The following is a 57,259-nucleotide window of genomic DNA, read 5'->3' on the forward strand; positions in this document are numbered from 1 at the left end:
CGCAGCCGCTGTGCACGGGCCGGTCGGCGCGGGCACGCGAGCTATGACCCGTGTGGTATCTCCGTCTTCTTGCGTTCTCCGTTCTCCGTTGACCGCTCAGAGCTCCGCCCCTGGGCGGTCCCGCGCCGGGTGTGAGTACGGCGTTTCCGATCGCGCCTGTCGCGCCCCGGTAGCCAGTTCGGGGGGAGGCGCCCGAGGGCCCAGAGCGCTGCGGCTGCGAGTGCTGTGGCCCCGAGAAGTGCCGTCCGCGTAGACGCGGCGGCTTCCTCGTGAGCCGTCGGGTGAACCGGCTGCTCGGGTGGCGCGTGGTCGGGTGGTGCGGGTATGCCGATGACCGGGAGCAGGCGCGATGGACCGCCGAGGAGCATCGCCGAAGGCAGGAGCATGAGCGGGTCCAGGTAGCCCTTTCCGCGGCGCAGGCCCCAGTGGAGGCACGGCGCGCGGCAGTGGAACGGCCCGCCCTGCAGTTCGGCCACGGGCCGGCCCGCCAGGACATGCGCCCCTTTCCGGACGATGGCGCGGACCGGTTCGTATGTGGTGTGCAACGGGGGACGTCCGGAATCGGAGAGCTCGATGGTGAGGACCCCGCGACCGGCGACGGTGCCGGCGAACGCCACCCGGCCCGGCGCCGCCGCGCGCACCGTCATACCGGTGGAGGCTGCCAGATCCACGCCCCGATGGCCCGCCGCCCAGGGCTTGGGGGGTGGCTCCCAGCCCCGTAACACCGCTGGTCGTAAGCCTGCCACCCCTCCCACCGGCCACGCACGATCCGCCGAAGCCGAAGCCGAAGCCGAAGCCGAAGCCGAAGCCGAAGCCGAAGCCGAAGATCGGCCCGAGCCGGGGGTGGGCGCCGCGTACGCCGCTTCCAGGGGCGCCGCGGCAACAGCCGCGACCGCTGCCGCGGCCAGGAACCCGGTCACCAGGCGCACCGGAAAGAAGCAGTTCTGCCCGAGGCCCTTGCGGCCCTTGCGGCCCTTGCGGGCCTTCGCCGGCCGCCGTGCTCCCGCCGCCTGCGGAGCGGGCGTTCCCGGGAAGCCGGTGGCCGGGCCGGAATGTCGTTTCATGTGCCGACCGTTCATGTGCTGACCGTGACGCAGGCCGCCGCAGGGTGGGGATCTTGGTCGGATTCTGTGGGTAACCCGCCGGTTGTGGACAACCGCGTCACTCGGTCGGGGCACGAAAAGGTGCGTGTCGCCCAGTACATCGGGCGTCCCGTACACTTCTTATGGCGATCCGGGTGACCGGGTCGACTTCGCACGCCCCGCCATCAGTGCAGCAGTCCCATTCGGGCAGCCCGATGGCCGCGCTCCTCGGTCCTCGGAAGATTCCGCAAGGTTCTTCCTCGGCAGGCGCGTCGGGGCGTCAGGCACCGCGGCCGCCCGGCCGCAGTGGAACCGAGAACACGAGGAGTACGGCCATGGCCGTCGTCACGATGCGGGAGCTGCTGGAGAGCGGCGTCCACTTCGGGCACCAGACCCGGCGCTGGAACCCGAAGATGAAGCGTTTCATCTTCACCGAGCGCAACGGCATCTACATCATCGACCTGCTCCAGTCGCTGTCGTACATCGACCGCGCCTACGAGTTCGTCAAGGAGACCGTCGCCCACGGCGGTTCCGTGATGTTCGTCGGTACGAAGAAGCAGGCCCAGGAGGCCATTGCCGAGCAGGCGACCCGCGTGGGCATGCCCTACGTGAACCAGCGCTGGCTCGGCGGCATGCTGACCAACTTCTCGACCGTCTACAAGCGCCTGCAGCGCCTGAAGGAGCTCGAGCAGATCGACTTCGAGGATGTGGCCGCCTCCGGCCTCACCAAGAAGGAGCTCCTGGTTCTCTCCCGCGAGAAGGCCAAGCTGGAGAAGACCCTCGGTGGTATCCGCGAGATGCAGAAGGTGCCCAGCGCCGTCTGGATCGTGGACACCAAGAAGGAGCACATCGCCGTCGGTGAGGCGCGCAAGCTCAACATCCCGGTCGTCGCGATCCTCGACACCAACTGCGACCCGGACGAGGTCGACTACAAGATCCCGGGCAACGACGACGCGATCCGCTCCGTCACCCTGCTCACCCGCGTGATCGCCGACGCCGTCGCCGAGGGCCTCATCGCCCGCTCCGGTGCCGCCACCGGCGACCAGAAGCCCGGCGACAAGGCTGCCGCCGAGCCGCTGGCCGAGTGGGAGCGCGACCTGCTCGAGGGCGAGAAGAAGGCGGACTCCGACGCCGCCGAGGCTCCCGCCGCCGAGGCTCCGGCTGCCGACGAGGCCCCCGCGGCCGAGGCCCCCGCGGCCGAGGCCTCCGCCGCCGAGGCCGAGAAGCCGGCCGCGGACGCCGAGCAGGCCTGACCCGCAGCATCCCGGTTGATGACGGCGGGGGCAGGCGCCACAAGCGCCGCCCCCGCCGTTCACCCGTAGATCTTTCGACTTCGAGATTTCGAGAAGAGATTCACAGACCATGGCGAACTACACCGCCGCTGACGTCAAGAAGCTCCGCGAGCTCACCGGCGCCGGCATGATGGACTGCAAGAAGGCCCTGGACGAGGCCGAGGGCAGCGTGGACAAGGCCGTCGAGGCGCTGCGCATCAAGGGTCAGAAGGGCGTCGCCAAGCGCGAGGGCCGCTCCGCCGAGAACGGCGCCGTGGTCTCCCTGATCGCCGACGACAACACCTCCGGTGTCATCGTCGAGCTGAAGTGCGAGACGGACTTCGTCGCCAAGGGCGAGAAGTTCCAGGCCGTCGCCAACGAGATCGCCGCGCACGTCGCGAAGACCTCTCCGGCCGACCTCGAGGCCCTGCTCGCCTCCGAGATCGCGGCCGGCAAGTCCGTCCAGGCGTACGTCGACGAGGCCAACGCCACCCTGGGCGAGAAGATCGTCCTGGACCGCTTCGCCCAGTTCTCCGGCGGCTTCGTGTCGGCTTACATGCACCGCACCATGCCCGACCTGCCGCCGCAGATCGGTGTCCTTGTCGAGCTCGACAAGGAGAACGCCGCGGTCGCCAAGGGCGTCGCTCAGCACATCGCCGCCTTCGCCCCGAAGTACCTCGCCAAGGACGACGTCCCGGCCGAGGTCGTCGAGGCCGAGCGCCGTGTCGCCGAGGAGACCACGCGTGCGGAGGGCAAGCCCGAGGCTGCCCTGCCGAAGATCGTCGAGGGTCGCCTCAACGGCTTCTTCAAGGACGCGACGCTGCTCGGTCAGCCGTACGCGCTCGACAACAAGAAGTCCGTCGAGAAGGTCCTCCAGGAAGCCGGCGTCACCCTGAAGCGCTTCTCGCGCATCAAGGTCGGCATCTGAGCCTGCCGCAAGGCAGCGAATGACCTGCGACCCCGCTAGGGTCGTACGCAGTCGGCCGCTCAACGGCCGGCCGCAGATGTGACGAGGAGGCCATTGCCGCACAGGGATCTGGACCAGACCCACGGCAATGGCCTTCTTCGTATGTGTACGAGGAGAGCTCAATGAATCACGGTGCCGACGGCGCGGACACAGACAAGGCCGTTCACGGCGGCAGGCGACGGTTTCTGCTGAAGCTGTCGGGCGAGGCGTTCGCCGGTGGCGGCGGACTGGGCGTCGACCCCGACGTGGTACACGCAATGGCCCGCGAGATCGCCGCCGTGGTGCGTGAGGGCTATGAGATCGCCATCGTGATCGGCGGCGGCAACTTCTTCCGTGGAGCCGAACTCCAGCAGCGCGGCATGGACCGGGCCCGCTCCGACTACATGGGCATGCTCGGCACGGTCATGAACTGCCTGGCCCTCCAGGACTTCCTGGAGAAGGAGGGCATCGACTCCCGCGTCCAGACCGCCATCACCATGGGCCAGGTCGCGGAGCCGTACATTCCACTGCGTGCGGTACGCCACCTGGAGAAGGGCCGCGTCGTCATCTTCGGCGCCGGCATGGGCATGCCGTACTTCTCCACCGACACCACCGCAGCCCAGCGCGCCCTGGAGATCGACGCCGAGGCCATGCTCATGGGCAAGAACGGCGTGGACGGCGTCTACGACTCCGACCCCAAGAAGAACCCCGACGCGGTCAAGTTCGACGCCCTCGAATACAGCGAGGTCATCACCCGCGAGCTGAAGGTCGCCGATGCGACCGCCATCACCCTGTGCCGCGACAACAAGCTCCCGATTCTCGTGTTCGAGCTGCTCGCCGAGGGCAATATCGCGCGTGCGGTGAAGGGTGAGAAGATCGGCACGCTCGTCAGCGATCAGGGCACCCGGGCCTGACGGCCCCAACCGCCGAGATTCCGACGGGCTCCGGCCTGTAGGGGCGGCAACTCCCGGCCGTGGGAAGACCTCGGTACGGGGATGGACAACAGCCTGCCGGTCGGACACCGTGCAGGAGAAGACGCGCGGCAGGGGCGAGGCTCTGCTTCTTACCGATAGGACCAGGAGCAAGTGGTGATCGAAGAGATCCTCCTCGAGGCCGAGGAGAAGATGGAGAAGGCCGTCGTGGTCGCCAAGGAGGACTTCGCCGCGATCCGCACCGGGCGGGCGCACCCGGCGATGTTCAACAAGATCGTGGCGGATTACTACGGGGCCATGACGCCGATCAACCAGCTGGCGTCGTTCTCGGTGCCCGAGCCGCGGATGGCCGTGGTGACGCCGTTCGACAAGAGCGCGCTGCGCAACATCGAGCAGGCGATCCGAGACTCCGACCTCGGCGTCAACCCGAGCAACGACGGCAACATCATCCGAGTGACGTTCCCGGAGCTGACCGAGGAGCGCCGCAAGGAGTACATCAAGGTCGCCAAGGCCAAGGGCGAGGACGCGAAGATCTCGATCCGCAGCGTGCGCCGCAAGGCCAAGGAAACCCTCGACAAGCTCGTCAAGGACAAGGAGTCCGGCGAGGACGAGGTGCGCCGCGCCGAGAAGGAGCTCGACGACACCACCGCGAAGTACGTCGCGCAGGTGGACGAGCTGCTCAAGCACAAGGAATCCGAGCTCCTCGAGGTCTGATGAACGAGTCATCCTGGGGGACCCCGCCCGGCGCCGCTCACTGGGGGCCGACCGATCAGGGAATGGCCCCCACACTGCGTGGGGCGGCGCCCCCCGCCCCGGCGGGTCCCGTGTACGACGGGGGCGAGGCGGCGCAGACTCGGCCCATGCCCATCGTGCCCGAGCCGGGCGGACACCAGGACGACCACCGGGATCACCGGGACGACCGGGGGGCTGCTCGACTGAGTGGCCCCCTCTTCCGCGACGAAGAGCCGCAGGAGCCCATGTCCACTGCTTTCCCCGGTTCCCCCGAGCACGGCAGCTCCCGGGCCCCAGAGAAGCCGAAGAAGAAGAGCGCGGGGCGCAATCTGCGTGCCGCGATAGGGGTCGGCGTCGGCCTCGGCGTGATCATCATCGCGTCGCTCTTCGTCTACAAGCCGGTCTTCATCGGCGTCATAGCGATCGCCGTCGTCGTGGGCATGTGGGAACTGACCTCGCGGCTGTCGGAGCGCAAGGACATCCGCGTGCCGCTGGTGCCGCTCGCGGTGGGTGGCACCGCCATGATCGTCGCCGGATACGTCCGGGGTGCCGAGGGCGCGTGGGTGGCGATGGCCCTCACCGCGCTGGCCGTCCTGGTCTGGCGGATGACCGATGCGCCCGACAACTATCTGCGGGACGTCACGGCGGGCATCTTCGCGGCGTTCTACGTGCCGTTCCTCGCGACCTTCGTGGCACTGATGCTCGCCGCCGAGGACGACGGACCCCAGCGGGTACTGACCTTCCTGTTGCTGACCGTCGTCAGCGACACCGGGGCGTACGCGGTCGGCTGGCGCTTCGGCAAGCACAAGCTCGCGCCGCGCATCAGCCCCGGAAAGACCCGCGAGGGACTGGTCGGCGCGGTGCTCTTCGCGATGGTCGCCGGCGCCCTGTGCATGCAGTTCCTGATCAAGGACGGCATCTGGTGGCAGGGCCTGCTGCTCGGCCTCGCCGTCGCGGCCAGTGCCACCCTCGGTGACCTGGGCGAATCCATGATCAAGCGGGACCTCGGCATCAAGGACATGGGCACCCTGCTGCCCGGCCACGGCGGCATCATGGACCGCCTCGACTCCCTGCTGCCGACCGCACCGGTCGTCTGGCTGCTGCTCGTGGTCTTCGTCGGTTCGGGCTGAACCGCACAGGAGGCCGGGCCGGAGCCCTGAGGGGTCTGCCGCAGTACGCGGTGGGCCCCTCTCGCCATGTCCTGGCGCACGGAAGAGCCCTGGCCGGGGGTGTCCACGGTGGACGCGTGGGTGTGCCTGGGGCGCGCGATGCCGGGCCTGGCAGGACGGCGTCTCCGGTGTCCTGTCGTGTCCGCCCGGTGCCTCCGGTGCCTCCGGTGCCTCCGGGCGTCCCGGCACCTGGCCCCGGCCCTGCCCCCGGCCCGCGGACGTCATCGACTCTGACGGTAATGGTCGAGTTGGGTGACTCCGTTGTAGCCGTAGCTTTCGGGATGAAGTTCGTACAGCGCCACCCCGGCCACCGGGGGGAGCACACCGAGGGCCGTCCGCAGCAGTTCGTATGCCTCGGTGATGAAACGGGCCTTCTCCTCAGCGCTGTTGGTGCCGGCGGTGATGCTCACCTCCACATGAGCACCGGTGCACCCATCCATGGGCCGGCCCGCCACGAAATAGCGGTCGCCCGGCACCAGGTGCACATGGACCGTGGTGCGTCCGGCGGACTTGCCGAGAGCGGAGACGGCCAGGTCGGTCAGGCCCTCCGCGAGCGCCTGCTGGGTCGCCGGGGCCAGTTCGGGATCGGAGACGGTGACTCGGATGAAAGGCATGACGCGGCCGACTCTCTGAAGCGGGAGCGTACGACGGGGTGTGCCGGCGAGGTGCGACGGCGACGAGCGACGGCGACGTGTGACGACGCAGGACGGGCACGTGGGCGCCCGAGCCGCCGGCCCTGTCGTGAGGACGATCGTCAGCCTTCCCGACCGGAGATAATGAGTCCAACCAATATGATCGATGAGCCCATGAGGGGGACGCATGGCGCTGAATCTTCCTCAACTGCGGGCGTTCGTCGCGGTGGTGGAGGCCGGTGGGTTCGGCGCGGCAGCAACCGATCTTGGGCTGAGCCAGTCGGCGGTGTCGCATGCCGTCGCCTCGTTGGAGCGGATCCTCGCCGCCCCGTTGCTGGTGCGCACCGCACCCGTGCGCACCACGGCACTGGGAGAGAGCGTCCTGCCGCACGCCCGCCTGGCGCTCGCCGCGACGGAGGCGATCTGCGATACGGCGGCCGAGCACGAGCAGGCGACAGGAGGGACGGTGCGCCTCGCCTCGACTCCCACGGTCTGCCAAGGGCTGCTGCCCGCGCTGCTGCGTTACTGGTCCGAGCACGTGCCGGGCGTCTGCGTGCGGGTCTTCGGAGGCAGCAGCGCGGAGGCCGAGAGCTGGCTGGAGAACGGGACCGCGGACGCCGCCATCCTGGCCGATCCGCCCTCCCGCACCGGGGCGCTGCTGGCGACCGACCCGCTTCTCGCGCTGCTGCACGAGGACCACCCGCTCGCCCGCGAGGGCACCCTGCACGTGACGGATCTCGAGGACGACCCGCTGATCCTGTCGCCGAACGGCTGCGAACGCGACATACGAAAGATCTACCAAGCGGCCGGCGCCGGTTTTTCCCCCAGCCATCGCATCCGGGACCTCGGAACGCTCATCAGCATGGTCCAGGCCGGCATGGGCGTGTCGATCCTGCCGGGGATCGCGCGCCCTCTCGTCCCGGCCGACCTCGTCCTCGTCCCGATCGAGCCGCACCACAGCAGACGCCTCGTCCTGTGCGGACCGGACGAACGCCCCTGGTCACCCGCCGTGCGCGCACTCGTCGACTCCGTGGACCGGCTGACCCCGGCCGTGCTCAGTGGCGCATGACGTGCGGGGCGGAGGGACGCACGCCCATGACGCCATCTCCTGATCGCGTGAACAGCGGGGAAGAGGCGGCGTCGCGTGTCCGCCCCCCGCACCATGACCATGCCGACAACGTCGCCTCGTGGGACAACGCCGAGCCCGGTGACTTCTTGTAGGCGTTTGCCGCCTGGGTCGACGACGCGGGCGGCAAGTACCGGAGCGCCGGCCGTGACCTACCTGACAGCGGTGACCGGGGCTTCTTCGCCAGAGCTCCGAGCGCAGCCACCGTGTAGGAGAGGCGCACGGCGCCAACCCTGGGCCGTACCTGGGCCAACCCTTGCCGTACCTGGGCCGCGCAAGGTGGCCACCAGCGACGGAGGGCCACAGCGGGTGACCGCTCTCTCACCGGTCCCTCACCGCTCCCGCCTGGGGCTCCCTGGACGATCTGCCACACTGGACGCACCATGCCTGCACCCGGAGAACTCACTTTCGTCGCGCCGCGCGGGGCCAAGAAGCCCCCGCGGCACCTTGCCGATCTCAACCCTGTCGAGCGCCGTGAAGCGGTGGCTGCGATCGGGGAGAAGCCGTTTCGCGCCAAGCAGCTTTCGCAGCACTACTTCGCCCGCTACGCCCATGATCCGGCGCAGTGGACCGACATCCCGGCGGCGGCGCGCGAGAAGCTGGCGACGGAGCTGCTGCCGGACCTTATGAACGTCGTGCGGCACATCTCGTGCGACAACGACACCACCCGCAAGACCCTGTGGAAGCTGCACGACGGCACGCTCGTGGAGTCCGTGCTGATGCGCTACCCGGACCGGGTCACCATGTGCATCTCCTCGCAGGCCGGCTGCGGTATGAACTGCCCGTTCTGCGCCACGGGACAGGCCGGGCTGGACCGCAACCTCTCCACGGCCGAGATCGTGCACCAGATCGTGGACGGGATGCGCGCGCTGCGGGACGGTGAGGTTCCCGGTGGCCCGGCGCGGCTGTCCAACATCGTCTTCATGGGGATGGGCGAGCCGCTCGCCAACTACAAGCGGGTGGTCGGCGCCGTCCGGCGGCTGACCGACCCCGAGCCCGACGGGCTGGGGCTGTCCCAGCGCGGCATCACCGTGTCCACGGTCGGGCTGGTCCCGGCGATGCTGCGGTTCGCCGACGAGGGCTTCAAGTGCCGGCTCGCGGTGTCGCTGCACGCGCCGGACGACGAGCTGCGTGACACGCTCGTCCCGGTCAACACCCGCTGGAAGGTGCGCGAGGTCCTGGACGCGGCGTGGGAGTACGCCGAGAAGTCCGGCCGCCGGATCTCCATCGAGTACGCGCTGATCCGCGACATCAACGACCAGGCCTGGCGCGGTGACCTGCTCGGACGGCTGCTCAAGGGCAAGCGGGTCCATGTGAACCTCATTCCGCTGAACCCGACCCCCGGCTCGAAGTGGACCGCCTCGCGGCCCGAGGACGAGCGGGCGTTCGTCAAGGCGATCGAGGCGCACGGCGTGCCGGTGACCGTCCGGGACACCCGCGGCCAGGAGATCGACGGCGCCTGCGGGCAGCTCGCGGCCTCGGAACGCTGACCGCCCGCTGGTACTGTGTGATCGAACAAATGCACATTCCGACAGGGGAGCGCCACAGCGCTGAGAGTGCGGAAGCGTCGTAGAGCCACGGCGCCCGCAGACCCTTGAACCTCGCCCGGGTCATTCCGGGTAGGAAGTTCGGTAGTCACTCATGCTGTTGCGCCCTGCCCGGACCCGCCGGCCGTACGTCGTTGGACGTCGCGAGCCGTGGGCACCGGGCGGGGCCGCGTCTCTTCCTGGCCAGCCAGGAGGAAATCAGTGAGTACCACCAGAAGGATCACCGCGGCGGCGCTCGCGGCCGTGGTCGCGATGACCGCCCTCGCGGCGTGCGGCGGCGCGGACGAGGACGCCAAGACCGTCACCCTGGTCAGCCACGACTCGTTCAATGTCTCCAAGACGGTGCTGGCCGCCTTCGAGAAGGAGAGCGGCTACAAGGTCCGGGTGCTCAAGGGCGGGGACGCCGGGAAGGCCGTCAACCAGGCGATCCTGTCCAAGGACAATCCGCAGGGCGATGTGTTCTTCGGCATCGACAACACTTTGCTCTCGCGTGGCCTGAAGGAAGGCATCTTCAGCCCGTACAAGGCCAAGGGGCTGGCCGGTGTGCCGGCCGGCCTCCAGCTCGACAAGGGCAAGCACCGCGTCACGCCGCTCGACTACGGCGACATCTGCGTCAATTACGACCGCGCCTACTTCGCCCGGCACAAGATCGCGCCGCCACGGACCTTCGACGATCTGGTCAAGCCCGAGTACAAGGGGCTGCTGGTCACCGAGAACTCCGCGACCTCCTCGCCGGGGCTCGCCTTCCAGCTCGGGACCATCGCGAAGTACGGCACGGACGGTTGGCTCCGGTACTGGAAGAAGCTCAAGGCCAACGGCGTCGAGGTGGTCGACGGCTGGTACCAGGCGTACAACGAGCGCTTCTCGGGCTCCGCGGCGGGCAAGGCCAAGGGCGACCGGCCGCTGGTGGTCTCCTACGCCTCCAGCCCGCCGGCCGAGGTGCCGGGCAAGAAGCCGCAGCCGCGGCAGGCGCCGACCGGCGTCGCGACCGGCACCTGCTTCCGGCAGATCGAATTCGGTGGCCTGCTCAAGGGTGCCCGGAACGAGAAGGGCGGCAAGGCGCTGCTGGACTTCCTGCTGAGCCGGAAGTTCCAGGAGGACATGCCGCTGACGATGTTCGTCAACCCCGCGCTCAAGGACGCCAAGGAGCCGGCGCTGTTCACCAAGTACGGCGCGACGATCCCCAAGCCGGCGACGGTGCCCCCGGAGACCATCGCCGAGAACCGCGAACAGTGGATCAAGCAGTGGTCCTCGCTCGTTCTGAAGTAGCCCGCGCCCCGCGCACGAGGCCCGCACGGAGAACGGCGGTGCGGCTCGGCCTGATGGCCTTGCCGCTCGTCTTCTTCGCGCTGTTCTTCGCCTATCCGGTCGTGGCGATCGTCGGGCGGGGGCTCAAGGACGGCGGCCGGTGGCAGCTCGGCCGGATCGCCACGGTCCTGGGCGATCCCGATGTGCTCCATGTGCTGTGGTTCACCCTCTGGCAGGCGGCGGCCTCGACGGCGCTGACGCTGCTGATCGCGCTGCCCGGCGCGTATGTGTTCGCGCGGTTCGACTTCCCCGGCAAGCAGTTGCTGCGGGCGGTGGTGCTGGTGCCTTTCGTGCTGCCGACCGTCGTCGTCGGCTCGGCGTTCCTGGCGCTCGTCGGGCGGGGCGGACTGCTGGACGACCTGTGGGGCGTCCGCCTCGACACCTCGGTGTGGGCGATCCTGCTGGCCCATGTCTTCTTCAACTACGCCGTGGTCGTACGGACCGTCGGCGGCCTCTGGGGGCAGCTCGACCCCCGCCAGGAGGAGGCGGCGCGGGTGCTGGGCGCCGGCCGGTTCGCCGCCTGGCGGAAGGTGACGCTGCCCGCGCTCGGTCCGGCCGTCGCCGCCGCGGCGCTGATGGTCTTCCTCTTCACCTTCACCTCCTTCGGCATCGTGCAGATTCTGGGCGGCCCCACCTTCTCGACCCTGGAGGTCGAGATCTACCGGCAGACCGCGGACTTCCTGGACCTGCCGACGGCCGCCGTCCTCACGCTGCTCCAGTTCGCGGCCGTGCTGGGGCTGCTGGCGCTGCATGCCTGGACCGTGCGCCGTCGCGAATCCGCCCTGCGGCTCGTGGACGCCTCGACGACCGCCCGGCGACCGCGCGGCCGTGGACAGTGGGCGCTGCTGGGCGGGACGCTGGCCGTCATCGCCGTGCTGCTCGTCGTGCCCCTGCTGGTGCTCGCCGAGCGGTCCTTCGCCGGTCCGGACGGCTACGGAACGGGCTACTACGCATCGCTGGGCTCCGCCGCCTCCGCCGACAGCACCTTCGCGGTGGCCCCGCTCGAAGCGCTGGGCAACTCCCTCACCTGCGCCGTCGCGGCGACGTTGATCGCGCTGGTGGTCGGCGGGCTGGCGGCGGCGGCCCTGACGCGTCGGGGCGGCCGGCTCGTCCGCGGCTTCGACGCCCTCTTGATGCTGCCGCTCGGGGTGTCCGCCGTGACCGTCGGCTTCGGCTTTCTGATCACCCTCGACAAGCCGCCGCTGGACCTGCGGTCCTCGTGGTGGCTGGTCCCCCTGGCGCAGGCCCTGGTGGGTGTGCCGTTCGTGGTCCGGACGATGCTGCCCGTCCTGCGGGCGGTGGACGGACGACTCCGGGAGGCCGCGGCCGTCCTGGGTGCCTCGCCGTGGCGGGTCTGGCGCGAGGTCGATCTGCCGATGGTGCGGCGGGCGTTGCTCGTCGCCGCCGGCTTCGCCTTCGCCGTGTCGCTCGGCGAATTCGGTGCCACGGTCTTCCTCGCGCGGCCGGACCACCCGACTCTCCCGGTGGCCGTGGCACGGCTGCTGGGGCGTGCGGGGGAGACGAACTACGGGCAGGCGATGGCCCTGTCGACCATCTTGATGGTGGTGTGCGCCGCGGCCCTGCTGGTCCTGGAGCGTTTCCGCCCCCGGTCCCGTGCCGGCTCGGCCGGCGGCACCCCCATCGACCACTCCGGGGAGTTCTAGATGACGGCGCAGGACGGGACCACGCGGCAGCTGCTGCAACTGGGCGGTGTGACCGTCCGGTTCGACAGGGCCGGCGGGCGTCCCGCGCTCGACGCGGTGGATCTGGCGGTGGCCGCGCACGAGATCGTGTGTGTCCTGGGGCCGAGCGGCAGCGGCAAGTCCACGTTGCTCCGCGTCGTGGCGGGGCTTCAGCGGACCGATGCCGGACAGGTGCTGCTGGAGGGGCGCGATCAGGCCGGAGTGCCGACGCATCGCCGTGGCGTCGGGCTGATGTTCCAGGACCACCAGCTCTTCCCCCAGCGCGACGTCGCGGGGAACGTCGCCTTCGGGCTGCGGATGCGCGGCGCCTCGCGCGCCGACCGGGAGCGTACGGTGACCGAACTGCTGGACCTCGTCGGACTGCCGGGCGCGGAGCGGCGCGCCATCGCCGCACTGTCCGGCGGCGAGCAGCAGCGGGTCGCCCTGGCCCGGGCGCTCGCCCCGCGGCCTCGGCTGCTGATGCTGGACGAGCCGCTCGGCCAGCTCGACCGCGGTCTGCGAGAACGCCTGGTCGTCGAATTGCGCCGGCTCTTCGGGGAGTTGGGTACGACGGTGCTCGCCGTCACCCACGACCAGGGGGAGGCCTTCGCCCTGGCCGACCGGGTGGTGGTGATGCAGGACGGTCGGATCGCCCAGTCCGGCACGCCGCTGGAGGTCTGGCGGCGGCCGGCCACCGAGTTCGTCGCCCGCTTCCTCGGCTTCGACAATGTCGTCGAGGCGACGGTGCAGGGTGAGGCCGCCGTCACCCCGTGGGGCAAGGTGCCGGTTCCCGACGGCACTGCGGACGGGCCGTGCCGGCTGCTGGTGCGGCCCGCCGGAGTGCATCTGACGCCCGCCCCGGAGGGACTGCCCTGCACGGTCACCGCGCGGACGTTCCGCGGTACCCATGTCGCGCTGATGCTCCAGCCGTCCGGGGGGCCGCAGTTGGAGGCGGCCTGCGCGCTGCAGGACGCACCGGAGACCGGGGAACGGGTCGGCGTCGCGTTCGCCGCGCGGGACGTCGTCGTGCTGGATGCCGCGACGGAATGACCGCGCGCCCGCGCGCCGTAGGTCAGCAGCCGGTGCGCTGCCCGGTCAGGAGCCGGTGCGCTGCCCGGTCAGGGGCATGGCGGGCTGCTCGGCGGAACCGGCGCCGCCGGTGGCCGACGGGGGCCGCGGTGCGTCGCCGTCCGGTGCCGGGCGGTCGCCGGACGGACTCTCCTGCGGGCCGTGTGCGTCACCGGCCGTGTCCGGTACGGCCTCGGGATCCGGTGCGCCGCACCAAGCGACCGCGACGGCCCCGGCGACCGCCACCACGAAGCCGAGGACCGCGACCCAGGCGAAGCCCGTCCGGGAGGCATCCCCCAGCCACAGCACTCCCAGGATGCCGGGCACCACGGTCTCGCCCACCACCAGAGCCGCCGTCGCGCCGTTGACCGAGCCGATCTGCAGGGCGACGGTGTGCAGATACATGCCACCGATCCCCGCGACGAGAATCGCGTACAGAGCGGGATCGCCGAGCAGGGACGGCAGAGCGAGGGGATCGACGCCGTTCAGTACCCGCACACCGACGCCGAGCGCCCCGAAGCCCAGGCCGGAGAGCAGGCCGGCGAGGATCGCGGCACGGCCGCCCAGCAGCCGCACGATCAGTGTGCCGCCGCCGACGATCGCCAGGGACGCGGCCAGCAGCCACCAGTGTCCGGCGATCGGTGTGTCGCCGCCGCCTTCGGGGCCGGCCGCCGTGGCGAGCAACACCAGTGCCGAGCAGACCACCCCGATGGAGACCCATTCCGGCCGGGTGAGCCGGATGCCCAGGAGCTTGATGCTCAGCACTGCCGTGATCACGAGGTTGGCGCTGATCACCGTCTGGGAAAGGAAGAGCGGCAGCAGTCGGGCAGCCAGTGCGCCGAGTGCGAACCCCAGGAAGTCGAGCACCGTGCCGGTCATGAACTCCCAGGTCACGGCGGCCTTGGCGGTCGAGGACAGGCTGGGGCCGCCGTGCTGGGTGACGCCGGTGGTGGAGGCGGCAGCGGCCTCCCGCCGAGCGGACTTGCGCGAACCCACCGCCTGTAGGACCGAACCCGTGCCGTAGCAGGCCGATGCCGCTACGGCCGTCAGAAGGCCGATGATCACCAAGAGCTCCGTTCGCGCACTGCCTGCATTACCTTTTCATTACCCGGCTTGGCAGACGTGCATTTGGGTCCGGCAGTTGCCTCCGCCGGGCAATCGGATCTCCGCGCCACCCGGAGCGTCGCCACGACGGAGTGCCGGACCGCCTGGCCGGAGTGCCTGGCCGGACCGTCTGGCCGGAGTGGCACGCGACCTGTCGTGACCGGTCAGGAAGCCGCCTCGGCGGCCAGCCGGGCCAGTGCGTCGGGGACTTCGTCCACCGAGTCGACCAGGGCGATCCGCGCCGCCATCGCACGGTCGGCCGCAAGTGCCTGGAGCAGCGGCCAGGCGGGCAGCTTCGCCGTCCAGTGTGCGCGGTTCACCAGGACCATCGGGGTCGGCTCGCCCCGGGAGCCGTAGTAGTTCGGGGTCGCGTTGTCGAAGATCTCCTGCACCGTCCCGGCGGCGCCCGGGAGGTACACCACGCCCGCGTTGGAGCGGGCCAGCAGGCCGTCCTCGCGCACGGCGTTGACGAAGTACTTCGCGATGTGCGACGCGAAGGCGTTCGGCGGCTCGTGCCCGTAGAACCAGGTGGGGATGCCGACGGAGGAGTTGCCGCCGGGCCAGTTGCGGCGGACGTCCCAGGCGGCCCGCGCCCAGTCGGAGACGGACGGGGTGAAGTGCGGTGCCTCGGCGAGGAGTTCCAGTGCGGAGTCGAGCACGGTGTCCTCGAAGGGGGCGGCGTACGCCCCGAGGTTCGCGGCCTCCATCGCGCCGGGCCCGCCGCCCGTGGCGACCGTCAGGCCGTCGCGGGTGAGCCGGCGGCCGAGCCGGGCCGCGCCCGCGTAGTCCACGGTGCCGCGCTCCAGGGCGTGTCCGCCCATGATGCCGACCACCCGCGCACCGGCGAGATGTTCGTCCAGGGCGTCGGAGACGGCGTCGTCGTGGATGCTGCGCAGCATCGAGGCGAAGACGTCGCCGTCGGCCCGGGTCTCCTGGAACCAGTGGTACGTACGGGCGTCGGGGGTGGCTTCGTAGCCGTCCGCCAGTCCCTCGAAGAGCTCGTCCGGTGCGTACAGGATGCCGCGGTAGGGGTCGAACGGCAGGTCGGGTATGGGCGGGAAGACCAGGGCGCCGCCGGCCCGCACCTTGGCGGCGGCATCCGGTTCCATGGCGCAGCCGAGGAACACGGACTCGGTGGTGTCGGTACTGAGCAGCGCGAAGGTACGGTCCGTCAGGTCGACGGACTGGATGCGGTGTCCGGCCAGGGTGCCGCGGGAGGCGACGCGGTCGAACTCCGCGAGGGACTCGATTTCGCGGTCGCGGTCGCTGTCGCTGTCGTGGGTGTGGGCGTGGCGGGAGGCTGAAGGCTCTGAATTCGGCTGCACGCCCGCCATGTTAGGTCCGCAGTACGTCGACCAGCGGTCCGAGGTGACCGTCGTCCGCCGCCGCGTCGAGCGCGGCGCGCAGGGCGTCGTCGTAGGTCGGGCGGGCCTTGCGCTGCACGTCGCGGCCCTCGTCGGTGATCACGCTGTAGACGCCGCGGCGGTCCTTGGGGCACAGGTCCCGGCGGGTGAGTCCGGACGATTCGAGGCGCGAGGCCAGCCGGCTCACCGAACTCTGGTTGAGGCCGATGAGGTCGGCGAGCTCCTGCATGCGCAGTTCGCCGTCGTCCGCTTCGGCGAGGCGGGCCAGTGCGCGGTACTCCGAGAGCCCGATGCTGTGGTGTTGCTGGAGGGCCTTGGCCAACTCCTGTTCCACGCGCGTGTGCAGTGCGCCGAACCGGTCCCAGTGCTCCGCGTCCATCGTCTTCCGCTTTCTTCCGCCTCTTGCCGCTGGGCTCTTGACGTCAGCGTACATGCACCTGAAACTTATGTATGTGCATGCAAAAGATGTATGTGCAGGAAAGACGAGGGAGTGCTGTGCTGAAGAACGACGTGGTGCAGGCCGGCGGCAAGGCGATGGCCAAGACCAAGGCGCGGGCTCAGGGCGCGGGCGGGCTGCGGCGGATCGCCACCACACCGGACTGGTACGAGCCGTACCGGATCTCACAGGCGGTCATGGCGGGCGGCCTGATCCATGTCTCGGGGCAGGCGGGCATCGACGAGCTGGGGCGGACCGTCTCGGACGACTTCCTGACCCAGGGGCGACAGGCGTTCACCAATGTCGCGCGGGTCCTCGCCGAGGCGGGCTCCTCGCTCGCGGACGTGGTGAAGGTGGGAATCTTCGTGACGGACATGGCCGCCGACCTGGAGCACGTGATCACGTTGCGGGGCGAGTTCCTGTCCGAGCCCTATCCGGCCGACACGTTGCTGGAGGTGTCGTCACTGGCCCGGCCGGACTGGCGGATAGAGGTGGAAGCCACCGCGCTGGTCCGTTGACGGCCCCGGTGTCCGGCCGGTGGCGGGGCTGCCGCCGTCCCCGGTCGGTGGTGCCGGGCCGGCGCCGCGACCAAGGGGGACGCGCCACCCCCGGCGCGCAGGTCAGGGCAGCAGGGGAAGCGTGGCCATTTCCGCGACGGCCCAGGTCAACGGGCCCAGCACGATCACCAGGGCCAGGGCGCGCAGGGCCGCGGCGCGCCGCAGGACCGACCTGGGTGCGCCGAGGCGGCGCAGGGCGGCAGAGGTGTGGGCGCGGGCGGAGCGGGATTCGAGCGCGGCGGCGAGCGCGCTGGCGGTGACACAGGCGAGCACGACGGCCGCGCCGATGACGGTCAGCGGTCCGAAGGGACGGGAGGAGGAGGCGTCGTACACCTTCACCGCCGCGTACGTGCCCGACGCGACCGCGCACAGCACGCCGAGCGGACGGCCGAGGCGGCGGGACTCCCGCTGGAGGACGCGACCGGAGAGCAGCCGCAGGGCGCCGGGACGTCCCGCGCACAGCAGACGGCCGCACAGATGCACCAGACCGGGCCCGGCCAGGACGAGTCCCAGGACGGACAGCGCCCAGCCGCCCAGCACCCCCGGAGGGCTGCCGATGATCCGGTCCGAGAACGTCATCGGGCGGCCCTGGGAGCCGGCGCCACGGCTCGCGTACGCCTCGATGGCCACGCCCGCCGCCGTCACCGCCATGCCCCAGGGCAGACCGGACGGACCGGCGGCTTTGACGGCGGGCTCGGCCTCCGCCTGGGGGACGGCGCTGTCGCTGCGAGGGCGCAGCGCGACGGCGGTCGCGGCGACGGCGGTCAGCGGGACGGCGGACAGCAGCATCAGCGCGCCGACGAAGGGGACCGGATGCCCCGCGCCCAGCACGGCGGAGTCGATGCCGAGGGCGCCGCCCGTCGGGGACGTCGAACCGCCGATGTCGCCGCGCAGCCGGAGGAAGACGAGCAGGGCGAGGAGGGTGCCGAGGAGACAGGACAGTGCGGTGGACGCCGCGGCGAGCAGCGTGATGCGGAGGGGGCCGAGGCCCGCTGCGGCCATGCCCCGGTGGAGGCGGGCCGCAGGGTCCGTGCGGGCCACCGACGCGGCGAGCTGAGCGGTGGCGGCGAGCGGGGCGGCGCACCACAGCAGGCGTACCAGCGATTCACCGGCCGCGGTCGGGTGGCCGGCGGCGTGGCCGAGGGTGGAGAGCAGCAGGAAGCCGGTGCCGGCCGCCGCCGAGGCGACGAAGAGGCGGCGCAGCAGGACGAGGGGGTGGGAGCCGCGGGTTAGACGGAGAGCGAGCACGCTGCCCTGCTTTCCGCCTCGGGGGTGCCGCCGGTCGCGGCCGAGGCGTTGGTACGGCGGCCGTCGAGGAGGGCGATGCTCCGGTCGGCGAGGGCCGCGACGTCGGAGTCGTGGGTCGCCAGGACCACGGTGATCCGGTGCGAGCGGGCCGCGGCGGTGAGGGTGCGCAGCACCTGGATGCCGTCGGCCTGGTCCAGCGGGGCGGTGGGTTCGTCGGCGAAGAGCACCTGCGGGGTGGCGGCCAGGGCGCGGGCGATGGCGACGCGCTGGCGCTGCGACTGGTCGAGCCGCCCGGGACGACGGCGGGCGCACATGCCGACGTCGAGACGGTCGAGCCACTCCATGGCGGTGTGCCGGGCGGCACGGTTGCCGGTGCCGCGGAGCAGGAGCGGGAGGGCGGTGTTCTCCCAGGCGGTCAGTTCGGGAACGAGCTGGGGCTGGGTGTCGATCCAGCCGAACCGGTCCAGGCGCAGGCGTTCGCGGCTGGGGGAGGAGAGGGTGTGTACGGGGGCGCTGTTGAACCAGATTTCGCCCTCGGCCGGTGCGAGTTGGCCGGAGAGGCATGTGAGGAGAGTGGTCTTGCCGCTGCCGCGCGGGCCGGTGACGGCGAGGATCTCGCCCTCTCGGACGCCGAGGGAGACGCCGGTGAGGGCCGAGGTGCTGCCGTACGTGTGGTGCAGGCCGCGGGCCCAGAGAACGTCGTTGTCAGGCGGGGCCACCATCTGCGCACCTCTTGCTTGTCGCGTCCGTTCGTTCCCCCAACCGGGTGAACGACCATGGAGGGTATCGGTCACTGGCACGGTAAGTACTGGTGACCCCCGGTATTCGGCGCTCGGCACTGAGAACGGCTCAGATTCACCCGTATAGCTGAAAATGAGTGAATCTGAGCCGTTGATATTCAGTTGTGCTCTACCGCATCAGGGGGTGATGTGGTGATCGGAGAGTGGTCCGGGCGCGGTGATCAAGGTGCGGTGATCAAGGCGTGGTCCGGACGTGGTGATCAGAGCTTGGTCCAGGCCTCGGTGAGGACGCCGCGCAGGATCTGCTCGATCTCGTCGAAGACCGTCTGGTCGGCGATCAGCGGCGGGGCGAGCTGGATGACCGGGTCGCCACGGTCGTCGGCGCGGCAGTAGAGGCCGGCGTCGTACAGCGCCTTGGAGAGGAAGCCGTACAGAACGCGCTCGGTCTCCTCGTCGTTGAAGGACTCCTTGGTGACCTTGTCCTTGACGAGCTCGATGCCGTAGAAGAAGCCGTTGCCGCGGACGTCGCCGACGATCGGCAGGTCGTGCAGCTTCTCCAGGGTGCTCTTGAAGGCGCCCTCGTTCTCGAGGACGTGCTTGTTGAGACCCTCGCGCTCGAAGATGTCGAGGTTGGCGACACCGACGGCCGCGGAGACCGGGTGGCCACCGAAGGTGTAGCCGTGCAGGAAGGTGTTGTCACCCTTGTAGAACGGCTCGGACAGGCGGTCGGAGATGATGCAGGCGCCTATCGGGGAGTAGCCCGAGGTCATGCCCTTGGCGCAGGTGATCATGTCCGGGACGTAGCCGAACTTGTCGCAGGCGAAGGTCGTGCCCAGGCGGCCGAAGGCGCAGATGACCTCGTCGGAGACGAGCAGCACGTCGTACTGGTCACAGATCTCGCGGACCCGCTGGAAGTAGCCGGGCGGCGGCGGGAAGCAGCCACCGGCGTTCTGCACCGGCTCGAGGAAGACCGCGGCCACGGTCTCGGGGCCCTCGAAGAGGATCTGCTGCTCGATCTGGTCGGCGGCCCAGCGGCCGAAGGCCTCGGGGTCGTCGCCGTGGATCGGGGCGCGGTAGATGTTGGTGTTCGGCACCTTGTGCGCGCCGGGGACCAGCGGCTCGAAGGGTGCCTTCAGGCCGGGCAGACCGGTGATCGACAGGGCGCCCTGCGGGGTGCCGTGGTAGGCCACCGCGCGGGAAATCACCTTGTGCTTCATCGGCTTGCCGACGAGCTTGAAGTACTGCTTGGCCAGCTTCCAGGCGGTCTCGACGGCCTCGCCGCCACCGGTGGTGAAGAAGACCTTGTTCAGGTCACCGGGGGCCTCGTTGGCCAGGCGCTCGGCGAGCTCCACGGCCTTGGGGTGGGCGTAGGACCACACAGGGAAGAAGGCCAGCTCCTGCGCCTGCTTGAAGGCGGTCTCGGCGAGCTCGACCCGGCCGTGGCCGGCGTTGACCACAAAGAGGCCGGCGAGGCCGTCGATGTAGCGCTTGCCCTTGTCGTCGTAGATGTTGGTGCCCTCGCCGCGCACGATCGTGGGCACGGGGGCATTCTCGTACGACGACATGCGGGTGAAGTGCATCCACAGGTGGTCGTATGCCGTCTTGGAGAGGTCGCCGCTCATTGCTATCTCGTTCCCCAGGTGTAGGTCTGCTTCCGGAGCTTGAGGTACACGAAGCTCTCGGTGGTCCGAACGCCGGGAAGCGTGCGGATCCGCTTGTTGATCATTTCCAGCAGGTGGTCGTCGTCCTCGCAGACGATCTCGATGAGGAGATCGAAGGAGCCTGCGGTCATGACGACGTACTCGACTTCTTCCATGGTCGTCAGAGCGTCGGCCACGGGATCGAGGTCACCCTCGACGTTGATGCCGACCATTGCCTGTCGACGGAAACCGACCGTGAGGGGGTCGGTGACCGCGACGATCTGCATCACGCCTTGGTCGAGCAGTTTCTGTACGCGCTGTCGCACAGCCGCCTCGGACAGGCCGACGGCCTTACCGATCGCGGCGTACGGACGGCGCCCGTCCTCCTGGAGCTGCTCGATGATCGCCAGGGAGACGGAGTCGATCGACGGAGTGCCGTTTCTGTCACGAGTGGCCACGTCCCTCACTGTGCACGAGCCTCGTCCGTCACGCAACCCCAAACCGATGAAATCAGTTGTGTCGCGATCGAAATTACACTGATTTCGTTGTTAGGGGGTGGCGGGTGTGTTGAAAACGTCGGCTTCATGGCTAGGGTGGACCCAAACCACCGGACATCTGACTGAAGGGGGCGCACAGTGACCACCGCACTGCGTCGTCTGCGCAATTACATCGACGGGGAGTTCCGGGACGCCGCCGACGGCCGGACCACGGAGGTGGTCAACCCGGCGACGGGTGAGGCATATGCCACCGCCCCTCTGTCGGCCGCCGCCGACGTGGACGCGGCCATGGCCGCCGCCGAGGCCGCCTTCCCCGCCTGGCGTGACCTGATCCCGGCCGAGCGCCAGAAGGTACTGCTCAAGATCGCCGACCGCTTCGAGGAGCGCGCGGAAGAGCTGATCGCCGCCGAGTCCGAGAACTGCGGCAAGCCGATCGGCCTCGTACGTTCCGAGGAAATCCCGCCGATGGTGGACCAGATCCGCTTCTTCGCGGGTGCCGCCCGGATGCTGGAGGGCCGCTCGGCCGGCGAGTACATGGAGGGCTTCACCTCCATCATCCGCCGCGAGCCGGTCGGCGTCTGCGCGCAGGTCGCGCCGTGGAACTACCCGATGATGATGGCCGTGTGGAAGTTCGCCCCGGCGCTCGCCGCGGGCAACACCGTCGTCATCAAGCCGTCCGACACCACCCCCGCCTCCACGGTCCTGATCGCCGACATCATCGGCAGCGTGCTGGACGAGCTGGGGCACTCCCGCGGCGTCTTCAACGTCATCTGCGGCGACCGTGAGACCGGCCGCCTGATGGTCGAGCACAAGGTCCCGGCGATGGCCTCCATCACCGGTTCCGTGCGCGCCGGTATGCAGGTCGCGGAGTCCGCCTCCAAGGACCTCAAGCGGGTCCACCTGGAGCTGGGCGGCAAGGCCCCGGTCGTCGTCTTCGAGGACACCGACATCGCCAAGGCCGTCGAGGACATCTCCGTCGCCGGGTACTTCAACGCCGGCCAGGACTGTACGGCCGCGACCCGCGTGCTCGTCCAGGAGTCCATCCACGACGAGTTCGTCGCGGCGCTGGCCAAGGCCGCCTCCGAGACCAAGACGGGTGCGGTCGACGACGAGGACGTGCTCTTCGGCCCGCTGAACAACGCCAACCAGCTCAAGCAGGTCAAGGGCTTCATCGAGCGGCTGCCCGCGCACGCCAAGATCGAGGCGGGCGGCGAGCAGGTCGGCGACAAGGGCTACTTCTTCGCCCCGACCGTCATCTCGGGCCTCACGCAGGACGACGAGATCGTCCAGCAGGAGGTCTTCGGCCCGGTCATCACCGTCCAGTCCTTCTCCGACGAGAAGCAGGCGGTCCAGTGGGCCAACGGCGTCGAGTACGCGCTCGCGTCCTCGGTGTGGACCAAGGACCACGCCCGCGCCATGCGGATGTCCAAGACCCTCGACTTCGGCTGCGTGTGGATCAACACCCACATCCCGCTGGTCGCCGAGATGCCGCACGGCGGCTTCAAGAAGTCCGGTTACGGCAAGGACCTTTCGACCTACGGCTTCGACGACTACACCCGCATCAAGCACGTGATGACCTCGCTGGACGGCTGAGCCGCCGGCGGACCCGGGGGGTCCCCACCGTCGAGCGGCACGGAACGCTCGACACACCGTCGCGGGCGGAGGCCCGGCAACTGACGCTCTGTCTCTTGCCGCCTCCGCCCGCGGCACGTGAGAGTGCTCGCCATGGCTGATCTTTCGCGGCGTGGGCTGCTCCGGGGTATGGGCGGAATCGGAGTGACGGGGGCCCTGGCCGCCGCCACCGGCTGCGGGGTCCCGCCCGCGTACGTCGAGGCGGCGGACCGCAGGAGTGCCGACCGCTCGGCGCGGGAGCACAAGGTCGTCTTCGCCAACTGGCCGCTGTACATCGATGTCGACGATCACGACAAGCAGCGGCGGCCCACCCTGGAAGCCTTCCGGCGCCGCACCGGGATCTCCGTCACCTACACCGAGGAGATCAACGACAACGACGAGTTCTTCGGGAAGATCAGCCCCGCGCTGATGAACCACCAGAGCACCGGCCGCGACCTGATCGTCATCAGCGACTGGATGTGCGCCCGGTTCGTCCGGCTGGGCTGGGTCCAGGAGATGGACCGGGCCGCTCAGCCGCACGTCGCCGAGAATCTCGACCCGCTGCTGCGTACCCCGCACTTCGACCCGGGCCGCAAGCACTCCGTCCCCTGGCAGTCCGGTATCACCGGCATCGCCTACAACCGCAAGAAGCTCGGCCGGGAGATCAAGCACACCGCCGACCTGTGGCGGGACGATCTGCGGGGTCGGGTCACCCTGCTGTCCGGCCTGGACGAGTCGTTCGCCATGCTCCTGCAGGGCGACGGCGTCGACATCACCCGCTGGACCGCCGACGACTTCCACCGGATGATCGACCGGATACGCCGCCTGGTCTCCCGGGGCCACATCCGGCGCTTCACCGGCAACGACTACATCAAGGACCTCGACTCCGGGGACGTCCTCGCCGCACAGGCCTACTCCGGCGACGTGATCCAGCTCCAGGCGGACAACCCGGACATCGAGTTCGTCGTGCCGCAGGAGGGCGCCGAGCTGTGGGCGGAGAGCCTGATGATCCCCAATCTCGCCGACCACAAGCGCAACGCCGAGCGGCTGATCGACCACTACTACCGGCCGGAGGTCGCCGCCGACCTCGCCGCCTGGGTGAACTACGTCTGCCCCGTGCCCGCCGCGCGCGACGTCCTCGCCGCCTCCAAGGACAAGGAACGTGCCGCACTCGCCGAGGACCCGCTGATCTTCCCGGACGCCGCCATGCGCAAGCGGCTGGCCATCGCCCGCGACATCACCTCCGGGGAACGGACCGAATTCGCCAAGGAGTGGAACGCGATCGTGGGGCTGTGAGTCCGGCCCCTTCGAGGCGCGGAGGCGGGGAGCGGGGCATGCCGGGCCGGTGCGCCCCGGCGTGATGGTGTCCCAACTGCCGTGCGGGGAACGCGCTCGACGCCTCGGGCGCGGTGGGCGCCGGCTCCGCGGCGGGTGGGAGCCCGCCCTCCGGGAGGTGACGCGCGACCCGTATCCCCGCTCGGTGGGCCCGCCCCGGCGATCGTATGCTCCGCACATGAGGCGCATGGCGGGTGACGGATGAGGGCCACGGTCAGCCGCTGGGAGGCGGGGATCTGCCGGTCGCGGGTGCTGCGCGAGCCGGACGCGGCGCGGCTGGAGGCCGCGCTGGCCGAACTGGACGGCGAGGTCTGCACGGAGCTCTCCGTCGAGCGCTGGGAGGAGGGCGGCGGCGCTTTGACGGTCAGCGGCGGGCCCGGGGTCTTCCTGGTGACCGTCGAACGTGAGGACGGCACCCTGATCCAGCTGTGCCGCGCGCGGGCGACGGGCGACGAGGGCGGGCCGGTGCGTCCGGTGCGGGCGAAGGATCTGGGCGCGCGGTGCCTGGCCGGCGAGCTGAACGGCCCGCCGGAGGAGCCGCTTTGGCTGGTGTGCGGCGGGCAGGGGGCGTACTACCCCGTGGCGGAGCTGGTCGACGGTGCGGCCGCGCGCGGAGCCCTGCGGGCCTTCCTCGCGGGCTTTCCCGGCGGGCTCGCGGCGCCGTGGCGGGTGGCGTGAGCCGCCGCGCCGACCGGCGGCGCGGCGGAACCGCCGGGCGACGGCGGGCGGCACGGCCCCGCGGGTGCGCCGACCGTCCGGCCCTGCGCGCCGCCGCCCGGCGATGCGGCTGGGGCCCGTCGTTTGGATCAGGTCGGATCCGAACGACACACAGGCCCTAGCCGCGCCACGCGGTCGTGTACGCGTCGATCTCCGCCGTCAGCCGGTCCTTGGCGCCCTGGTCCATGAAGGAGGCCGTGACGGCGTTCTTGGCGAGGCCGGCGACTCCGTGGACGTCCAGGCCCAACAGGCGGGCGGCGACGCCGTATTCGGTGTTGAGGTCCGTGCCGAACATCGGCGGGTCGTCGCTGTTCACGGTGACCAGGACGCCCGCGTCCACCATCTCCTTGATCGGGTGCTCGTCCAGGGTGCGCACCGCGCGGGTGGCGATGTTGGAGGTGGGGCAGACCTCCAGGGGGATGCGGTGCTCCGCGAGATGGGCCAGCAGTTCAGGGTCCTGGGGGGCGCTGGTGCCGTGGCCGATGCGCTCGGCGCGGAGGTCCCGGAGGGCGTCCCAGATGGTGCCGGGCCCCGTCGTCTCGCCGGCGTGCGGTACGGAGTGCAGGCCGGCCGCGATGGCGCGGTCGAAGTACGGCTTGAACTGCGGGCGCGGCACGCCGATCTCCGGGCCGCCCAGGCCGAACGAGACCAGCCCCTCGGGCTGCAGTTCGCAGGCGATCCGGGCGGTCTCCGCCGCGGCCTCCAGCCCCGCCTCACCGGGGATGTCGAAGCACCAGCGCAGCACCACGCCCAGCTCGGACTCCGCGGCCTTGCGGGCGTCCTCGATGGCCTCGACGAAGGCGGCGTCGGGGATGCCGCGGCTGGTCGAGCTGTACGGCGTGAGGGTCAGCTCGGCGTAGCGGATCTGCTGCCGGGCCATGTCCCGGGCGACCTCGTAGGTCAGCAGCCGGACGTCCTCGGCGTTGCGGATCAGGTCCACGACGGAGAGGTAGACCTCGATGAAGTGCGCGAAGTCGCGGAAGGTGAAGTAGTCGACGAGCGCTTCGGGGTCGGTGGGGACGGCGGAGTCCGGGTGCCGGGCGGCCAGTTGCGACACGATCCGCGGCGAGGCCGATCCGACGTGGTGGACGTGCAGCTCCGCCTTGGGCAGGCCCGCGATGAATGCATCGAGAACGGACAACGGATCCTCCTGGACGAGTGGGCGGCGGCTGTGCGGAACGGCCTGGTCATCGTATGCACGGCCGGGGCGGGGCGGGGAGCGGGTCCTAACATGGCCGGGGAGACGTGGGGGAGGAGAGCGCGATGGGCGGCGGGCGGCGACCACGGGACGGGGTGGGTGTGCAGGCGCCGTATCCCGTCCCGCCGCCACCCCCCGCGCCCAATTCGGCCAACCGTCCGCACTACCTCACCCACCCCGCCTACAGCAGCGGCCCCCCGGGCCGCCCGGGGCATCCCGCGCCCCGGGCCCCGCTCGCGCACCCGGCCTGGCTGCCCGCCCGGCCCGCCAACGGCTTCGGCACCGCCGCCCTGGTCGTCGGCATCGCCGGCGCGCTGCTCGGTGTGAGCGTCGTCCCCGGCTTCCTCCTGGGCGGCCTCGCGATCGCCTTGGGGACCGTCGGCCGGGCCCGGCAGGGCCGGGGCGAGGCGACGAACGGCAGGGCGGCCGTGGCCGGGATCGTCCTGGGCGGGGTCGCGCTGCTGATCAGCGCCCTGATGGCCGCCCTCCTCGCGAGCGCGCGCTGACCCGCACGGCGCGGGCCGCTGCCGGCTCCCCCCCGCCCCGCCATCCGCTACGCCTGCGCCCGGCCCTCCCCGGCCAGCCGCTGCCGCGCCTCCATCAGGGCGAAGCCCAGCAGATTCAGCCCCCGCCACCGGTCCGGGGCCTCGGCGCGCTCGTCGTCGGCGGCCAGGCCGATGCCCCAGATCCGGTCCATCGGGCTGGCCTCGACCAGCACCCGGGAGCGCGTACCGAGCAGGAAGTCGCGCAGCGCGGCGTCCTGGCCGAATTTGTGCAGGCTGCCCTCGACCACGAGGTCGAAGCGGTGCCGCTGCCAGACGGTGTCGTCGAAACCGCGGACCCGGCGGCCGATGTCCTTGGCCTGCTTGGGGTGGGACGCGGCTGTCGCCTGCCGCTCCGCTTCCGCGTCGCCGAACAGGCGGGCCTTGCCGGCCATCATCCAGTGCTCCGCGGTGGCGTAGGTGACGCCGTCGACCGTGAAGGGGGCGGGCCACCACTGGCTGAAACAGCTCGCCCCGAGGCGGCCGTCGCGCTGTGGACGATGGCCCCAGAAAAGGAGGTATTTGACGCGCTTGCCGGTGGCGGTCACCGCGCGGAGTTCGTCGACCGAGCGAGGGCCGTCGGCGGCCTGCCGCGCCGTACCGGGCGTGTCGGTCCTCGTGGTGTCGTGCATCATGCCGGGATTCTGTCAGCGGGCACCGACAACGTGTCGGGGGCCCGGCAACGAAAAACGCAGAATTCGTCGCGTAACCAAAAGGCAACAACGGAATCACTTGTTGAGGGCCTATTCCTCTGTCAAGATCGGCCATCGATTCCGGAAATAGCTACGCCTGGCTGTGCCGCTGAGCGGCCCCGGCGCCCGGCGGAGGAGAGCACCATGGATCACCGTTTCGATGTCACCGAGCGATTCGCCGAAGGCGCCCAATTCATCGCGGGCAGTCTCCGCAGCGGCACATCGGGCCGCACCCAGGCGGTGGTGGACCCGGCAACCGGCAAGCCGGTGTACTCCTACGAACTCGCAGGTACGGCCGATGTGGACGCGGCCGTCGAGGCGGCCGGGCGGGCGTTCACCGAATGGGGCGGCGCCACCCCGGGCGAGCGATCCGACGCCCTGCACCGCTTCGCTGCGGCGCTCGCCGAGGACGCCGCGGATCTCGCCTTCGCCGAATCGCTGAACTGTGGAAAACCGATCAAGCTGAGCAACGAGTTCGACGTGCCGGGCTCGGTGGACAATGCCGCGTTCTTCGCCGGTGCCGCGCGCCATCTGGAGGGCAAGGCGGCCGGCGAATACAGCGCCGATCACACCTCCGTGATCCGCCGGGAGCCCATCGGTGTCGTCGGCTCCATCGCGCCCTGGAACTACCCGCTCCAGATGGCCGCCTGGAAGGTGCTGCCGGCCATCGCCGCGGGCAACACCATCGTGCTGAAGCCCGCCGAGATCACGCCGCTCACCTCGCTGCTGTTCGCGCAGGCCGCGCAGCGCGCCGGACTGCCCGACGGCGTGATCAACATCGTCTCCGGCGCGGGCCGGGACGCCGGCGAGCGCCTGGTGGGCCACCCGGGCGTCGCCATGACCTCCTTCACCGGCTCGACCGGCGTCGGCAAGCGCGTCGCCGAGATCGCCACCGGGACGGTCAAGCGGCTCCACCTCGAACTCGGCGGCAAGGCGCCGTTCGTGGTGTTCGACGACGCGGACCTGGAGGCCGCCGTCCACGGCGCGGTCGCCGGGTCGCTGATCAACACCGGCCAGGACTGCACCGCCGCCACCCGCGCCTACGTCCAGCGCCCGCTCTACGACGCGTTCGTCAGCGGCGTCGCCGACCTGATGGCGACCGTACGGCTCGGCGACCCCTTCGACCCGGCGACCGACCTGGGCCCGCTGATCTCGCACGCCCAGCGCGACCGGGTGGCCGGCTTCGTCGACCGGGCGCGCGCGTACGCCACCGTTGTCACCGGCGGCGAGGCGCCCCAGGGGGAGCTGGCCGAGGGCGCGTACTACCGGCCCACGCTGATCGCCGGCGCCGCGCAGGACAGCGAGATCGTGCAGTCCGAGATCTTCGGCCCGGTGCTCGTCGTGCTGCCCTTCGACAGCGACGACGAGGGCATCGCACTGGCCAACGACACCCCCTACGGGCTGGCCGCCTCCGCCTGGAGCCGGGACGTCTACCGCACCGGCCGCGCCACCCGCGAGATCAACGCGGGCTGCGTCTGGGTCAACGACCACATCCCGATCATCAGCGAGATGCCGCACGGCGGCGCCAAGGCGTCCGGCTTCGGCAAGGACATGTCGGCCTACTCCTTCGAGGAGTACACGCAGGTCAAGCACGTCATGTACGACAACACCGCGGTCGCCAGGAAGGACTGGCACCGCACGGTCTTCGGGGACCGCGGCTAGGTCCTCCCCTGGGTGCCCCGCCGTGTCCGGCGGGGCACCCCCCGCGGCACCGTCACCGCCGGCCGAGCGCCGGGCACACCCCTGAAAGGGCACCGCGCATGGAACACCACGAGCAGCCCGAACCCCTCTCCACGGCCGAGCTGGCCGCCATGCGCCGCAGCCTGACCCATGGCCGTCTCGCCATGACCCGCCGCTCCCTGCTGCGGGCGAGCGGCGCGGTGGCGGCCGCGGCGGGCGGCCTGGGGGCGCTGTCGGGCTGCGGCATCCCGCCCGCCGGCCGTACGGACGCCGGCCGCAGCTCCGACCACTCGGCGGCGGAGAAGCGGCTCACCTTCTCCAACTGGACCGAGTACATGGACGTCAGCGACGACGGCAAGCACCGGCCGACGCTGGAGACGTTCACCCGGCGCACCGGCATATCCGTGAAGTACACCGAGGACATCAACGACAACGACGAGTTCTTCGGCAAGATCCAGGCGCAGCTGGCCAACGGCCAGGACACCGGCCGCGATCTGATCGTGCTCACCGACTGGATGTGCGCCCGGATGATCTCCCTGGGCTGGATACAGAGCCTGGACACGGCCAACCTGCCGCACGCCTACGCCAACCTCTCGGCGCAGTACCGCGACCCCGCCTGGGACCCCGGACGCGCGCACTCCTACGTCTGGCAGGGCATCCCGGCGATCATCGCGTACAACAAGAAGGCCACCGGCGGAAAGAAGGTCGACTCCGTCACCCAGCTGCTGGAGGACCCCGCCCTCAAGGGACGGGTCGGCTTCCTCTCCGAGATGCGCGACAGCATCGGCCTGACCCTGCTGGACATGGGCAAGCGGCCCGAGGACGTCACCGCCGACGACTACGACGCGGCCGTCGCCCGGCTCCAGAAGGGCGTCGACAGCAAGCAGATCCGCCGCTTCACGGGCAACGACTACACCAACGACCTGGACAAGGGCGACCTCGCCGCCTGCGTCGCCTGGGCCGGGGACGTCGTCCAGCTGCAGAACGACAACCCCGACATCGCCTACGCGATCCCCAAGTCCGGCTACATGACGTCCACCGACAACCTGATGGTGCCCAACAAGGCCCGCCACAAGAAGAACGCCGAACGGCTCATCGACTACTTCTACGAGCCGAAGGCGGCCGCCCGGCTCGCGGCCTACATCAACTACGCCTGCCCGGTGGACGGCGTGCGCGAGGAACTCGCCAAGCTCGACAAGGCGGCCGCGGACAATCCGCTGATCCTGCCGGACAAGGAGATGGCCGCCCGGTCCCATTCCTTCCGGGCCCTGACCGCCAAGGAGAACAAGGAGTTCGCCCAGAAGTTCTCCGACCTCACCGGCGCCTGAGCCGCACGCTGCCGCAAGGCCCGTCCGAGCCGCTTTGACCCACGACACACGGGACGACCGACATGACCAAGACCGCGACACCCCAGAGCAGCGGCGGTGACGTCCGCCTCCACGGGATCAGCAAAACCTACGGCTCCTTCACCGCCGTCCACCCGCTCGACCTCACCGTCCCCGCGGGCTCCTTCTTCGCGCTGCTGGGCGCCTCGGGCTGCGGCAAGACCACGACCCTGCGGATGATCGCCGGGCTGGAGGATCCCACCACCGGGACCGTCGAGCTCTCCGGCCAGGACGTCACCGTACTGCCGCCGTACAAGCGCCAGGTCAACACCGTCTTCCAGAACTACGCGCTCTTCCCGCACCTGGACGTCTACGACAACGTCGCCTTCGGACTGCGCCGCCGCGGCATCAAGTCCGTCAAGAAGCAGGTCGAGGAGATGCTCGACCTCGTCCAGCTCGGCCCGATGGCCCGCCGCAAACCGCAGCAGCTCTCCGGCGGCCAGCAGCAGCGCGTCGCCGTCGCCCGCGCCCTGATCAACCACCCCCAGGTCCTGCTCCTGGACGAGCCGCTGGGCGCCCTCGACCTCAAGCTGCGCCGCCAGATGCAGCTGGAGCTCAAGCGGATCCAGACCGAGGTCGGCATCACCTTCGTGCACGTCACCCACGACCAGGAGGAGGCCATGACGATGGCCGACACCGTGGCCGTGATGAACGGCGGCCGGGTCGAGCAGCTCGGCGCCCCCGCCGACCTCTACGAGAACCCCCACACCACCTTCGTCGCCAACTTCCTGGGCACCTCCAACCTCATCGAGGCCGAGGTCGTCGAGGCCGGTGGCAGCGACCTCGTGGTCAAGACCGCCGACGCCACGCTGCGGCTGCCCGCCGCCCGGTGCAGCACCACCGCCCGCAGCGGCGACAAGGTGCTGGCCGGCGTCCGCCCGGAGAAAATGGCCCTGGCGCACGCCGACGACGCCGGCTCCCTCGCCGACGGCCACAACCGGCTGCTCGGGCGCATCAAGGACGCCAGCTTCATCGGCGTCTCCACCCAGTACGTCATCGAGTCGCCGGGCCTGGGCGAACTCGCCGTCTACGAGCAGAACATCGAGCGCGACACCCGGCTCATACCGGGCGCCGAGGTGATCGTGCACTGGAACCCGACACACACCTTCGGGCTGGACGCCACCCAGGACATCGCCGCCGGAGCGGACCTCGACGAGGAGGCCGCATGAGCACCACAGCGGCCCCCGCGCCGCCGGAGAAGACCGCCGCCGAGCCACCCGAGATCCGCAGGGCCCCCACCCGCAAGCGGCTGGTCCCCTACTGGCTGCTGCTGCCCGGCATCCTGTGGCTGCTCGTCTTCTTCGCCGCACCGCTCGTCTACCAGGCGTCGACGTCGGTCCAGACCGGCTCCCTCGAAGAGGGCTTCAAGGTCACCTGGCACTTCGCCACCTACTGGGACGCACTCGGCGAGTACTGGCCGCAGTTCGTCCGCTCCGTGGGCTACGCCGCCGTCGCCACCGTGCTCTGCCTGACACTGGGCTACCCGCTCGCCTACCTGATCGCCTTCAAGGCCGGGCGCTGGCGCAACGTCGTGATGATCCTGGTCATCGCGCCGTTCTTCACCAGCTTCCTGATCCGCACGCTGGCCTGGAAGACGATCCTGGCGGACGGCGGGCCGGTCGTCGGAGTCCTCAACTCGCTGCACATCCTGGACGCCACCAGCGCCCTGGGCATCACCGAGGGGCACCGGGTGCTGGCCACCCCGCTCGCCGTGGTCTGCGGACTGACCTACAACTTCCTGCCGTTCATGGTGCTGCCGCTCTACACCTCGCTGGAGCGCATCGACCCCCGCCTCCACGAGGCCGCCGGCGACCTCTACGCCCGACCGTCCACGACCTTCCGCCGGGTGACCTTCCCGCTGTCCATGCCGGGCGTCGTCGCCGGCACGCTGCTCACCTTCATCCCGGCCGCCGGCGACTACATCAACGCCGAACTGCTGGGCTCCACCGACCAGAAGATGATCGGCAACGTCATCCAGTCGCAGTTCCTGCGGGTCCTGGACTACCCGACCGCCGCCGCCCTCTCCTTCATCCTCATGGCGGCCATCCTCGCCATGGTCACCATCTACATCCGCAAGTCGGGGACGGAGGACCTGGTCTGATGGCCATGCGCGAGACCACCGCAGCCACCGCGCCACGCACCCCCCACAAGGGCCTGCGCTGGCTGCGCCGCAACATCGTCGCGATGGCGGGCCTCGCCACGCTGGGCTACCTGCTGCTGCCCAACGTCGTCGTGATGGTGTTCTCCTTCAACAAGCCCAACGGCCGCTTCAACTACCAGTGGCAGCACTTCTCCACGGACGCCTGGAGCGATCCGTGCGGTGTCGCCGACCTGTGCGGTTCGCTCGGGCTGAGCCTGCAGATCGCCGTCTGGGCGACCATCGGCGCGACCGTCCTCGGCACGATGATCTCCTTCGCGCTGGCGCGCTACCGCTTCCGGGCCCGCTCCTCCGTCAACACCCTGATCTTCCTGCCGATGGCCATGCCCGAGGTCGTCATGGCCGCCTCGCTGGCGACCCTGTTCCTCAACATGGGCATCCCGTTCGGCTTCTGGACGATCCTCATCGCGCACATCATGTTCTGCCTGAGCTTCGTCGTCACCGCCGTCAAGGCCCGCGTGATGAGCATGGACCCGCGCCTGGAGCAGGCCGCCCAGGACCTCTACGCCTCGCCGGTGCAGACCTTCCTGCGCGTCACGCTCCCGATCGCCGCCCCCGGCATCGCCGCCGGCGCCCTGCTGTCCTTCGCCCTCTCCTTCGACGACTTCATCATCACCAACTTCAATGCCGGCTCCACGGTGACCTTTCCCATGTTCGTCTGGGGATCGGCGCAGCGGGGCACGCCCGTTCAGATCAATGTCATCGGTACGGCGATGTTCCTGGTCGCCGTGTTGTGTGTAGTCGCCGGCCAGATGGCCGGGAACCGCCGAAAGCGGAGCAAGAGGAGCTGAGATCCATGGCACGAGCTGCCATGCCGTACGGGTCTGCGGACCCCATTCACGCGCTCGCCGACGCCGAGCCGACCCCGTTCTGGCTGACCGACCCCGCCCGCCCGGCCGCCGAACCCGCCCTTGTGGGCGACGAGACCTGCGATCTGCTGGTCGTCGGCGGCGGGTACTCGGGACTGTGGACCGCGCTGCTCGCCAAGGAGCGCGACCCGCAGCGCGACGTCGTCCTGATCGAGGGCGCCGAGGTCGGCTGGGCCGCCTCCGGGCGCAACGGCGGCTTCTGCGCCGCCTCCCTCACCCACGGCCTCGGCAACGGCCTGGCCCGCTGGCCCGGTGAACTCGCCAAGCTCGAGGAGCTGGGCATCCGCAACCTCGACGCCATCGAGCACGCGGTCGCCCGCTACAACATCGACTGCTCCTTCGAGCGCACCGGCGAGATCGACATCGCCACCGAGCCGCACCAGGTCGCCGAGCTCAAGGAAGCCGCCGCCGACGCCGCCGAACTGGGCCTGGACCGGCATCGCTTCCTCGACCAGGACGAACTGCGCGCCGAGGTCGACTCCCCGACCTTCCGCGCCGGCCTCTGGGACCGCGACGGCGTCGCCATGCTCAACCCGGCCCGGCTCGCCTGGGGCCTGAAGCAGGCGTGCCTCGGCTTCGGCGTCCGCATCTACGAGCGCACCCGCGCCACCGCCCTCGCCTCCGAGGGCATGGGCATGGCTGTCCGCACCCCCTACGGCCGGATCTTCGCCCGGCATGTGGCGCTCGGCACCAACGCCTTCCCGTCGCTGGTCAAGCGGGTCCGCCCGTACGTCGTTCCGGTCTACGACCACGCCCTGATGACCGAGCCGCTCTCCGACGAGCAGCTCGCCGCCATCGGGTGGAAGAACCGCCAGGGCCTCTCGGACTCCAACAACCACTTCCACTACTTCCGCATCACCGCCGACAACCGCATCCTGTGGGGCGGCTACGACATCGTCTACCGCTACGGCGGCGGCGTCCGCGCCGAGTACGACCAGCACCCGGCCACGTACGAGAAGCTCGCCCGGCATTTCTTCCGCTGCTTCCCGCAGCTGGAGGGCCTGCGGTTCAGCCACGCCTGGGGCGGTGCGATCGACACCTGCTCCCGCTTCTCCGCGTTCTTCGGCACCGCGCACGCCGGCCGGGTCGCGTACGCGACCGGCTACACGGGCCTCGGCGTGGGCGCCACCCGCTTCGGCGCCGAGGTGATGCTCGACCTGCTCGCCGGTGAGCGCACCGAGCGGACCGCACTGGAAATGGTCCGCAGCAAGCCGCTGCCCTTCCCGCCCGAGCCGCTGCGCTGGGCCGGTATCGGCATCACCCAGTGGTCGATGACCCGCGCCGACACCCACGGCGGGCGCCGCAACCTGTGGCTGAAGGCCATGGACAAGATGGGACTCGGCTTCGACAGCTGACCCCCCAAGGGGCGTGTGACATGGAGTCGCACGCCCCTTGAGTGCTGCGAACGCCGTCACCGTCCGCGCGAACGCCTCGCCACCCGTGTAAGGATCCCGACCCCGCGCCCTCTCCTCCGGGAGACGGCGGCCCGACCGGGCCCCGGGAAGCGAGGGACGACATGACCACCACGGGGGCGGACAACGCGATGGACTGGCTGCTGTCGGCGGCCACGGACCCCGATGCCTGCCGGCGGGAATGGGCGCGCAACCCCCTCGGCGTCACGCTCCTGCCGGCCGGCCGCCACTGGGACGTCCTGATCGTCGCCGGCCGGCTCGGCCCGCCGGCCCTCGGCGTGCTCACCCGCCTCCTCGATCGCCCCGGACCGGTTCTGGGCGACTTCGGCGACGACCGCACCGGCTTCTTCGTCCCACCGGGCACCACCGCCCGCTGGCTGGGCACCCACGTACGCGGGGCCGGGCCCGGCAGTTGGATCGTGACGCCCCCTCCGGGCCGGGTCACCGGCGGCGTCCGCTGGCTGGTGCCACCGGACGGCACCGGCACGCTCACCGACCCCTTCGTCCTGGAGCTGGCTCTGCACGAGGCGGCGGCCGCACTGGCGGGGCGGCGCTGAGTGGCGCGCCGTCCCGTGCTGCCCCCGCTCAGGGACCCGCCCGCCGCCCGTCGGCCGCCCACCGGTGGCACACCGCCCACCACACCGCCAACAGCACCCCGGCCAGGCACCAGCTGCCGAGCACATCCAGCGGCCAGTGGTAGCCCCGGCGCACCAGACCCGCGCCCACACCGGCGTTGAGCGCGACGGCGCCGGCCACCAGGACGGCGCCGGCCCGCCGGCCCGTCCGCCGCCGTGCCCGGAGCACCAGCAGCGCGGCGACGCCGTACGCGACGGCCGCCGTGGCCCCGTGGCCGGACGGATAGAAGCCGTCGTGCGCACCGCCCGCCATCTGCGGCGGTCCGGGCCGGGCGAACCACAGCTTGAGCGGGACCACCAGCGCGGGCACCGCGGCCAGGGCCGGCACGGCGGCGAGCGACGGCAGCCACCACCTCGCGGGCGGGCCGGCGGGCGCCGGACCCCGCCGGCGGCGGGCGGCCCACGCCGCCCATCCGGCCACCGCCAGCAGCACCGGCAGGGCCACGGCCGTATTGCCGAGATCGGCGAAGAACTCGGCGAACCAGGTGGGGACGGCACTGCCGGCGACGGCCCGCCCGGCCCGCTCGTCGAGACCGCGCAGCGGCCCGTGGGCGGCCACCTGCCGGCTGATCGCGGCGAAGAGCAGCGCACTGAGGAGGCCGAGGACGCCGGCCGGAAAAAGAGTCGGCCGCCTCGGAACAGGGGGGGTGGTTCCGAGGCGGCCGAACTGATCGGTGTCCCGCGCGCCCCGGGGGGTTTGGGGCGGGCGGACATCCGATCGGTGAGGATTCCCGGAGCCCCGAGGGGCACCAGTGGTGTGCACGAGGGCACGGCCTGATCGGAGCCGGGGAAGCGCCGACCGGGCGTCGCCCGCAGTCCCCTGCGGGCGGGGTGTTTCTCTCATCTGCAAAAACCGTACGGCACCCGGCGCCCGCCCGACAGGCGCATCACCTGGCCGCCATCGGCCCCGCACATCTTCTTCACGCCGCGCCTCCAGCTACGCGCGTCCGTCCCCTTCGACCCCGCTCCGCAGCGGCCCCGAAAACGGCCGCGGCCCGGGCACGGGACGCACCGTGACCGGGCCGCAGCAGGGTTGCGCGCGGGCGCACCCCGGGCGTGGCTCAGAGCGTGGCGAACGCCGCCTCGAGGATGTCCAGGCCCTCGTTGAGCAGGTCCTCGCCGATCACCAGCGGCGGCAGGAAGCGGAGCACATTGCCGTAGGTGCCGGTCGTCAGGACGAGCAGGCCCTCCTGGTGGCAGGCCTTGGCGAGCGCGCCGGTGGCCTCCGGGTTCGGGTCCTTGGAACCGGACTTGACCAGCTCGATGGCGATCATCGCGCCGCGGCCGCGGACCTCGCCGACGACGTCGTACTTCTCCTGGATGGCGTTCAGGCGCGCCTTCATGACCGACTCGATGTGCTTGGCCTTGGCGTTGAGGTCCTGCTCGCGCATGGTCTCGATGGAGCCGAGCGCCGCGGCGCAGGCCACCGGGTTGCCGCCGTAGGTGCCGCCGAGGCCGCCCGCGTGCGCGGCGTCCATGATCTCGGCGCGGCCGGTGACGGCGGCCAGCGGCAGGCCGCCGGCGATGCCCTTGGCGGTCGTGATCAGGTCCGGGACGATGCCCTCGTCCTCGCACGCGAACCACTGGCCGGTACGGCAGAAGCCGGACTGGATCTCGTCCGCGACGAAGACGATGCCGTTCTCCTTCGCGAAGTTCGCGATGGCGGGCAGGAAGCCCTTGGCCGGCTCGATGAAGCCGCCCTCACCGAGCACCGGCTCGATGATGATGGCCGCGACGTTGTCCGCGCCGATCTGCTTGTTGATCTGCTCGATCGCCTGGGCCGCGGCCTCCTGGGCGCAGTTCTCCGGGCCGGTCAGCCAGCGGTAGGGGTAGGCGACCGGTACGCGGTAGACCTCGGGCGCGAACGGGCCGAAGCCGTTCTTGTACGGCATGTTCTTCGAGGTCAGCGCCATCGTCAGGTTCGTACGGCCGTGGTAGCCGTGGTCGAAGACGACGACCGCCTGCCGCTTGGTGTAGGCGCGGGCCACCTTGACGGCGTTCTCCACGGCCTCGGCGCCGGAGTTGAACAGCGCGGACTTCTTGGCGTGGTCGCCCGGGGTCAGCTCGGCGAGTGCCTCGCACACCGCGATGTAGGGCTCGTACGGCGTGACCATCGCACAGGTGTGGGTGAAGTCGTTGAGCTGCGCGGTCGCCCGGCGCACCACGGCCTCGGCGCTGTTGCCGACCGAGGTCACGGCGATGCCGGATCCGAAGTCGATCAGGGAGTTGCCGTCCACGTCCTCGAGGACGGCGCCGCCGGCGCGCTTGACGAAGACGGGCAGCACCGCACCGACGCCGGCTGCCACCGTGGCCTGCTTACGGGCCCACAGCTCCTGCGACTTCGGGCCGGGGATCGCGGTGACGATGCGACGCTCCTGGGGGAGGGCCGGGCCTCCGGACAGTTCGGTCATGGCGGTCTCCTGGGGTCGAACGGGGACGTACAGAGGTCTTGTTCTCGCAGGTTAGGGCCGCTCGACCGGCCCTGGCATGTTCCGATCGGGAGAAGTGTGCGTGTTGCCTTGTCCGCACCGGACATAGCGACGGCGCGCGGCCAGTAGATTGAACGGCGGCAGCTGGCGGTTCGAGGGGGGACAAGGGCAGCGGATGGATACCGAGGGCACGCAGGACGCACGCAACACCCGCTCCGGCCGGGTCCCGCACCCGGCGGCACCCCCGGACGCACCGCCGCCCCCCGCCGCGCCGCCGCTGCCCGCGACGCCGCCCGGCAGCCCCGCCGGCGCCCCCGAACCCCCGCTGCTCGGCTGGCTGCGGACCCCGCGCCCGGAGGCCGGGCCGGGAATCTGGACGTACGGCCACCGGCCCCGGCCCGCGCGCGAGCCCGAGCGGATTCCCGGCCGGCAGCTGGTCAGCGGTGCGCTGATCTCGTTCCTCTGCGGCTGGCTGCTGTGGTCGCTGCTGTGGAACCAATACCTCGGCAGCTACTGGCTGTGGCCCCTGGTGCTGCTGACCCCCGACTCCTGGCGGGACGGCAGCGACCCGATGGCCTACGTCTGGGCCAGCTACCTCTACTACGGCCTGTTCCTGGCCGCCATGGTCGCCGTCTTCGGGCGCCTCGGCCGGTGGCGCGAACTCGCCCGCCGCTTCCTGCTGCCGCTCGTCATGCCGCTCGTACGGCGGCTGCGCGACCGGGCGCCGGCCGCCGCCCCCCAGCCCGCCGCCGACCCCGCCCAGTGGCCCGAGCTGCGCGCCCACGGCGCCCCGGACGCCGCGGACAAGCTCGCCCAGGAGGCCCGCGCCGGGCGGATGAACGATGTGGACGTGGCCAGGATCGACCGCGCCTGGCGCTCGGTGCGGGCCGGCAACAACCCCCTCGCCTCCTTCACCGACACCGTCCTGCGACAGGGCGCCGCGGCCTGTGCGCACCCCTCGGGGCGGCGTGACCTGGCCCGCCGGGCCGCCGACCACGACCTCCTCGCCCACCAGGTGCGGATCGGCACCGCCGCCGACCACGAGCGCAACCCCTACCAGTACCGGGGCGCCGGCTGCGCCCTGGAACCGGGCGTGCTCGGCACCTCCCTGCTGGCCGTCGGCCCCGCGGGCAGCGGCAAGACCACCCGGGTGGTCGGGCCGGTCGTGGAGTCGATGTGCCTGCAGGCGCTGGCCGGGCAGTGCGCGGTGATCGCCGTCGGGCCGGCCGGCTCCGACCTCGGCCCGGACGACGCCTTCGACGTGGTGGTCAAGATCGGCCGCCCCGACCCGGACTGCGATCTCGACCTCTACGGCGGCACCACCGACCCGGACGAGGCGTCCGGAATCCTCGCCGAGGCGCTGGTCGGCGATCTCGCCGAGCAGTTGCCCGGCGGCGACAGCCGGCGCGCCGCGACGGCCCTCGCCCAGCTGCTCGGCCCCTTCCGGGCGGCCCACGACCGGTTCCCCACCGTCCCCGAGCTGCGCGAGCTGCTGGACGGCGACCCCGGGGCGACGGGCGCGCTGCGCACCGCTCTGGAGGGAGCCCGCGAGCAGACCCTGCTGCGCGAACTGGACGCCCGCGCCCGGCAGTCGGAGCGGCCCGGGGACGTCGGCGTGCTGCTCGCCGACCGCATCGCCCTGCTCGACCGGCCCGCGTTCGCCGACTTCTTCGACCCGCTGGGGCGTACCCGCCAGGTCTCCCTGCGCTCCCTCGACCACCCGCTGCGGGTCCGTATCGAGCTGCCCGAGCGCGGCCATACGGAGGCCTCGCGGATCCTGGCGCGGCTGGTGCTCGCCCAGTTCACCGAGTGCGCGGTGGCGCGCACCGACCGCTCGCTGTTCGCCTGCCTGGTGCTCGACGAGGCGGCGCACACCGTCACCGCCGAGGCGCTGCGCGGTCTTCAGCGGCTGCGCTCGGCGAACGCCGGCGTGGTGCTCACGCTGCGCTCACTGGACGAGGTCCCCGGCGCGCTGCGCGGCGCGCTGCTCGGCGCGGTCGGCTGCCGGATGGCGTTCGCGGGGGTGACGACCTGGGACGGGGCGCGGTTCGCCGAGGTGTGGGGCAAGGAGTGGGTGGAGACCCGTGATGTGACGGACCGTCAGATCATTGCGGAGAGCGCCGCGGGCAAGGCGTTCCACGTCTTCCGCCACCTGGTCACCGGCAAGGCGGCCACCGCCAAGGCCGTCACCGTCCGCACCGTCGAGCGGGAGCGCTGGTCCGCGTCGGACCTGGCCAATTCCGTACCGGCCGGGCACGCGGTGCTCTCGGTGACCTCGGTGCGGGGCGAGCACGCGCCCCCGGTGCTGGTGGACCTGCGGCGCTAGATCCTCCAGGTGGCCGGCGCACCTCGGGTGGGGCGTCGCCCCGAGGGCGTCTGCCCGGATTCGTCCGTACGAGAGGTCCCCCCGATTCCTCCGCTGAGGCAGAATCGGGAGTGGCCGTTCATACGGGACGGCACAAAGGTCCACTGGGCGGCCGTCGGCTCCCCGTCGTCTGCGAAGGTCTTATGCCCCACACCCTGGCTTCCCTGGTCAACCACACCGCGCTCAAGCTGACCGTCCTCGCGGGCGAGGACCGGCTGAACGTCCCGGTGCGCTGGGCGCATGCCAGTGAGCTGACCGACCCGGTCCCGTACATGGAGGGCGGCGAGCTGCTGCTGATCACCGCCCTCAAGCTGGACGCGGAGGACGCCGAGACGAGCCGCCGTTACGTGCGGCGAGTGGCGCAGGCGGGGGTCGTCGGGCTGGGCTTCGCCATCGGGGTCAATTACGAGGACGTGCCCCAGGCCCTGGTGGAGGCGGCCCGGCTGGAGGGCCTGCCGCTGCTCGGGGTGCCGCGCCGGACCCCCTTCATCGCCATCAGCAAGGCCGTTTCGGCCGCCGTCGCCGCCGATCAGTACCGCGCCGTGACGGCGGGCTTCGAGGCGCAGCGGGAGCTGACCCGGGCCGCGCTCAGCGCCGAGGGGCCGGCCGAGCTGCTCGCCCGGCTCGCCGCCCACCTGGACGGCTGGGCCGCGCTGTACGACGCGTCGGGGTCCGTGGTGGCCGCCGCCCCCGACTGGGCCGCCCGGCGGGCCGCCCGGCTGGCGGACGACGTGGGGCGACTGCGCGAACGCCCGGCGCCCGCCAGCTCCGTCGTCAGCGACACGGACGGTGACGACCGGGTGGAACTCCAGTCGCTGGGCACCGGACGCCGGGCGCGCGGAGTGCTCGCGGTGGGGACCGGTGCGCCGCTCGGGACGGCCGAGCGCTATGCCGTGCACTCCGCCGTCGCCCTGCTCACGCTCACCACGGAGCGCTCCCGCGCCCTTCAGGACGCCGAGCAGCGGCTGGGCGCCGCGGTGCTGAAGATGCTGCTCGCCGGGGAGCCGGACCACGCCCGTGCGGTGGCGGGCCGGCTGTACGGCGGCCTGCTGGACGCGCCGTTCCGGATGATGGTGGCCGAGTCGGTGGCCGCCGAGGACGCACCGGGCACCGTGCCGTCGGGCGCCGCCCCGGCCGTTCTCGACGAGCTCGCCGATGCGATGGACTCGGCCGCGGCCCGGACCGGCGAGGCGGTGCTCGCCGTCCCCGACGGCAGCCGGCTGATCGTGCTGGTCGCGGACGGCGGGGCGGCCGCCGGCGCCTGCGCCGAGTTCGCCGCCCTGGCCGAGGCCCGTTCCGGGGCGCAGCCGCCCGCGCGTGGGCGTCCGGCGCGCGGCGAAGAGGGCCGCGGCGAGGGCCTGGCCGTCGGGCTGTCCGCGCCGACCGGGCCGATGGCCGCCGCGAACGCCTACCGCCAGGCCGAACAGGCGCTGTACGTCGCTCGCCGCCGGGGCCGCGCGCTGGTCGAGCACGAGGACGTGGCCGCCGGTTCCGTCCTGCCGCTGCTCGCCGACGACGCCGTACGGGCTTTCGCGGACGGGCTGCTGCGGGCGCTGCGCGAGCACGATGCGACCGGCCGCGGCGATCTGGTGGCCTCGCTGCGGGCCTGGCTCGCCCGGCACGGCCAGTGGGACGCGGCCGCCGCCGACCTGGGCGTCCACCGCCACACACTGCGCTACCGGATGCGGCGGGTGGAGGAGATCCTGGGCCGTTCGCTGGACGACGCGGACGTGCGGATGGAGCTGTGGCTGGCACTCAAGGCGACGTCGGTGCCACCGGGGGAGTGAACGCGGGGCCCCGCCCGCCCGAACGGCCTCTTCCACCGCGGAGAGACACGCCCATCGATTGTGCCGCTTCGGACAAACGCCATGGCGGCGCCGCGCCCCTACCGTGGGTGCAGCGGAGCCGCTCGCCGAGCGCTCGCGGAGCCATACGCACCATCCACCACTTCGGAAGGGCCGGGATCCACTGTGCCGAACACTGCTGCAGCCCCCACCGCCTTTTGGCTCGCCGGCCGGAAGACCACCGGCGAGACCACCTTCGACGTCACCTCCCCCTGGGACGGACGTCACGTCGGTACGGTGAGCGTCCCCACCGAGGCCCAGGTCGAGGAGGCCATCGCGGCCTCCGTCGCCGTCCAGGACGAGCTCGCCGCGACCCCCGCCCACGTGCGGGCCGCCGCCCTCGACCACGTCGGCCGTCAGCTGGTGGAGCGTACCGAGGAGATCGCCCGGCTGATCTCCGCGGAGAACGGCAAGCCCATGAAGTGGGCGCGCGGCGAGGTCGGCCGGGCGATCTCCGTCTTCCGCTTCGCGGCCGAGGAGGCCCGCCGCTTCAACGGCGGCGAGGCCCAGCGCCTGGACACCGACGCGGGCGGCGCCGGCCGCCTCGCCCTGACTCGCCGCTTCCCGCGCGGCACGGTCCTGGGCATCGCCCCGTTCAACTTCCCGCTGAACCTGTGCGCCCACAAGATCGCCCCGGCGATCGCGGCCGGCGTCCCGATCATCCTCAAGCCCGCCCCGGCCACCCCGCTCTCCGGCCTGATCATCGGCGAGCTGCTGGACGGCACCGACCTGCCGGCCGGCTCCTGGTCGATCCTCCCGGTGGGCAACGAGGCGATGCCGGCGCTGGTCCAGGACGAGCGGCTGCCCGTCATCTCCTTCACCGGCTCGGAGAAGGTCGGCTACGACATCCTCGACTCGGTGCCGCGCAAGCACTGCACCCTGGAGCTCGGCGGCAACGGCGCGGCCGTCGTCCTCGCCGACTTCTCCTCCGAGGCGGACCTGGACTGGGCGGCGCAGCGGATCGCCACCTTCTCCAACTACCAGGGCGGCCAGTCCTGCATCTCCGTGCAGCGGGTCATCGCCGACGCCTCCGTCTACGACCGCCTGGTGCCCAAGATCGTCGCGGCCGTCAACGCGCAGGTCACCGGCGACCCGTCGGACGACGCCACCGAGGTCGGCCCGCTGGTCAACGAGGCCGCCGCCAAGCGCGTCGAGGACTGGGTGGACGAGGCCGTCCAGCGCGGTGCGAAGCTGCTCGCGGGCGGCAAGCGGGACGGCGCCTCCTACGCGCCGACCGTCCTGGCGGAGGTGCCCGCCGGCGCCACGCTCGCCTGCGAAGAGGTCTTCGGCCCGGTGCTGACCCTCAAGAAGGTCGACGGCGAGGACGAGGCGTTCGCCGCGGTCAACGACTCCAAGTACGGCCTGCAGGCCGGCGTGTTCACGCACGACACCCGGACGGCGTTCCGTGCCCACCGCGCCCTGGAGGTCGGCGGCGTGATCGTCGGCGACGTGCCGTCCTACCGCGCCGACCAGATGCCCTACGGCGGCGCCAAGCAGTCCGGCGTGGGCCGCGAGGGCGTCCGCTACGCCATGGACGACTACACCTACGAGCGCGTGCTGGTCCTGACCGGCCTGGCCCTGTAAGCGGACGGCGACCCCGCCACGTCCGACGGCACCGGACCGGCCTGGACCGGTGGACAGCGACGGCCATCCCTTGGGCCGTACTGCCGTCCAGGCTCCGGCCGGCGCACCCCCCGGCGCCGGCCCCGGCCGCGGCGCGCTCCGGCACCCTGTTCCGGAGCGCGCCGCGGCCCCCTCTCTCCCCGCCCGGCGGCCCTCGCGTCCCCGCCGTGCCCGAGTTCGACGGTACGGCCCCTTCGCCCCCGCTTCCTCCTGTCGGAGGCGGAGCCGGGCCTTCACCCCAGGGTGGAGCCGCCGCCCCACGTACAACCAGCGCGGTACGCGGCACCCCCCGAACGGCGGATACGGCGGACCGCCGCGCGGCTGCGACCGCGCCCCGGACGGCCCATGGCGGATACACGTCCGCCGGGCCGCCGCTTCCCCGCCCCACCACTGGTGCAACCCCCGCGGATCGGGTAACCCTCACAAGTAGCACTGTCCGGCGGCCGCCCGGCCCTCCGGCGCAGCACTCCCGATCGCGGCGAGGTGAGCTCCTGATGACCGCTCCGTCCATCCGCAAGGTTTCCGAGCGCGAAGCGCGGCAGGTTGCCGAGGCGGCCCGTGAGCAGAACTGGCGCAAGCCCAGCTTCGCCAAGGAACTGTTCCTGGGACGCTTCCGCCTCGATCTCATCCATCCGCACCCCACCCCGGCGGCCGACGATGTACGGCGCGGCGAGAAGTTCCTGGCCACGCTGCGCGAGTTCTGCGAGACCAAGGTCGACGGTGCCCGGATCGAGCGCGAGGCGCAGATTCCGGACGAGACGCTCAACGGGCTCAAGGAGCTCGGCGCGCTCGGCATGAAGATCGATACCAAGTACGGCGGTCTGGGGCTCACCCAGGTCTATTACAACCGGGCCCTCGCCCTGGCCGGCTCCGCCAGCCCCGCCATCGGCGCGCTGCTCTCGGCGCACCAGTCCATCGGCGTGCCGCAGCCGCTGAAGATCTTCGGTACCCAGGAGCAGAAGGACACGTTCCTGCCGCGCTGCGCCCGTACGGACATCTCGGCGTTCCTGCTCACCGAACCGGATGTCGGCTCCGACCCGGCCCGACTGGCGACGGCCGCGATTCCGGCCGACGACGGCAGCGACGACTACGTCCTCGACGGCGTGAAGCTGTGGACCACCAACGGCGTGGTCGCCGACCTCCTGGTGGTGATGGCGCGGGTGCCCGCCTCCGAGGGCCACAAGGGCGGCATCACCGCGTTCGTCGTCGAGGCCGACTCGCCGGGCATCACGGTCGAGAACCGCAACGCCTTCATGGGGCTGCGGGGCCTGGAGAACGGCGTCACCCGCTTCCACCGGGTCCGCGTCCCGGCGGCCCACCGCATCGGCCCCGAGGGCGCCGGCCTCAAGATCGCCCTGACCACGCTCAACACCGGGCGGCTCTCGCTGCCCGCGATGTGCGTCGGCGTCGGCAAGTGGTGCCTGAAGATCTCCCGGGAGTGGTCCGCGGCACGTGAGCAGTGGGGCAGGCCGATCGCCGAGCACGAGGCCGTCGGTGCCAAGATCTCCTTCATCGCGGCCACCACGTTCGCCATGGAGGCCGTCGTCGACCTCTCCTCGCAGATGGCCGACGAGAACCGCAACGACATCCGCATCGAGGCCGCCCTCGCCAAGCTCTACGGCTCCGAGATGGGCTGGCTGATGGCCGACGAGCTGGTCCAGATCCGCGGCGGCCGCGGCTTCGAGACCGCCGACTCGCTCGCCGCCCGCGGTGAGCGGGCCGTCCCCACCGAGCAGATGCTGCGCGACATGCGCATCAACCGGATCTTCGAGGGTTCCACGGAGATCATGCACCTGCTGATCGCCCGCGAGGCCGTGGACGCCCACCTGTCGGTCGCCGGTGACCTCATCGACCCCGACAAGAGCCTGGCCGACAAGGGCCGGGCCGCGGCCAAGGCCGGCGGCTTCTACGCCCGCTGGCTGCCCAAGCTCGTCGCCGGCCCGGGCCAACTCCCGCGCACCTACCAGGAGTTCGGCGAGCTCGCCGGTCATCTGCGGTACGTCGAGCGGGCCTCCCGCAAGCTGGCCCGCGCCACGTTCTACGCGATGTCCCGCTGGCAGGGCCGGATGGAGACCAAGCAGGGCTTCCTCGGTCGGATCGTCGACATCGGCGCCGAGCTCTTCGCGATGAGCGCGGCCTGCGTACGGGCCGAACACCTGCGGCTGAGCGGCGAGCACGGCCGCGAGGCCCAGCAACTCGCCGAGGTGTTCTGCCGCCAGGCGCGGATCCGCGTCGAGGAGCTCTTCGGCCGACTGTGGACCAACACCGACGATCTCGACCGCAAGATCGTCTCCGGGGTCCTGGGCGGCAGCTACACCTGGCTGGAGGAGGGCGTCATCGACCCCAGCGGCGACGGCCCCTGGATCGCCGACGCCACCCCGGGTCCCAGCACGAAGGACAACGTGCGCCGCCCCGTCCGCTGAGGTGACACGCCCTCTCCTCGTACGGGCGGCCTCCGGGTCCCCCGTACGAGGAGCCCCGCGGACCGGCAACAATGGACCGCATGACGGACTCCCTCGCACATCCGCACCTGCGCTTCGAGCCGGCCGCCACCGACCCGGCAGGCCCGGGCGGCCCCCGTTCTCTCGTGATCCTCGGCTCGACCGGTTCGATCGGCACGCAGGCGATCGACATCGTGCTGCGCAACCCCGGCCGCTTCGAGGTCACGGCGCTCTCGGCGGCCGGCGGCCGGGTGGAACTGCTCGCCGACCAGGCGTACCGGCTGCGGGTGCGGACGGTCGCCGTCGCCCGGGAGGACACCGTCCCCGCACTGCGCGAGGCCCTCGCCGCCCGCTACGGCACCGGCGAGCCGCTGCCCGAGATCCTGGCCGGCCCCGACGCCGCCACCGAGCTCGCCGCCTCGCCCTGCCACACCGTCCTCAATGGCATCACCGGCTCCATCGGCCTCGCCCCCACCCTCGCCGCACTCAAGGCGGGCCGAGTGCTGGCCCTGGCCAACAAGGAGTCGCTGATCGTCGGTGGCCCACTGGTCAAGGCGCTCGCCCGGCCCGGCCAGATCATCCCCGTCGACTCCGAGCACTCCGCGCTCTTCCAGGCGCTGGCCGGCGGCGCGCGCTCGGAGGTCCGCAAGCTCGTCGTCACCGCCTCCGGCGGACCGTTCCGCGGCCGCACGAAGCGGGAGCTGGCCGGCGTCACCCCCGAGCAGGCCCTCGCCCACCCCACCTGGTCCATGGGCCCGGTCGTCACCATCAACTCCGCGACCCTCGTCAACAAGGGCCTGGAGGTCATCGAGGCGCACCTGCTCTTCGACGTCCCCTTCGACCGCATCGAGGTCGTCGTCCATCCGCAGTCCTACATCCACTCGATGGTGGAGTTCACCGACGGCTCGACCCTGGCCCAGGCCAGCCCGCCCGACATGCGCATGCCGATCGCGCTGGGTCTGGGCTGGCCCGACCGCGTCCCGGACGCCGCACCCGGCGTGGACTGGACGAAGGCGCAGACCTGGGAGTTCTTCCCGCTGGACGAGCGGGCCTTCCCGTCCGTCCCGCTCGCCTGCCGCGTGGGGGACATCGGCGGTACCGCACCCGCCGTTTTCAACGCCGCGAACGAAGAATGCGTGGCCGCCTTCCTCAACGGCGGGCTGCCGTTCACAGGGATTGTGGATACGGTCACCGAAGTGGTCGACGAGGGCTTGGCATCCGGAGTGGTGATGAAAATGAGCCAAGGCGAAGCGCAGCCGGGCGGCACGCCCGGTCAGGGAACCTCCCTGACCGTGGCGGACGTCCTGCAGGCGGAAACCTGGGCGCGTGCGCGCGCCCGTGAACTGGCCGCCCGCGCGGCACGCACACCTTCGGAGGCTCGCGCATGACGACCTGGATGACCATCCTCGGCATAGTCGTCTTCGTCGTCGGCCTGCTCTTCTCCATCGCCTGGCACGAACTCGGCCACCTCTCCACGGCCAAGCTGTTCGGTATCCGCGTGCCGCAGTACATGGTGGGTTTCGGGCCGACGATCTTCTCCCGCAGGAAGGGCGACACCGAGTACGGCATCAAGGCCGTCCCGCTCGGCGGCTACATCCGCATGATCGGCATGTTCCCGCCCGGCGACGACGGACAGCTGCAGGCCCGCTCCACCTCGCCGTTCCGCGGCATGATCGAGGACGCCCGCTCGGCGGCCTTCGAGGAGCTGCAGCCCGGAGACGAGAAGCGGCTCTTCTACACCCGTAAGCCCTGGAAGCGCATCATCGTGATGTTCGCCGGGCCGTTCATGAACCTCGTCCTCGCGGTCGTGATCTTCATGAGCGTGCTGATGGGCTTCGGCATCAACACCCAGACCACCCAGGTCGGCTCCGTCTCGGACTGCGTCATCTCGGCCTCCGCCAAGACCGACAAGTGCCCGAAGACCGCCAAGGACTCCCCGGCCAAGGCCGCGGGCCTGAAGGCCGGCGACAAGATCGTCTCCTTCGACGGGCACGCCGTACCGGACTGGGACACCCTCCAGGGCCAGATCCGCGACACCACCGGCCCCGCCACGATCGTCGTCGAGCGGCACGGAGCCCGGACGACGCTGCGTGCCGACCTGATAGAGAACAAGGTCGCCAAGACCGACGGACACGGCGGATACGTCCCCGGGCAGTTCGTCACCGCCGGCTTCCTCGGCTTCACCCCGGCCAGCGGCGTCGTCCCGCAGTCCTTCGGCCAGTCCGTGGACCGCATGGGCAACATGGTCGAGCAGGGCGTCTCCTCGCTGGTCCAGCTGCCCGGCAAGATCCCGGACCTGTGGGACGCCGCGTTCAACGGCGGCGAGCGCAAGCAGGACTCCCCGATGGGCGTGGTCGGTGCCGCCCGGGTCGGCGGCGAGGTCTTCTCGCTGCACATCCCGCCGGAGCAGCGGGTGGCGACCATGCTCTTCCTGGTCGCCGGCTTCAACCTCTCGCTGTTCCTGTTCAACATGCTGCCGCTGCTCCCCCTGGACGGCGGACACATCGCGGGCGCTGCCTGGGAGGCGATCCGACGGTCCGTCGCCCGGGTCTTCCGGCGTCCCGACCCCGGCCCCTTCGACGTCGCCAAGCTGATGCCGGTCGCCTATGTCGTCGCCGGGGTCTTCATCTGCTTCACCCTGCTGGTGTTCGTCGCCGACGTGGTGAATCCGGTGAAACTGACCTGACGGCGCTCGCGGCCCGACGGCGCTCTTTGACCGGAAAGCGGGTTTGGGGACGGCCGGGCACCTCCACGGCGTTTGGAGGCGCCCGGCCGTTCTCTTTCGGGGGGCCGCGGGGGAGCGATGTGCTTACGGCAACCCGGGTGCCGTAATCTCGGATGCCGGAGCCCGCCGATTCGGGACCTTGATCCACACCTTGGGGTTGCTCGCCAGATGACTGCCATTGCGCTGGGAATGCCGGACGTACCGACCAAGCTCGCCGACCGCCGCGTCAGCCGCAAGATCCACGTCGGTACGGTCGCCGTGGGCGGAGATGCGCCGGTTTCGGTGCAGTCGATGACGACCACGCGGACGTCCGACATCGGTGCGACGTTGCAGCAGATCGCGGAGCTGACCGCTTCCGGCTGCCAGATCGTCCGGGTCGCCTGTCCCACCCAGGACGACGCCGACGCGCTGCCCGTGATCGCCCGGAAGTCCCAGATCCCGGTCATCGCGGACATCCACTTCCAGCCGAAGTACGTCTTCGCCGCCATCGACGCCGGCTGCGCCGCGGTCCGGGTCAACCCCGGCAACATCAAGCAGTTCGACGACAAGGTCAAGGAGATCGCCAAGGCGGCCTCCGACGCCGGCACCCCGATCCGCATCGGCGTCAACGCCGGCTCCCTGGACCGCCGCCTGCTCCAGAAGTACGGCAAGGCCACCCCCGAGGCGCTGGTCGAGTCCGCGCTGTGGGAGGCGTCGCTCTTCGAGGAGCACGGCTTCCGGGACATCAAGATCTCGGTCAAGCACAACGACCCGGTCGTGATGGTCAACGCCTACCGCCAGCTGGCCGCCCAGTCGGACTACCCGCTGCACCTGGGCGTGACGGAGGCCGGCCCCGCCTTCCAGGGCACCATCAAGTCCGCGGTCGCCTTCGGCGCACTGCTCAGCGAGGGCATCGGCGACACCATCCGCGTCTCGCTCTCCGCGCCGCCCGCCGAAGAGGTCAAGGTCGGCCTGTCGATCCTGGAGTCCCTCAACCTCAAGCAGCGCCGCCTGGAGATCGTCTCCTGCCCCTCCTGCGGCCGCGCCCAGGTCGACGTCTACAAGCTCGCCGACGAGGTCACCGCGGGCCTGGAGGGCATGGAGGTGCCGCTGCGCGTCGCCGTCATGGGCTGCGTCGTCAACGGCCCGGGCGAGGCCCGCGAGGCCGACCTCGGCGTCGCCTCCGGCAACGGCAAGGGCCAGATCTTCGTCAAGGGCGAGGTCATCAAGACCGTCCCCGAGTCGAAGATCGTCGAGACGCTCATCGAAGAGGCGCTGAAGATCGCCGAGCAGATGGAGAAGGACGGCGTCGAGTCCGGCGCCCCGGTGGTCTCCGCCGCCGGCTGATCCCGCGCTCCGCCGCCGGCCCCGCGCCCCCCACCCGGGCCGCGGGGCCTGCGTATGCCCCGCGGCGGCCGGTCCCGCAGCGGGCCGGGTGCTCCCGCGCAGGGGGAGGTAAAGTGCCAGGACCTGCTCCCGCCTGGCCTCCCAGGCCCGTAACGGTGAGGCTTTCCGACACGTGCTGACGACCACCACCATCAAGGTCCTCGAGCCCGGGGAGCTCGATGACGCCCTCGCGGTCCTGGACCGTGACCCGGTCGCCAACGCCTTCGTCGCCGCCCGTGTGCAGATCGCCGGGCTCGACCCCTGGCGCCTCGGCGGCGAGATGTGGGGCTGGTACGTCGGGGGCCGACTGGAGTCCCTCTGCTACGCCGGGGCCAACCTCGTGCCGGTCTGCGCCACCCCCGAGGCCGTCCACGGCTTCGCCGAGCGGGCGCGCCGCCAGGGCCGGCGGTGCTCGTCCATCGTGGGCCCCGCCGAGCCCACCGCCGAGCTGTGGTCGCTGCTCGAGCCGTACTGGGGGCCGGCCCGCGAGGTCCGCGCCCGCCAGCCGCTGATGGTCACCCACGCCCCCTCCGCGGAGGTCGCACCCGACCCGGGCGTCCGGCGGATCCGGAAGAGCGAAATGGACGTGATCATGCCGGCGTGCGTGGCCATGTTCACCGAGGAGGTCGGCATTTCGCCGATGGCCGGCGACGGCGGGCTGCTCTACCAGGCGCGGGTCGCGGAGCTCGTCGGGGCCGGCCGCTCCTTCGCCCGGATCGAGGACGGCAAGGTCGTCTTCAAGGCCGAGATCGGGGCGGCGACGCCGCGCGCCTGCCAGATCCAGGGCGTGTGGGTCGACCCGGCCCACCGCGGCAAGGGCCTGTCCGAGATCGGCATGGCCGCCGTGCTGAGGTACGCGCTGAGCGATGTCGCGCCCGTGGTGAGCCTGTACGTGAACGACTTCAACACCGCCGCCCGCGCCTCCTACCGCCGGGTGGGCTTCGAGGAGGTCGGCGCGTTCATGAGCGTGCTGTTCTGAGTCGCGCCCTTTCCGCGACGCCGCCTTGTACGCTCGCGACCATGGATGACGTCGCGGTCGGCCCTCTCGATCTCGCCGCCCGCGTGGACGACGCGCTCGCGGTGCAGGCGCTCGCCTTCGGGCTCGGCGACGACGAGATCGCCGTGCGGCGGCACATCGTGCTGCGCCACCTCGGCTGCCCCGGTGCGCGCGCCCTGGGGGCCACCACCCCCGCCGGCCGGCTCGTCGGCTTCGTCTACGGCATGCCCAACGACCGGGCCCACTGGTGGTCCACGGTCGTCGAGCCGTATCTGCGCAGCGAACACCTCGACCACTGGCTCGACGACTCCTTCGTCATCACCGAACTGCACGTCCACCCCGCCTACCAGGGGCGGGGGATCGGGCGGACACTGATCACCGGGATCACGGACGGGGCCCGGGAGCCGCGGTCCATCCTGTCGGCCATCGACCGCGAGAGTCCCGCGCGCGGGCTGTACCGCTCTTTGGGGTACCAGGACATCGCACGGCGGGTGCTGTTCCCCAGCGCGCCGACCCCGTACGCCGTCATGGGCGCCCCGCTGCCGCTGATACGACCCTGAGCGACCGCCGCCGGACAACGCATTTCCGTGCTCCACACCCCTGCGGCTAACCTCCTGGGAGTCACCGTTCTTACGCAGGAGAAACTCCCATGGCCAACGCCGCACAGGTTCAGCGCATGTCCCGCTTGATGATCAAGACACTGCGCGAGGACCCGGCCGACGCCGAGACCGCCAGCCACAAGCTGCTCGTCCGCGCCGGGTACGTCCGCCGCACCTCCGCCGGCATCTGGACGTGGCTGCCGCTCGGCAAGAAGGTCCTGGAGAACGTCTCCCGCATCGTCCGCGAGGAGATGGACGCCATCGGCGGCCAGGAGGTGCTCCTGCCGGCCCTGCTGCCCAAGGAGCCCTACGAGGCCAGCGGCCGCTGGGAGGAGTACGGCGACCTGCTCTTCCGCCTCCAGGACCGCAAGGGCGCCGACTACCTCCTCGGCCCCACCCACGAGGAGATCTTCACCCTCACGGTCAAGGACCAGTGCACGTCCTACAAGGACCTGCCCGTGATCCTCTACCAGATCCAGACCAAGTACCGCGACGAGGCCCGCCCGCGTTCCGGTGTGCTGCGCGGCCGCGAGTTCCAGATGAAGGACTCCTACAGCTTCGACACCACCGACGAGGGCCTGGCCCAGGCGTACGCGGCGCACCGCGGCGCGTACGAGAAGATCTTCGCCCGCCTGGGTCTGGACTACCGCATCGTCTCCGCCGTCTCCGGCGCGATGGGCGGCTCCGCCTCCGAGGAGTTCCTCGCCCCGGCGGCGGCCGGCGAGGACACCTTCGTGGACTGCCCGGCCTGTGACTACGCGGCCAACACCGAGGCCGTGACGGTCGTGGTGGAGCCCGCCGACGGCTCCGCGCACGGCCCGGTCGAGGAGCTGGACACCCCCGAGACGCAGACCATCGAACTGCTCGCGGCGCACCTGGCGGTGCCGGCCTCCGCGACGCTGAAGAACCTGCTGGTCAAGGTCGACGGCGAGATCGTCGCGGTCGGCGTGCCCGGGGACCGCGAGGTCGACCTCGGCAAGCTCGGTGAGCACCTCGCCCCGGCCACCGTCGAGCTGGTCACGGCCGAGGACTTCACCGACCGCCCCGACCTGGTGCGCGGTTACGTCGGGCCGCAGGGGCTGGCCGGAAAGTCGTTCCGCTACCTCGCCGACCCCCGGATCGCCCCCGGCACGGCCTGGATCACCGGCGCCAACAAGCCCGGCACACACGCCAAGAACGTGGTCGCGGGGCGCGACTTCGAGGTGGACGAGTACCTCGACGTGGTCGTCGTGGAGCCGGGCGACCCGTGCCCGAAGTGCGGCGCCGGCCTGCGCATCGACCGCGCCATCGAGATCGGCCACATCTTCCAGCTCGGCCGCAAGTACGCCGACGCCTTCGAGCTGGACGTCCTGGGCCAGAACGGCAAGCCGGTCCGGGTCACCATGGGCTCGTACGGCATCGGGGTCTCCCGTGCGGTGGCCGCACTCGCCGAGCAGAGCCACGACGAGTCAGGGCTCTGCTGGCCGCGTGAGGTCGCCCCGGCGGATGTGCACGTCGTGGCGGCGGGCAAGGCCAAGCAGACCGAACTCGCGCTGGCGGTCGGCGAGCAGCTCGGCGCGGCCGGACTGCGGGTTCTCGTGGACGACCGCCCCGGCGTCTCGCCCGGTGTGAAGTTCACGGACGCGGAGCTCCTCGGCGTGCCCACCATCGTGGTCGCCGGGCGGCGCGCCGGTGACGGCGTCGTCGAGGTCAAGGACCGGCGTACCGGGGAGCGCGAGGAGCTGACGGTCGAGGAGGCGGTGGCCCGCCTCAGCGCCTGACGGTGTGTGGTCCGGCGGACCGGCGGAACCCCGGTGACGGGTTCCGCCGGTCCGCCGTTGCCGTACGGCTACAGCCAGGCGGCGAACTCCAGGAGGAGTTCGCCGTGCCGGCGGTCACCCACCGCCGACTCCCGCACCCCCGCGTCCACCGCGTGATACAGCGTCCAGGCGCGCAGGCGGTCCCGGTCCACCTCCAGGGAATCGGCGAGTTTCGCCACCCTGCGACGGGCCGCGGCGGCCGCACCGGAGCCGGCCGCCAGGTCCTCGAAGCGGTCCAGTACGAGCGACGCCAGGTCGTAGGCGCGCTCACCGACCAGGGGCGACGGCCCGACGGCCAGCCACGGGGTCCGGTCCCCGGCCAGCACCTTGCCCTGGCGGAAGGCGCCGTGCAGCAGGAACTGCTCGTCGCTGCTGCCCGGCAGCGACCCGCGCAGCTCCGACGCCTCGTCCACCAAGGGGGCGGCGGAGCGGGTGAGGGCACCGGCGGTACGCAGCCCCGACCGGTCCTCGTCGGCGCGCGCGGCCAAGGTGTCGAAGGGATGCCCCGGCTCCGGCGTCACCCACAGGCGGCGCACCGTGCCGGCCGCCTCCAACAGCGCCTTGGCCTCGGGCAGCGAGCGCAGCGACACGGCACTCTGCAGCCGCTCCAGCAGCAGCGCACCGCTGTCGCGGTCGGACCGCAGCAGCCGCGCCGCGCCCCACCCGTCCCAGGTCTCCAGCGCCGCCGCTTCGTGGGCCCCGGCCCGGCCCGGAGCCGGGAACTTCAGCGCCGCGGACGTGCCGTCCTTCTGCCGGACGAGCGTCAGCAGACTGCTGCGGCCACCAGGGGCGTGCACCCGCTCCAGCGTCAGATCCCAGTCGTCCAGCCGCTGCTGAACCAGCGTCGGGAGCTTCCTGAGCCACTCCTGTGCGGGACTTTCCGGATCGCTGCTCAGCGAACTCACCAACCGCTGCGGCGGTTCGATGGGTGCCGTTGCCATGCCTGAGCTGTCCCTTTCCTGGGGCGGTGGCCGCGGGGCGGCCGGTCGTCACAGCGCGTTCGAGGACGCGCTCGCGGAGCTCGACGGCGCATCGGCCGCGGCCCGCTCCACGAGACCAGGGAAGGCTACGCCGCTGCCGCGCCAGCGCACCGCCCGCACCGCTGCCTCGCGCAGTGCGGCCGCCGCCGCCGAGCGGCGCGGCCCGCCCGCCGCCCGTACGAGGTCCGCGTACACGGCCGCCAGCCGGTCCTCCAACTCCGCCGCCAGCCGGACGGCGGCCGCCGCGTCCGGGACCGGGAAGGGCAGTTCGTAGGCGGCCGCGGCCGCCCGCGGCGTGCCGCCCAGATCCCGCACACCACGCCGCAGCGCGTCCCGGCGGGCCCGGTGGGCGTCGTACGCCTCCTGCGCCTCCTTGCGGCGCGCACCGGCGACGCGGCCCCCGACCACGCCGTAGCCGTACACGGCGGCGTACTCGGCCGCCAGGGCCGCCTGTACCGCCGCCAGCTCCCCGTCCCGGCCCGTCCCGGCCCTGCCGTGCTGCTTGTCCGTCATCGGGCACACGCCCTCTCGTGGTCGCGTTCCGGGCGCCGGCGGCGGCTCATGCCTCCGCCAGCAGGTAGGCGTGCGCCGCACCCGCCGCCGCCACCGAGGCGAGCAGCCGGGCCAGTTCCGGCGGGGCGGTGGCCAGGGCCCGGGTGCGGCGGTCGGCCAGCGTGCGTTCCGCGTCGGCAAGGGCGGCGCGGGCGCCCTTCTCGTCCCCGGGGACCGGCGGGCCGGACCTGTGGGCGGGGGAGCGGTCCGACACGCCGGTGCCGGCACGCCGGGACGGGCTCCTCCCCGGAGTGGGGCCGCTCCCACCGGCACCGAACACGTCGGCGTGGCGGGCGACTTCGGTGCGCAGGGGGCGCAGCGCGGTCTCCAGGGCGGGGTGCGCGGCCAGGGTCGCGTCGTAGCGGGCCAGCAACGCCGTGCTGTCGCCGGCGGCGCCGTGCCACAGACGCTCGGCGGCGGAGGAGTGTTCGGCCGCCTCTTCCGGGCCGGCGTCCTCGGAACAGCCCGTGATCAGGGACGCACCCCCGAGGGCGGCGACGGCCAGCAGGGTTCTTCTGCGCGTGAGCGCCGCATCAGGCACGTTCCACTTCCCGGGTCTTCCGTAGTGATCACCGCAGGCGAGCGTATCCGTGACCGCCCACCGAATCGTCAGTACCCCGCCGGAACCGATAGGCTTTGACCCGACACGCGACCCACCCACAACAGCACACGCGGCCGAGGAGTCACCCGGATGAGCACCACCCAGAGCGAGAGGCTGCGCGGATTGCTTGAACCGCTCGTCGCCGCGCGAGACCTGGATCTGGAAGAGATCGAGGTGACCCCTGCAGGCAGGCGGAGGGTGCTGAGGATCGTGGTCGATTCCGATGACGGCGTCCAGTTGGACGATTGTGCCGCGGTCAGCCGTGAGGTCTCGCAGGCGCTCGACGACTCGGATGTGATGGGCGGCGCCCCGTACACCCTCGAGGTGACCTCTCCCGGCGCCGACCGGCCGCTGTCCGAGCTGCGGCACTACCGCCGCGCCACCGGCCGTCTGATCAAGGCCCAGCTGCACGAGGGCGGCGAGCTCATCGCCCGGATCGTGTCCGTGGACGATGCCGGGCTGGACCTCGAAGTGCCGGGCGTGAAGGGGCGCAAGCCCACTGCCCGGCGCGTGGAGTTCGACGAGATCGCCCGGGCGCGTGTCGAGCTGGAGTTCAACCGCAAGAAGACCGACGAAGACGACGAGAACAAGGAGGAGGCGTAGCCGTGGACATCGACATGAGTGCCCTGCGGGGGCTGGTGCGGGAGAAGGAGATCTCGTTCGACCTGCTGGTCGAGGCGATCGAGTCGGCCCTCCTCATCGCATACCACCGCACCGACGGCAGCCGTCGGCAGGCGCGGGTGGAGCTGGACCGCAGCACCGGTCATGTGACGGTGTGGGCGAAGGAGGACCCGGCCGACCTCGAGGAGGGCGCGGAGCCCCGCGCGTTCGACGACACCCCGTCCGGTTTCGGCCGGATCGCGGCGACCACCGCCAAGCAGGTCATCCTGCAGCGGCTGCGGGACGCCGAGGAGGAGATCACCTTCGGCGAGTTCGCCGGACGTGAGGGCGACGTCATCACGGGCGTCGTCCAGCAGGGCAAGGACCCCAAGAACGTCCTGGTCGACATCGGCCGGATGGAAGCCATGCTGCCGGTCCAGGAGCAGGTCCCCGGTGAGGACTACGCGCACGGCACACGGCTGCGGTCGTACGTCGTACGGGTGGTCAAGGGCGTGCGCGGGCCGTCCGTGACGCTGTCGCGCACGCACCCCAACCTGGTGAAGAAGCTGTTCGCCATGGAGGTGCCGGAGATCGCGGACGGGTCCGTGGAGATCTCCGCCATCGCACGCGAGGCCGGCCACCGGACGAAGATCGCGGTGCGGTCGATGCGGTCCGGGCTCAACGCCAAGGGCGCGTGCATCGGCCCGATGGGCGGCCGGGTGCGTGCCGTCATGGCGGAGCTGCACGGCGAGAAGATCGACATCGTGGACTGGTCGGACGACCCGGCCGACCTGGTCGCCCATGCGCTGTCGCCGGCGCGGGTGAGCAAGGTCGAGGTCGTGGACCTCGCGGCGCGGTCCGCCCGGGTCACGGTGCCCGATTACCAGCTGTCGCTGGCCATCGGCAAGGAAGGCCAGAACGCCCGGCTCGCCGCCCGCCTCACGGGCTGGCGGATCGATATCCGGCCGGATACGGAACCGCAGGCTCCGCAGGACTGAAGCAGACCGGTGCCGTCGCGGCCCCC

Annotated in this window: 50 protein-coding genes and 1 riboswitch; of the genes, 34 read left to right on the plus strand and 16 right to left on the minus strand. The window is 71.4% G+C overall.

Annotated features, from left to right (window positions below; translation table 11 throughout):
* Positions 1–41 precede the first annotated feature (41 nt).
* On the minus strand, positions 42–1,079 hold the full coding sequence (locus ACGFML_RS05525) for a murein hydrolase activator EnvC family protein (protein WP_393540200.1): 1,038 nt from the start codon (positions 1,077–1,079) through the stop codon (positions 42–44).
* Positions 1,080–1,417: 338 nt separating this feature from the next.
* On the opposite strand from ACGFML_RS05525, the gene rpsB reads away from it, so the two are divergent.
* The 5 genes from rpsB (at position 1,418) to ACGFML_RS05550 (ending at position 6,093) form a co-directional block, all read left to right on the plus strand.
* Positions 1,418–2,335, plus strand: coding sequence for a 30S ribosomal protein S2 (gene rpsB, locus ACGFML_RS05530; protein ID WP_393540202.1), 918 nt, complete (start codon positions 1,418–1,420; stop codon positions 2,333–2,335).
* 109 nt (positions 2,336–2,444) lie between these two features.
* Positions 2,445–3,281, plus strand: a complete 837-nt coding sequence (gene tsf, locus ACGFML_RS05535) for a translation elongation factor Ts (RefSeq protein WP_393540205.1) — start codon at positions 2,445–2,447, stop codon at positions 3,279–3,281.
* 161 nt (positions 3,282–3,442) lie between these two features.
* On the plus strand, positions 3,443–4,213 hold the full coding sequence (gene pyrH / locus ACGFML_RS05540) for a UMP kinase (protein ID WP_393540208.1): 771 nt from the start codon (positions 3,443–3,445) through the stop codon (positions 4,211–4,213).
* A 174-nt stretch (positions 4,214–4,387) separates the two neighbouring features.
* Entirely contained in the window at positions 4,388–4,945 is a 558-nt protein-coding gene (frr, locus tag ACGFML_RS05545) for a ribosome recycling factor (protein ID WP_362709436.1), read from the plus strand.
* Positions 4,945–6,093, plus strand: a complete 1,149-nt coding sequence (locus tag ACGFML_RS05550; protein ID WP_393540211.1) for a phosphatidate cytidylyltransferase — start codon at positions 4,945–4,947, stop codon at positions 6,091–6,093. The genes frr and ACGFML_RS05550 overlap by 1 nt, the downstream gene beginning before the upstream one ends.
* A gap of 260 nt (positions 6,094–6,353) precedes the next feature.
* On the opposite strand, the gene ACGFML_RS05555 is transcribed toward ACGFML_RS05550, so the two are convergent.
* Entirely contained in the window at positions 6,354–6,746 is a 393-nt protein-coding gene (locus tag ACGFML_RS05555) for a 4-oxalocrotonate tautomerase family protein (protein WP_393540213.1), read from the minus strand.
* A gap of 205 nt (positions 6,747–6,951) precedes the next feature.
* Between ACGFML_RS05555 and ACGFML_RS05560 the strand changes: the two genes are divergently transcribed.
* From ACGFML_RS05560 to ACGFML_RS05580, 5 genes are all read left to right on the plus strand, one after another.
* The gene (locus ACGFML_RS05560; protein ID WP_393540215.1) at positions 6,952–7,833 is read left to right on the plus strand and encodes a LysR family transcriptional regulator; all 882 of its coding nucleotides are present in this window, start codon (positions 6,952–6,954) and stop codon (positions 7,831–7,833) included.
* A 440-nt stretch (positions 7,834–8,273) separates the two neighbouring features.
* Positions 8,274–9,380 carry a 23S rRNA (adenine(2503)-C(2))-methyltransferase RlmN gene (gene rlmN, locus ACGFML_RS05565; RefSeq protein ID WP_393540217.1) on the plus strand — a complete coding sequence of 369 codons (1,107 nt, stop codon included), beginning with the start codon at positions 8,274–8,276 and terminating at the stop codon, positions 9,378–9,380.
* A 33-nt stretch (positions 9,381–9,413) separates the two neighbouring features.
* Positions 9,414–9,534: riboswitch (TPP riboswitch) on the plus strand.
* 104 nt (positions 9,535–9,638) lie between these two features.
* Entirely contained in the window at positions 9,639–10,706 is a 1,068-nt protein-coding gene (locus ACGFML_RS05570; protein ID WP_393540218.1) for a thiamine ABC transporter substrate binding subunit, read from the plus strand.
* A 38-nt stretch (positions 10,707–10,744) separates the two neighbouring features.
* Entirely contained in the window at positions 10,745–12,409 is a 1,665-nt protein-coding gene (locus tag ACGFML_RS05575) for an ABC transporter permease (RefSeq protein WP_393540220.1), read from the plus strand.
* On the plus strand, positions 12,410–13,477 hold the full coding sequence (locus ACGFML_RS05580) for an ABC transporter ATP-binding protein (protein ID WP_393540223.1): 1,068 nt from the start codon (positions 12,410–12,412) through the stop codon (positions 13,475–13,477).
* Positions 13,478–13,522: 45 nt separating this feature from the next.
* On the opposite strand, the gene ACGFML_RS05585 is transcribed toward ACGFML_RS05580, so the two are convergent.
* The 3 genes from ACGFML_RS05585 to ACGFML_RS05595 form a co-directional block, all read right to left on the minus strand.
* Complete coding sequence (locus ACGFML_RS05585) at positions 13,523–14,560, minus strand: hypothetical protein (RefSeq protein ID WP_393540224.1); 1,038 nt, start codon at positions 14,558–14,560, stop codon at positions 13,523–13,525.
* 203 nt (positions 14,561–14,763) lie between these two features.
* Complete coding sequence (locus tag ACGFML_RS05590) at positions 14,764–15,933, minus strand: LOG family protein (RefSeq protein ID WP_393540225.1); 1,170 nt, start codon at positions 15,931–15,933, stop codon at positions 14,764–14,766.
* Between the two features lies 1 nt (position 15,934).
* The gene (locus tag ACGFML_RS05595; RefSeq protein ID WP_393540226.1) at positions 15,935–16,342 is read right to left on the minus strand and encodes a MarR family winged helix-turn-helix transcriptional regulator; all 408 of its coding nucleotides are present in this window, start codon (positions 16,340–16,342) and stop codon (positions 15,935–15,937) included.
* A gap of 116 nt (positions 16,343–16,458) precedes the next feature.
* Here ACGFML_RS05595 and ACGFML_RS05600 point away from each other — a divergent pair, with 116 nt between their 5' ends.
* On the plus strand, positions 16,459–16,917 hold the full coding sequence (locus ACGFML_RS05600; protein WP_393540227.1) for a RidA family protein: 459 nt from the start codon (positions 16,459–16,461) through the stop codon (positions 16,915–16,917).
* 102 nt (positions 16,918–17,019) lie between these two features.
* On the opposite strand, the gene ACGFML_RS05605 is transcribed toward ACGFML_RS05600, so the two are convergent.
* The 4 genes from ACGFML_RS05605 to ACGFML_RS05620 form a co-directional block, all read right to left on the minus strand.
* Positions 17,020–18,204, minus strand: a complete 1,185-nt coding sequence (locus ACGFML_RS05605) for a hypothetical protein (RefSeq protein WP_393540229.1) — start codon at positions 18,202–18,204, stop codon at positions 17,020–17,022.
* Positions 18,186–18,926, minus strand: coding sequence for an ABC transporter ATP-binding protein (locus ACGFML_RS05610; RefSeq protein WP_393540230.1), 741 nt, complete (start codon positions 18,924–18,926; stop codon positions 18,186–18,188). Before ACGFML_RS05610 ends, ACGFML_RS05605 begins: the two co-directional genes overlap by 19 nt.
* Before the next feature lie 278 nt (positions 18,927–19,204).
* Positions 19,205–20,566, minus strand: a complete 1,362-nt coding sequence (locus ACGFML_RS05615; protein ID WP_393540232.1) for an aspartate aminotransferase family protein — start codon at positions 20,564–20,566, stop codon at positions 19,205–19,207.
* A 2-nt stretch (positions 20,567–20,568) separates the two neighbouring features.
* Positions 20,569–21,042, minus strand: coding sequence for an Lrp/AsnC family transcriptional regulator (locus ACGFML_RS05620; protein ID WP_052860613.1), 474 nt, complete (start codon positions 21,040–21,042; stop codon positions 20,569–20,571).
* A gap of 177 nt (positions 21,043–21,219) precedes the next feature.
* Here ACGFML_RS05620 and ACGFML_RS05625 point away from each other — a divergent pair, with 177 nt between their 5' ends.
* The 3 genes from ACGFML_RS05625 (at position 21,220) to ACGFML_RS05635 (ending at position 24,705) form a co-directional block, all read left to right on the plus strand.
* Positions 21,220–22,674: a gamma-aminobutyraldehyde dehydrogenase gene (locus ACGFML_RS05625; RefSeq protein WP_393540234.1), complete on the plus strand. Its 1,455-nt coding sequence runs from the start codon at positions 21,220–21,222 to the stop codon at positions 22,672–22,674.
* A gap of 132 nt (positions 22,675–22,806) precedes the next feature.
* Complete coding sequence (locus tag ACGFML_RS05630) at positions 22,807–23,988, plus strand: PotD/PotF family extracellular solute-binding protein (protein ID WP_393540235.1); 1,182 nt, start codon at positions 22,807–22,809, stop codon at positions 23,986–23,988.
* Between the two features lie 240 nt (positions 23,989–24,228).
* Positions 24,229–24,705, plus strand: coding sequence for a hypothetical protein (locus tag ACGFML_RS05635; protein ID WP_393540237.1), 477 nt, complete (start codon positions 24,229–24,231; stop codon positions 24,703–24,705).
* A gap of 157 nt (positions 24,706–24,862) precedes the next feature.
* Here ACGFML_RS05635 and ACGFML_RS05640 read toward each other — a convergent pair whose 3' ends face one another.
* Positions 24,863–25,885 carry an adenosine deaminase gene (locus ACGFML_RS05640; RefSeq protein WP_393540239.1) on the minus strand — a complete coding sequence of 341 codons (1,023 nt, stop codon included), beginning with the start codon at positions 25,883–25,885 and terminating at the stop codon, positions 24,863–24,865.
* 104 nt (positions 25,886–25,989) lie between these two features.
* On the opposite strand from ACGFML_RS05640, the gene ACGFML_RS05645 reads away from it, so the two are divergent.
* On the plus strand, positions 25,990–26,448 hold the full coding sequence (locus ACGFML_RS05645) for a DUF4190 domain-containing protein (RefSeq protein WP_393540241.1): 459 nt from the start codon (positions 25,990–25,992) through the stop codon (positions 26,446–26,448).
* A 47-nt stretch (positions 26,449–26,495) separates the two neighbouring features.
* Here the strand turns inward: ACGFML_RS05645 and ACGFML_RS05650 are convergent, their stop codons facing one another.
* Positions 26,496–27,119, minus strand: a complete 624-nt coding sequence (locus ACGFML_RS05650) for an NADAR family protein (protein WP_393540242.1) — start codon at positions 27,117–27,119, stop codon at positions 26,496–26,498.
* A 201-nt stretch (positions 27,120–27,320) separates the two neighbouring features.
* On the opposite strand from ACGFML_RS05650, the gene ACGFML_RS05655 reads away from it, so the two are divergent.
* The 7 genes from ACGFML_RS05655 to ACGFML_RS05685 all read left to right on the plus strand — a co-directional run bounded on the left by ACGFML_RS05655 (position 27,321) and on the right by ACGFML_RS05685 (position 35,237).
* The gene (locus tag ACGFML_RS05655) at positions 27,321–28,838 is read left to right on the plus strand and encodes a gamma-aminobutyraldehyde dehydrogenase (protein WP_393540244.1); all 1,518 of its coding nucleotides are present in this window, start codon (positions 27,321–27,323) and stop codon (positions 28,836–28,838) included.
* Positions 28,839–28,936: 98 nt separating this feature from the next.
* Positions 28,937–30,184: a spermidine/putrescine ABC transporter substrate-binding protein gene (locus ACGFML_RS05660; RefSeq protein ID WP_393540245.1), complete on the plus strand. Its 1,248-nt coding sequence runs from the start codon at positions 28,937–28,939 to the stop codon at positions 30,182–30,184.
* 62 nt (positions 30,185–30,246) lie between these two features.
* The gene (locus ACGFML_RS05665; protein WP_393540247.1) at positions 30,247–31,410 is read left to right on the plus strand and encodes an ABC transporter ATP-binding protein; all 1,164 of its coding nucleotides are present in this window, start codon (positions 30,247–30,249) and stop codon (positions 31,408–31,410) included.
* Entirely contained in the window at positions 31,407–32,342 is a 936-nt protein-coding gene (locus tag ACGFML_RS05670; protein WP_393540249.1) for an ABC transporter permease, read from the plus strand. Before ACGFML_RS05665 ends, ACGFML_RS05670 begins: the two co-directional genes overlap by 4 nt.
* Positions 32,342–33,190, plus strand: coding sequence for an ABC transporter permease (locus ACGFML_RS05675; protein WP_393540251.1), 849 nt, complete (start codon positions 32,342–32,344; stop codon positions 33,188–33,190). The genes ACGFML_RS05670 and ACGFML_RS05675 overlap by 1 nt, the downstream gene beginning before the upstream one ends.
* Positions 33,191–33,195: 5 nt before the next feature.
* Positions 33,196–34,623, plus strand: a complete 1,428-nt coding sequence (locus ACGFML_RS05680) for an NAD(P)/FAD-dependent oxidoreductase (RefSeq protein ID WP_393540254.1) — start codon at positions 33,196–33,198, stop codon at positions 34,621–34,623.
* 161 nt (positions 34,624–34,784) lie between these two features.
* Complete coding sequence (locus tag ACGFML_RS05685; RefSeq protein WP_393540256.1) at positions 34,785–35,237, plus strand: hypothetical protein; 453 nt, start codon at positions 34,785–34,787, stop codon at positions 35,235–35,237.
* A gap of 28 nt (positions 35,238–35,265) precedes the next feature.
* On the opposite strand, the gene ACGFML_RS05690 is transcribed toward ACGFML_RS05685, so the two are convergent.
* Together ACGFML_RS05690 and gabT are read right to left on the minus strand one after the other, a co-directional pair.
* Positions 35,266–35,874 carry a phosphatase PAP2 family protein gene (locus ACGFML_RS05690; protein ID WP_393540258.1) on the minus strand — a complete coding sequence of 203 codons (609 nt, stop codon included), beginning with the start codon at positions 35,872–35,874 and terminating at the stop codon, positions 35,266–35,268.
* Positions 35,875–36,376: 502 nt separating this feature from the next.
* Positions 36,377–37,726: a 4-aminobutyrate--2-oxoglutarate transaminase gene (gabT, locus tag ACGFML_RS05695; RefSeq protein ID WP_393540260.1), complete on the minus strand. Its 1,350-nt coding sequence runs from the start codon at positions 37,724–37,726 to the stop codon at positions 36,377–36,379.
* 193 nt (positions 37,727–37,919) lie between these two features.
* On the opposite strand from gabT, the gene ACGFML_RS05700 reads away from it, so the two are divergent.
* The 10 genes from ACGFML_RS05700 (at position 37,920) to ACGFML_RS05745 (ending at position 53,463) form a co-directional block, all read left to right on the plus strand.
* The gene (locus ACGFML_RS05700; protein ID WP_393540262.1) at positions 37,920–40,070 is read left to right on the plus strand and encodes an ATP-binding protein; all 2,151 of its coding nucleotides are present in this window, start codon (positions 37,920–37,922) and stop codon (positions 40,068–40,070) included.
* A gap of 182 nt (positions 40,071–40,252) precedes the next feature.
* Positions 40,253–41,896: a PucR family transcriptional regulator gene (locus ACGFML_RS05705; protein ID WP_393540265.1), complete on the plus strand. Its 1,644-nt coding sequence runs from the start codon at positions 40,253–40,255 to the stop codon at positions 41,894–41,896.
* Between the two features lie 183 nt (positions 41,897–42,079).
* Positions 42,080–43,537, plus strand: coding sequence for an aldehyde dehydrogenase family protein (locus ACGFML_RS05710; RefSeq protein ID WP_393540267.1), 1,458 nt, complete (start codon positions 42,080–42,082; stop codon positions 43,535–43,537).
* A gap of 533 nt (positions 43,538–44,070) precedes the next feature.
* A complete protein-coding gene (locus ACGFML_RS05715) occupies positions 44,071–45,999 on the plus strand; it encodes an acyl-CoA dehydrogenase family protein (RefSeq protein ID WP_393540269.1) in 1,929 nt (642 codons plus the stop codon).
* 80 nt (positions 46,000–46,079) lie between these two features.
* Positions 46,080–47,405 (plus strand): 1-deoxy-D-xylulose-5-phosphate reductoisomerase, encoded by a 1,326-nt coding sequence (dxr, locus tag ACGFML_RS05720; protein ID WP_393540271.1) that lies wholly within the window; start codon positions 46,080–46,082, stop codon positions 47,403–47,405.
* Positions 47,402–48,703, plus strand: coding sequence for a M50 family metallopeptidase (locus tag ACGFML_RS05725; RefSeq protein ID WP_393540273.1), 1,302 nt, complete (start codon positions 47,402–47,404; stop codon positions 48,701–48,703). Before dxr ends, ACGFML_RS05725 begins: the two co-directional genes overlap by 4 nt.
* A 207-nt stretch (positions 48,704–48,910) precedes the next feature.
* Positions 48,911–50,068, plus strand: a complete 1,158-nt coding sequence (ispG, locus tag ACGFML_RS05730) for a flavodoxin-dependent (E)-4-hydroxy-3-methylbut-2-enyl-diphosphate synthase (protein ID WP_393540275.1) — start codon at positions 48,911–48,913, stop codon at positions 50,066–50,068.
* Positions 50,069–50,240: 172 nt separating this feature from the next.
* Complete coding sequence (locus ACGFML_RS05735; RefSeq protein WP_393540277.1) at positions 50,241–51,086, plus strand: GNAT family N-acetyltransferase; 846 nt, start codon at positions 50,241–50,243, stop codon at positions 51,084–51,086.
* A 41-nt stretch (positions 51,087–51,127) separates the two neighbouring features.
* A complete protein-coding gene (locus tag ACGFML_RS05740; protein ID WP_393540279.1) occupies positions 51,128–51,664 on the plus strand; it encodes a GNAT family N-acetyltransferase in 537 nt (178 codons plus the stop codon).
* Between the two features lie 89 nt (positions 51,665–51,753).
* Positions 51,754–53,463 (plus strand): proline--tRNA ligase, encoded by a 1,710-nt coding sequence (locus ACGFML_RS05745; RefSeq protein WP_393540281.1) that lies wholly within the window; start codon positions 51,754–51,756, stop codon positions 53,461–53,463.
* A 68-nt stretch (positions 53,464–53,531) separates the two neighbouring features.
* Here the strand turns inward: ACGFML_RS05745 and ACGFML_RS05750 are convergent, their stop codons facing one another.
* Genes ACGFML_RS05750 through ACGFML_RS05760 form a run of 3 tightly spaced genes read right to left on the minus strand, consistent with a single transcriptional unit; the run spans position 53,532 to position 55,575 of the window.
* Positions 53,532–54,443: an aminoglycoside phosphotransferase family protein gene (locus tag ACGFML_RS05750; protein ID WP_393540283.1), complete on the minus strand. Its 912-nt coding sequence runs from the start codon at positions 54,441–54,443 to the stop codon at positions 53,532–53,534.
* Between the two features lie 48 nt (positions 54,444–54,491).
* Complete coding sequence (locus tag ACGFML_RS05755) at positions 54,492–54,995, minus strand: ferritin-like domain-containing protein (protein WP_393540285.1); 504 nt, start codon at positions 54,993–54,995, stop codon at positions 54,492–54,494.
* 46 nt (positions 54,996–55,041) lie between these two features.
* Positions 55,042–55,575: a hypothetical protein gene (locus ACGFML_RS05760; protein WP_393540288.1), complete on the minus strand. Its 534-nt coding sequence runs from the start codon at positions 55,573–55,575 to the stop codon at positions 55,042–55,044.
* A 150-nt stretch (positions 55,576–55,725) separates the two neighbouring features.
* On the opposite strand from ACGFML_RS05760, the gene rimP reads away from it, so the two are divergent.
* Positions 55,726–56,238 (plus strand): ribosome maturation factor RimP, encoded by a 513-nt coding sequence (gene rimP, locus ACGFML_RS05765; protein WP_393540289.1) that lies wholly within the window; start codon positions 55,726–55,728, stop codon positions 56,236–56,238.
* Positions 56,239–56,240: 2 nt separating this feature from the next.
* Positions 56,241–57,233 carry a transcription termination factor NusA gene (gene nusA, locus ACGFML_RS05770; RefSeq protein ID WP_393540291.1) on the plus strand — a complete coding sequence of 331 codons (993 nt, stop codon included), beginning with the start codon at positions 56,241–56,243 and terminating at the stop codon, positions 57,231–57,233.
* The last annotated feature ends 26 nt before the right edge of the window (positions 57,234–57,259 follow it).

The organism is Streptomyces sp. NPDC048650, from assembly GCF_043199095.1.
Classification (GTDB): Bacteria; Actinomycetota; Actinomycetes; order Streptomycetales; family Streptomycetaceae; genus Streptomyces.

Excerpts from the sequence above, each read along its gene's own strand:
- rlmN (WP_393540217.1), top strand. The coding sequence starts at position 8,274 with ATGCCTGCACCCGGAGAACTCACTTTCGTCGCGCCGCGCGGGGCCAAG.
- ACGFML_RS05725 (WP_393540273.1), top strand. The coding sequence starts at position 47,402 with ATGACGACCTGGATGACCATCCTCGGCATAGTCGTCTTCGTCGTCGGC.
- ACGFML_RS05580 (WP_393540223.1), top strand. The coding sequence starts at position 12,410 with ATGACGGCGCAGGACGGGACCACGCGGCAGCTGCTGCAACTGGGCGGT.
- ACGFML_RS05660 (WP_393540245.1), top strand. The coding sequence starts at position 28,937 with ATGGAACACCACGAGCAGCCCGAACCCCTCTCCACGGCCGAGCTGGCC.
- gabT (WP_393540260.1), bottom strand. The coding sequence starts at position 37,726 with ATGACCGAACTGTCCGGAGGCCCGGCCCTCCCCCAGGAGCGTCGCATC.
- ACGFML_RS05650 (WP_393540242.1), bottom strand. The coding sequence starts at position 27,119 with ATGATGCACGACACCACGAGGACCGACACGCCCGGTACGGCGCGGCAG.
- pyrH (WP_393540208.1), top strand. The coding sequence starts at position 3,443 with ATGAATCACGGTGCCGACGGCGCGGACACAGACAAGGCCGTTCACGGC.
- ACGFML_RS05755 (WP_393540285.1), bottom strand. The coding sequence starts at position 54,995 with ATGACGGACAAGCAGCACGGCAGGGCCGGGACGGGCCGGGACGGGGAG.
- ACGFML_RS05715 (WP_393540269.1), top strand. The coding sequence starts at position 44,071 with ATGACCGCTCCGTCCATCCGCAAGGTTTCCGAGCGCGAAGCGCGGCAG.
- ACGFML_RS05665 (WP_393540247.1), top strand. The coding sequence starts at position 30,247 with ATGACCAAGACCGCGACACCCCAGAGCAGCGGCGGTGACGTCCGCCTC.
- ACGFML_RS05560 (WP_393540215.1), top strand. The coding sequence starts at position 6,952 with ATGGCGCTGAATCTTCCTCAACTGCGGGCGTTCGTCGCGGTGGTGGAG.
- ACGFML_RS05555 (WP_393540213.1), bottom strand. The coding sequence starts at position 6,746 with ATGCCTTTCATCCGAGTCACCGTCTCCGATCCCGAACTGGCCCCGGCG.
- ACGFML_RS05590 (WP_393540225.1), bottom strand. The coding sequence starts at position 15,933 with ATGGCGGGCGTGCAGCCGAATTCAGAGCCTTCAGCCTCCCGCCACGCC.
- ACGFML_RS05745 (WP_393540281.1), top strand. The coding sequence starts at position 51,754 with ATGGCCAACGCCGCACAGGTTCAGCGCATGTCCCGCTTGATGATCAAG.
- dxr (WP_393540271.1), top strand. The coding sequence starts at position 46,080 with ATGACGGACTCCCTCGCACATCCGCACCTGCGCTTCGAGCCGGCCGCC.
- ACGFML_RS05670 (WP_393540249.1), top strand. The coding sequence starts at position 31,407 with ATGAGCACCACAGCGGCCCCCGCGCCGCCGGAGAAGACCGCCGCCGAG.
- ACGFML_RS05700 (WP_393540262.1), top strand. The coding sequence starts at position 37,920 with ATGGATACCGAGGGCACGCAGGACGCACGCAACACCCGCTCCGGCCGG.
- ACGFML_RS05550 (WP_393540211.1), top strand. The coding sequence starts at position 4,945 with ATGAACGAGTCATCCTGGGGGACCCCGCCCGGCGCCGCTCACTGGGGG.
- ACGFML_RS05655 (WP_393540244.1), top strand. The coding sequence starts at position 27,321 with ATGGATCACCGTTTCGATGTCACCGAGCGATTCGCCGAAGGCGCCCAA.
- rpsB (WP_393540202.1), top strand. The coding sequence starts at position 1,418 with ATGGCCGTCGTCACGATGCGGGAGCTGCTGGAGAGCGGCGTCCACTTC.
- tsf (WP_393540205.1), top strand. The coding sequence starts at position 2,445 with ATGGCGAACTACACCGCCGCTGACGTCAAGAAGCTCCGCGAGCTCACC.
- ACGFML_RS05675 (WP_393540251.1), top strand. The coding sequence starts at position 32,342 with ATGGCCATGCGCGAGACCACCGCAGCCACCGCGCCACGCACCCCCCAC.
- ispG (WP_393540275.1), top strand. The coding sequence starts at position 48,911 with ATGACTGCCATTGCGCTGGGAATGCCGGACGTACCGACCAAGCTCGCC.
- ACGFML_RS05750 (WP_393540283.1), bottom strand. The coding sequence starts at position 54,443 with ATGGCAACGGCACCCATCGAACCGCCGCAGCGGTTGGTGAGTTCGCTG.
- ACGFML_RS05610 (WP_393540230.1), bottom strand. The coding sequence starts at position 18,926 with ATGGTGGCCCCGCCTGACAACGACGTTCTCTGGGCCCGCGGCCTGCAC.
- ACGFML_RS05685 (WP_393540256.1), top strand. The coding sequence starts at position 34,785 with ATGACCACCACGGGGGCGGACAACGCGATGGACTGGCTGCTGTCGGCG.
- ACGFML_RS05615 (WP_393540232.1), bottom strand. The coding sequence starts at position 20,566 with ATGAGCGGCGACCTCTCCAAGACGGCATACGACCACCTGTGGATGCAC.
- ACGFML_RS05525 (WP_393540200.1), bottom strand. The coding sequence starts at position 1,079 with ATGAACGGTCGGCACATGAAACGACATTCCGGCCCGGCCACCGGCTTC.
- ACGFML_RS05630 (WP_393540235.1), top strand. The coding sequence starts at position 22,807 with ATGGCTGATCTTTCGCGGCGTGGGCTGCTCCGGGGTATGGGCGGAATC.
- ACGFML_RS05680 (WP_393540254.1), top strand. The coding sequence starts at position 33,196 with ATGGCACGAGCTGCCATGCCGTACGGGTCTGCGGACCCCATTCACGCG.
- ACGFML_RS05635 (WP_393540237.1), top strand. The coding sequence starts at position 24,229 with ATGAGGGCCACGGTCAGCCGCTGGGAGGCGGGGATCTGCCGGTCGCGG.
- ACGFML_RS05595 (WP_393540226.1), bottom strand. The coding sequence starts at position 16,342 with ATGGACGCGGAGCACTGGGACCGGTTCGGCGCACTGCACACGCGCGTG.
- ACGFML_RS05705 (WP_393540265.1), top strand. The coding sequence starts at position 40,253 with ATGCCCCACACCCTGGCTTCCCTGGTCAACCACACCGCGCTCAAGCTG.
- ACGFML_RS05740 (WP_393540279.1), top strand. The coding sequence starts at position 51,128 with ATGGATGACGTCGCGGTCGGCCCTCTCGATCTCGCCGCCCGCGTGGAC.
- rimP (WP_393540289.1), top strand. The coding sequence starts at position 55,726 with ATGAGCACCACCCAGAGCGAGAGGCTGCGCGGATTGCTTGAACCGCTC.